Origin of the sequence: Rhodococcus sp. 077-4 (assembly GCF_047782425.1) — a bacterium.
Classification (GTDB): domain Bacteria; phylum Actinomycetota; class Actinomycetes; order Mycobacteriales; family Mycobacteriaceae; genus Rhodococcoides.
On record NZ_JAJPWC010000009.1, the window covers coordinates 1 to 56,825 of the forward strand.

Annotated in this window: 54 protein-coding genes and 2 pseudogenes (1 of these 56 running past the window's edge); 22 read left to right on the top strand and 34 right to left on the bottom strand. The window is 64.3% G+C overall.

What is annotated here, in order from left to right; genetic code table 11:
* Positions 1-561: pseudogene (locus ACNEOT_RS24905) on the bottom strand (hypothetical protein); the annotation flags it as partial.
* 408 nt (positions 562-969) lie between these two features.
* Here ACNEOT_RS24905 and mobC point away from each other — a divergent pair.
* Both mobC and ACNEOT_RS24915 read left to right on the top strand, forming a co-directional pair.
* Positions 970-1,422, top strand: a complete 453-nt coding sequence (gene mobC / locus ACNEOT_RS24910) for a plasmid mobilization relaxosome protein MobC (RefSeq protein WP_415977419.1) — start codon at positions 970-972, stop codon at positions 1,420-1,422.
* Positions 1,422-3,293 (top strand): relaxase/mobilization nuclease domain-containing protein, encoded by a 1,872-nt coding sequence (locus tag ACNEOT_RS24915; protein WP_415977420.1) that lies wholly within the window; start codon positions 1,422-1,424, stop codon positions 3,291-3,293. The genes mobC and ACNEOT_RS24915 overlap by 1 nt, the downstream gene beginning before the upstream one ends.
* Positions 3,294-3,363: 70 nt before the next feature.
* Here ACNEOT_RS24915 and ACNEOT_RS24920 read toward each other — a convergent pair whose 3' ends face one another.
* The 23 genes and pseudogenes from ACNEOT_RS24920 to ACNEOT_RS25030 form a co-directional block, all read right to left on the bottom strand.
* Positions 3,364-4,008 (bottom strand): hypothetical protein, encoded by a 645-nt coding sequence (locus tag ACNEOT_RS24920; protein ID WP_415977421.1) that lies wholly within the window; start codon positions 4,006-4,008, stop codon positions 3,364-3,366.
* Positions 4,009-4,105: 97 nt separating this feature from the next.
* Positions 4,106-5,974, bottom strand: coding sequence for a hypothetical protein (locus tag ACNEOT_RS24925; protein WP_415977422.1), 1,869 nt, complete (start codon positions 5,972-5,974; stop codon positions 4,106-4,108).
* Positions 5,971-6,096 (bottom strand): hypothetical protein, encoded by a 126-nt coding sequence (locus ACNEOT_RS24930; protein ID WP_415977423.1) that lies wholly within the window; start codon positions 6,094-6,096, stop codon positions 5,971-5,973. The genes ACNEOT_RS24925 and ACNEOT_RS24930 overlap by 4 nt, the downstream gene beginning before the upstream one ends.
* Positions 6,093-6,836 carry a DUF4913 domain-containing protein gene (locus tag ACNEOT_RS24935; protein WP_415977425.1) on the bottom strand — a complete coding sequence of 248 codons (744 nt, stop codon included), beginning with the start codon at positions 6,834-6,836 and terminating at the stop codon, positions 6,093-6,095. Before ACNEOT_RS24935 ends, ACNEOT_RS24930 begins: the two co-directional genes overlap by 4 nt.
* Entirely contained in the window at positions 6,833-8,842 is a 2,010-nt protein-coding gene (locus ACNEOT_RS24940; protein ID WP_415977427.1) for a type IV secretory system conjugative DNA transfer family protein, read from the bottom strand. The genes ACNEOT_RS24935 and ACNEOT_RS24940 overlap by 4 nt, the downstream gene beginning before the upstream one ends.
* The gene (locus ACNEOT_RS24945) at positions 8,839-9,153 is read right to left on the bottom strand and encodes a transposase (protein ID WP_415977428.1); all 315 of its coding nucleotides are present in this window, start codon (positions 9,151-9,153) and stop codon (positions 8,839-8,841) included. The genes ACNEOT_RS24940 and ACNEOT_RS24945 overlap by 4 nt, the downstream gene beginning before the upstream one ends.
* 98 nt (positions 9,154-9,251) lie before the next feature.
* Entirely contained in the window at positions 9,252-10,946 is a 1,695-nt protein-coding gene (locus ACNEOT_RS24950) for a hypothetical protein (protein WP_415977429.1), read from the bottom strand.
* Positions 10,947-10,969: 23 nt separating this feature from the next.
* Positions 10,970-11,215 (bottom strand): hypothetical protein, encoded by a 246-nt coding sequence (locus ACNEOT_RS24955; RefSeq protein ID WP_415977430.1) that lies wholly within the window; start codon positions 11,213-11,215, stop codon positions 10,970-10,972.
* Positions 11,216-11,242: 27 nt separating this feature from the next.
* Entirely contained in the window at positions 11,243-12,733 is a 1,491-nt protein-coding gene (locus ACNEOT_RS24960; RefSeq protein ID WP_415977431.1) for an SCO6880 family protein, read from the bottom strand.
* Between the two features lie 136 nt (positions 12,734-12,869).
* Positions 12,870-14,381, bottom strand: coding sequence for a hypothetical protein (locus tag ACNEOT_RS24965; protein WP_415977432.1), 1,512 nt, complete (start codon positions 14,379-14,381; stop codon positions 12,870-12,872).
* Positions 14,375-15,232: a hypothetical protein gene (locus ACNEOT_RS24970; RefSeq protein WP_415977433.1), complete on the bottom strand. Its 858-nt coding sequence runs from the start codon at positions 15,230-15,232 to the stop codon at positions 14,375-14,377. The genes ACNEOT_RS24965 and ACNEOT_RS24970 overlap by 7 nt, the downstream gene beginning before the upstream one ends.
* 31 nt (positions 15,233-15,263) lie before the next feature.
* The gene (locus ACNEOT_RS24975; protein WP_415977434.1) at positions 15,264-15,935 is read right to left on the bottom strand and encodes a hypothetical protein; all 672 of its coding nucleotides are present in this window, start codon (positions 15,933-15,935) and stop codon (positions 15,264-15,266) included.
* Between the two features lie 29 nt (positions 15,936-15,964).
* Positions 15,965-16,270, bottom strand: coding sequence for a hypothetical protein (locus ACNEOT_RS24980; RefSeq protein ID WP_415977435.1), 306 nt, complete (start codon positions 16,268-16,270; stop codon positions 15,965-15,967).
* Between the two features lie 19 nt (positions 16,271-16,289).
* Positions 16,290-16,613 carry a hypothetical protein gene (locus ACNEOT_RS24985; RefSeq protein ID WP_415977436.1) on the bottom strand — a complete coding sequence of 108 codons (324 nt, stop codon included), beginning with the start codon at positions 16,611-16,613 and terminating at the stop codon, positions 16,290-16,292.
* Between the two features lie 67 nt (positions 16,614-16,680).
* Entirely contained in the window at positions 16,681-17,295 is a 615-nt protein-coding gene (locus ACNEOT_RS24990; protein ID WP_415977437.1) for a hypothetical protein, read from the bottom strand.
* Positions 17,292-17,873 carry a hypothetical protein gene (locus ACNEOT_RS24995; protein ID WP_415977439.1) on the bottom strand — a complete coding sequence of 194 codons (582 nt, stop codon included), beginning with the start codon at positions 17,871-17,873 and terminating at the stop codon, positions 17,292-17,294. The genes ACNEOT_RS24990 and ACNEOT_RS24995 overlap by 4 nt, the downstream gene beginning before the upstream one ends.
* A pseudogene (locus ACNEOT_RS25000) lies at positions 17,870-18,919 on the bottom strand (C40 family peptidase); the annotation flags it as partial. The gene ACNEOT_RS24995 and the pseudogene ACNEOT_RS25000, both read right to left, overlap by 4 nt.
* A gap of 228 nt (positions 18,920-19,147) precedes the next feature.
* Positions 19,148-19,732 carry a thermonuclease family protein gene (locus ACNEOT_RS25005; protein ID WP_415977441.1) on the bottom strand — a complete coding sequence of 195 codons (585 nt, stop codon included), beginning with the start codon at positions 19,730-19,732 and terminating at the stop codon, positions 19,148-19,150.
* A complete protein-coding gene (locus ACNEOT_RS25010; RefSeq protein ID WP_415977442.1) occupies positions 19,729-20,112 on the bottom strand; it encodes a hypothetical protein in 384 nt (127 codons plus the stop codon). The genes ACNEOT_RS25005 and ACNEOT_RS25010 overlap by 4 nt, the downstream gene beginning before the upstream one ends.
* 5 nt (positions 20,113-20,117) lie before the next feature.
* Positions 20,118-21,782: a cutinase family protein gene (locus tag ACNEOT_RS25015; RefSeq protein WP_415977443.1), complete on the bottom strand. Its 1,665-nt coding sequence runs from the start codon at positions 21,780-21,782 to the stop codon at positions 20,118-20,120.
* Between the two features lie 220 nt (positions 21,783-22,002).
* The gene (locus ACNEOT_RS25020; RefSeq protein WP_415977445.1) at positions 22,003-22,887 is read right to left on the bottom strand and encodes a hypothetical protein; all 885 of its coding nucleotides are present in this window, start codon (positions 22,885-22,887) and stop codon (positions 22,003-22,005) included.
* On the bottom strand, positions 22,884-23,762 hold the full coding sequence (locus ACNEOT_RS25025; RefSeq protein WP_415977447.1) for a hypothetical protein: 879 nt from the start codon (positions 23,760-23,762) through the stop codon (positions 22,884-22,886). Before ACNEOT_RS25025 ends, ACNEOT_RS25020 begins: the two co-directional genes overlap by 4 nt.
* A gap of 105 nt (positions 23,763-23,867) precedes the next feature.
* Entirely contained in the window at positions 23,868-25,148 is a 1,281-nt protein-coding gene (locus ACNEOT_RS25030; protein WP_415977448.1) for a hypothetical protein, read from the bottom strand.
* Positions 25,149-26,561: 1,413 nt separating this feature from the next.
* On the opposite strand from ACNEOT_RS25030, the gene ACNEOT_RS25035 reads away from it, so the two are divergent.
* The 3 genes from ACNEOT_RS25035 to ACNEOT_RS25045 all read left to right on the top strand — a co-directional run bounded on the left by ACNEOT_RS25035 (position 26,562) and on the right by ACNEOT_RS25045 (position 29,581).
* Positions 26,562-27,065 carry a helix-turn-helix domain-containing protein gene (locus tag ACNEOT_RS25035; protein WP_415977449.1) on the top strand — a complete coding sequence of 168 codons (504 nt, stop codon included), beginning with the start codon at positions 26,562-26,564 and terminating at the stop codon, positions 27,063-27,065.
* 89 nt (positions 27,066-27,154) lie between these two features.
* Positions 27,155-27,373, top strand: a complete 219-nt coding sequence (locus ACNEOT_RS25040) for a hypothetical protein (protein ID WP_415977451.1) — start codon at positions 27,155-27,157, stop codon at positions 27,371-27,373.
* Positions 27,374-27,727: 354 nt separating this feature from the next.
* On the top strand, positions 27,728-29,581 hold the full coding sequence (locus tag ACNEOT_RS25045; RefSeq protein WP_415977453.1) for a hypothetical protein: 1,854 nt from the start codon (positions 27,728-27,730) through the stop codon (positions 29,579-29,581).
* A 46-nt stretch (positions 29,582-29,627) separates the two neighbouring features.
* Here ACNEOT_RS25045 and ACNEOT_RS25050 read toward each other — a convergent pair whose 3' ends face one another.
* The 3 genes from ACNEOT_RS25050 to ACNEOT_RS25060 form a co-directional block, all read right to left on the bottom strand.
* Positions 29,628-30,713 (bottom strand): GAF domain-containing protein, encoded by a 1,086-nt coding sequence (locus ACNEOT_RS25050; RefSeq protein WP_415977454.1) that lies wholly within the window; start codon positions 30,711-30,713, stop codon positions 29,628-29,630.
* A 20-nt stretch (positions 30,714-30,733) separates the two neighbouring features.
* Positions 30,734-31,531 carry an MBL fold metallo-hydrolase gene (locus ACNEOT_RS25055; RefSeq protein WP_415977456.1) on the bottom strand — a complete coding sequence of 266 codons (798 nt, stop codon included), beginning with the start codon at positions 31,529-31,531 and terminating at the stop codon, positions 30,734-30,736.
* A gap of 128 nt (positions 31,532-31,659) precedes the next feature.
* A complete protein-coding gene (locus ACNEOT_RS25060) occupies positions 31,660-32,886 on the bottom strand; it encodes a cytochrome P450 (RefSeq protein WP_415977457.1) in 1,227 nt (408 codons plus the stop codon).
* A gap of 204 nt (positions 32,887-33,090) precedes the next feature.
* Between ACNEOT_RS25060 and ACNEOT_RS25065 the strand changes: the two genes are divergently transcribed.
* The 4 genes from ACNEOT_RS25065 (at position 33,091) to ACNEOT_RS25080 (ending at position 37,889) form a co-directional block, all read left to right on the top strand.
* Positions 33,091-34,959 (top strand): putative bifunctional diguanylate cyclase/phosphodiesterase, encoded by a 1,869-nt coding sequence (locus ACNEOT_RS25065; RefSeq protein ID WP_415977459.1) that lies wholly within the window; start codon positions 33,091-33,093, stop codon positions 34,957-34,959.
* A 578-nt stretch (positions 34,960-35,537) separates the two neighbouring features.
* Positions 35,538-36,452: a ParA family protein gene (locus ACNEOT_RS25070; protein WP_415977461.1), complete on the top strand. Its 915-nt coding sequence runs from the start codon at positions 35,538-35,540 to the stop codon at positions 36,450-36,452.
* Positions 36,449-36,850, top strand: a complete 402-nt coding sequence (locus ACNEOT_RS25075; RefSeq protein WP_415977462.1) for a ParB family protein — start codon at positions 36,449-36,451, stop codon at positions 36,848-36,850. Before ACNEOT_RS25070 ends, ACNEOT_RS25075 begins: the two co-directional genes overlap by 4 nt.
* Before the next feature lie 106 nt (positions 36,851-36,956).
* A complete protein-coding gene (locus ACNEOT_RS25080) occupies positions 36,957-37,889 on the top strand; it encodes a DUF2637 domain-containing protein (protein ID WP_415977463.1) in 933 nt (310 codons plus the stop codon).
* Positions 37,890-38,139: 250 nt separating this feature from the next.
* On the opposite strand, the gene ACNEOT_RS25085 is transcribed toward ACNEOT_RS25080, so the two are convergent.
* Together ACNEOT_RS25085 and ACNEOT_RS25090 are read right to left on the bottom strand one after the other, a co-directional pair.
* On the bottom strand, positions 38,140-38,835 hold the full coding sequence (locus tag ACNEOT_RS25085) for a hypothetical protein (protein WP_415977464.1): 696 nt from the start codon (positions 38,833-38,835) through the stop codon (positions 38,140-38,142).
* A gap of 138 nt (positions 38,836-38,973) precedes the next feature.
* Positions 38,974-39,522 (bottom strand): recombinase family protein, encoded by a 549-nt coding sequence (locus tag ACNEOT_RS25090; RefSeq protein ID WP_415977466.1) that lies wholly within the window; start codon positions 39,520-39,522, stop codon positions 38,974-38,976.
* A 385-nt stretch (positions 39,523-39,907) separates the two neighbouring features.
* Here ACNEOT_RS25090 and ACNEOT_RS25095 point away from each other — a divergent pair, with 385 nt between their 5' ends.
* Together ACNEOT_RS25095 and ACNEOT_RS25100 are read left to right on the top strand one after the other, a co-directional pair.
* Positions 39,908-40,558, top strand: a complete 651-nt coding sequence (locus ACNEOT_RS25095) for a DUF4433 domain-containing protein (protein WP_415977467.1) — start codon at positions 39,908-39,910, stop codon at positions 40,556-40,558.
* Between the two features lie 46 nt (positions 40,559-40,604).
* Positions 40,605-41,648: a macro domain-containing protein gene (locus ACNEOT_RS25100; protein WP_415977468.1), complete on the top strand. Its 1,044-nt coding sequence runs from the start codon at positions 40,605-40,607 to the stop codon at positions 41,646-41,648.
* 503 nt (positions 41,649-42,151) lie between these two features.
* Here ACNEOT_RS25100 and ACNEOT_RS25105 read toward each other — a convergent pair.
* The 3 genes from ACNEOT_RS25105 to ACNEOT_RS25115 form a co-directional block, all read right to left on the bottom strand.
* Complete coding sequence (locus ACNEOT_RS25105; protein WP_415977469.1) at positions 42,152-43,672, bottom strand: DUF4185 domain-containing protein; 1,521 nt, start codon at positions 43,670-43,672, stop codon at positions 42,152-42,154.
* A gap of 188 nt (positions 43,673-43,860) precedes the next feature.
* A complete protein-coding gene (locus ACNEOT_RS25110; RefSeq protein ID WP_415977470.1) occupies positions 43,861-44,142 on the bottom strand; it encodes a hypothetical protein in 282 nt (93 codons plus the stop codon).
* A gap of 9 nt (positions 44,143-44,151) precedes the next feature.
* Complete coding sequence (locus ACNEOT_RS25115) at positions 44,152-45,381, bottom strand: LGFP repeat-containing protein (RefSeq protein WP_415977471.1); 1,230 nt, start codon at positions 45,379-45,381, stop codon at positions 44,152-44,154.
* A gap of 1,070 nt (positions 45,382-46,451) precedes the next feature.
* Here ACNEOT_RS25115 and ACNEOT_RS25120 point away from each other — a divergent pair.
* The 6 genes from ACNEOT_RS25120 to ACNEOT_RS25145 all read left to right on the top strand — a co-directional run bounded on the left by ACNEOT_RS25120 (position 46,452) and on the right by ACNEOT_RS25145 (position 49,109).
* A complete protein-coding gene (locus ACNEOT_RS25120) occupies positions 46,452-46,688 on the top strand; it encodes a hypothetical protein (RefSeq protein ID WP_415977472.1) in 237 nt (78 codons plus the stop codon).
* Between the two features lie 53 nt (positions 46,689-46,741).
* On the top strand, positions 46,742-47,041 hold the full coding sequence (locus tag ACNEOT_RS25125) for a hypothetical protein (protein WP_415977473.1): 300 nt from the start codon (positions 46,742-46,744) through the stop codon (positions 47,039-47,041).
* Between the two features lie 65 nt (positions 47,042-47,106).
* Entirely contained in the window at positions 47,107-47,439 is a 333-nt protein-coding gene (locus ACNEOT_RS25130) for a hypothetical protein (RefSeq protein ID WP_415977474.1), read from the top strand.
* Complete coding sequence (locus tag ACNEOT_RS25135; RefSeq protein WP_165839653.1) at positions 47,436-47,606, top strand: hypothetical protein; 171 nt, start codon at positions 47,436-47,438, stop codon at positions 47,604-47,606. The genes ACNEOT_RS25130 and ACNEOT_RS25135 overlap by 4 nt, the downstream gene beginning before the upstream one ends.
* 389 nt (positions 47,607-47,995) lie before the next feature.
* A complete protein-coding gene (locus tag ACNEOT_RS25140) occupies positions 47,996-48,604 on the top strand; it encodes a hypothetical protein (RefSeq protein ID WP_415977476.1) in 609 nt (202 codons plus the stop codon).
* Positions 48,605-48,701: 97 nt separating this feature from the next.
* Positions 48,702-49,109: a hypothetical protein gene (locus ACNEOT_RS25145; RefSeq protein ID WP_415977477.1), complete on the top strand. Its 408-nt coding sequence runs from the start codon at positions 48,702-48,704 to the stop codon at positions 49,107-49,109.
* Positions 49,110-49,626: 517 nt separating this feature from the next.
* Here the strand turns inward: ACNEOT_RS25145 and ACNEOT_RS25150 are convergent.
* Positions 49,627-50,142 carry a hypothetical protein gene (locus tag ACNEOT_RS25150; RefSeq protein WP_415977479.1) on the bottom strand — a complete coding sequence of 172 codons (516 nt, stop codon included), beginning with the start codon at positions 50,140-50,142 and terminating at the stop codon, positions 49,627-49,629.
* 74 nt (positions 50,143-50,216) lie between these two features.
* Entirely contained in the window at positions 50,217-50,453 is a 237-nt protein-coding gene (locus ACNEOT_RS25155) for a hypothetical protein (protein WP_415977481.1), read from the bottom strand.
* A gap of 272 nt (positions 50,454-50,725) precedes the next feature.
* On the opposite strand from ACNEOT_RS25155, the gene ACNEOT_RS25160 reads away from it, so the two are divergent.
* The 5 genes from ACNEOT_RS25160 to ACNEOT_RS25180 all read left to right on the top strand — a co-directional run.
* Positions 50,726-51,013 (top strand): hypothetical protein, encoded by a 288-nt coding sequence (locus tag ACNEOT_RS25160; RefSeq protein ID WP_415977482.1) that lies wholly within the window; start codon positions 50,726-50,728, stop codon positions 51,011-51,013.
* A gap of 99 nt (positions 51,014-51,112) precedes the next feature.
* Entirely contained in the window at positions 51,113-52,816 is a 1,704-nt protein-coding gene (locus ACNEOT_RS25165) for a ParB/RepB/Spo0J family partition protein (protein ID WP_415977483.1), read from the top strand.
* 315 nt (positions 52,817-53,131) lie between these two features.
* The gene (locus ACNEOT_RS25170) at positions 53,132-54,334 is read left to right on the top strand and encodes an IS110 family transposase (protein WP_415977484.1); all 1,203 of its coding nucleotides are present in this window, start codon (positions 53,132-53,134) and stop codon (positions 54,332-54,334) included.
* 306 nt (positions 54,335-54,640) lie between these two features.
* Entirely contained in the window at positions 54,641-55,930 is a 1,290-nt protein-coding gene (locus ACNEOT_RS25175) for an amidase domain-containing protein (RefSeq protein ID WP_415977485.1), read from the top strand.
* Between the two features lie 817 nt (positions 55,931-56,747).
* Positions 56,748-56,825, top strand: partial view of a hypothetical protein gene (locus tag ACNEOT_RS25180; protein ID WP_415977486.1) — the 5' portion only. 273 nt of this gene lie beyond the right edge of the window; the window shows 78 of its 351 coding nt (coding positions 1-78); the start codon lies at positions 56,748-56,750; its stop codon lies beyond the right edge, outside the window.

Sequence of the window (56,825 nt, forward strand, 5' to 3'; positions counted from 1 at the left end):
GATGCACACCTGACGTTCGATGATCGCGGCATCGAGTGGGTGAAGGGCAGCCCAGTCGTCCGCGAGCGATCCAAGTGAGAACACACCCGCCAGCCGTACCGGGGCGGCGGGATCTGCGAGTTGCGCCGCGGCGGTCGCGAAGCGGGCCCGGAGGTCGCGGATCGTTTCCCGGAGATGGACCTGCTCCCGTGCAGCAAGCAGTTCCTCCATCCGGGCGCGTTCGGCATCCGACGTCGCGGTTCGTGAGGTTGTCAGTTCATCGAGTCGAGCTAGCTCATATTTTTCGGTCTGCCTGCGGTCGATCTCTGCATCGTCTCGTCTGTCGCGTTCGACCTCGACGTTGTGCCTGCGTTCGAGATGGCCGTTGAGGAAGGCGAGCCCGGCGCTGAACAGAACGGCCGCCCCTCCAAGCCCGGCGACTGTGCCCGGCTGGGGTGACGCGAGCGCGATCCAGAGAACGAGTCCGACTGCGGCCGCAATCGCGGCGATGACCACAACGGCAGAACACTTCGCTCCTGCCAGGCGAGGGCGGCGGTCGGGACCGGTCGGTTCGAGACTCATCTATCCATCATGCCCAGATCGCGAGCGCGGTTGCCCCCAACTGTGGATCGGACGGTGTCCTCATGTGGATGTCCGAGAGTTCCCAGGCCGCTCCGCTCGGTCTCAGGCACCCACAATCGGGTCCGAATCCACAACCGGGGACAACCGCCGGCCGCGCACCTGGGGTGCGCGGAATCGGAACTCGCGGCGCTCGTCCTGAGCGTCTTTTGTGGTGACCCGCTGCGCAGGCTCCGCGAGCCACCAGCGGTGCCCCAGGCGGAGCAAGCTAATATTTACCTACGGTAAATGAGGGCCATTCCTGGACAGGTCCCGAAATGGCTGTCACACTGGCGTGCGAGTCCCCAGGTAAGGGGTCGCTGCGCTGGGCCGAAAGTGCGGTGGTGACCAGGACGAAGGGCGGGTGGTGAGATGAGCGATCGCAGCGAGGAGAAGAAGGCGGGGAGTGCTGCGAAAAACATCGCTCGGTCCCTGCGTCGTCGGCGGTTGCCGAACGTCGATGGTGGCCGTCCGTTCGCGCATCAGGTGATGGCGTCGGCCGAGGAGGAGGAGGCGATTCAGGCGCGGGCCCGAGTGCTCGGTGTGACTGTTCCGCGGCTGCTGCTCGAGTCTGCGTTGACGCCGACGCCGGAGGGATCGGTCACCGGTCTTCCGCCGGCGGACAAGCTGGCGATCACCGACCGGATGTACGGGCTGTCGGTGTCGGTGCGGCAGGTCGGACGCAACATCAACCAGATCGCGAAGGCGACGAATGCGACGGGGTCGGTGGACTCGGATCTGGCGTCGGAGCTGTCGAATGCGTTGACGGCGTTGCAGGCGACGTTGGTTCGGATTGACGCGGCGATGTTGGACGTCTCGCGGTGATGTCGAACATCTCCCGCGGCTCGAAAGCGGCGGGGCTGATGGCCTACTTGCAGGGGCCGGGCAAGGCGAACGAGCACACCGATCCGCATCTGGTGGCGGGGCATTCGAGCGTGGTCGACCCTGCGATGGTCGGGGAGCGGTTGGACCGGCAGTGGGCGTTGTCGGTGGCGCACCAGATGGACATGCCGCGTCGCCAGTTCGGGACGACGGTGATGTGGGCCGACACCGAGAAGGTGAAGGCTCGTATGGCCGAGGGCGCAACGAAACTCGACGCACGGGCTGCGGAGAAGTTCGACGCTCACGTGTGGCATTGCTCGCTCTCGCTCAAGGCGGAGGAGGGGCAGCTTTCGGACGAGAAGTGGGCGGCGATCGCGGCCGACTTCATGAAAGAGATGGGGTTCGACAACCCGGACGATCCGCGGCCGTCCGCGCGGTGGGTCGCGGTGCGGCACGGGCTTTCGGCCGAAGGCAACGACCACATTCACATTGCGGCGTCGTTGGTCCGCGAGGACGGAACGAAGGTCGACACCTACCGCGATCGGCCACGCTCGCAGGAGGCGTGCAACGTCCTCGAACGTCGGTACGGACTCGAAGTGCTCTCGTCGCGGGAGGAGCAGCGCGGTAGCCGTGGAGTCTCCCCGGCGGAGCTCGAGACAGCGAAGAAGGCAGGCCTGCCGGAGCCGGTACGGCGAACGATCGAGCGGCGCGTGCGGGCGGCGGCGACGGCGTCGAAAACCGAAGCGGAGTTCGTGCGCCGACTACGCGGGGACAACCTGTTGGTGCGCCCCCGATACGCGACCGGAACGTCATCGGGTCAGGTGATCGGCTATTCCGTAGCGGCGACGCCGAGCAAGGGCGATCGAGCCGCGGGCGTCAAGCCGGTGTGGTTCGGCGGCGGACGGTTGGCCAAGGACCTGACGCTGCCGCGTCTGCGCGACGAGTGGGACACCTCGCCCGCGGCAACGACGGCGGCCGAGCAGGAATGGACCGCGTCGCGGCGTGGGGGCGCGGTCACGGTGACCGGTGGCCGCGAACGTGCGCGCATCGACCCGGAGTTGATGACGCGGGCCGCCCGCGATGTCGAGACGTGGAACAGGTATCTGTCGTCGATCCCGGTCGACGATCACGCGCAATGGGCTCGGGCAGCGGGCCGCACTGCCGGTGTCTTCGCGGCATGGTCGACGCGGGTGGAAGCAACCCCGGGGCCGTTGGCGGCGGCGTCGGCGGCGTTGGCGCGGTCGGCGGAGATCCCCGCGCACTTGCGCGCACCGGTGGTCGACAAGCGGGCCAGTGCCGGCGGTGTCGCACTGATCTTGATGCAGACCCAGATCCGCAGTTCCGGTGCGAGCCAAGTGCTGTTGCTGCGTCAGCTCATGCGGACGGTCGACGCGTTCGCGGACGCGCACAGTGCGGCAGGGGATCTGGCTCGCTCACAGGCGCTGGTGGCTGTGCGAACCGGTGAACTCGAAGCACTGCATTCGACTCTGACGGCGCGGCACGGTGCACCGGAGACGGTCATGGCCGGCGCGCCCGCGGCCCCGGCGCGGTCCAGTGTCGACCGTGCCGCCCCGGTGGGCCGGACACTGCCCGAAGCAGAGCCGCAAAGCCGCGAGGAACACCCGGCGGAAGTGTCCGAGGCTCTGCGTATCTCGCGCCTTGCCGCCGGCCAACGGCGGCCGGACGATCGGACGCCGGTCACCGAAGTCGACGAATCTGCAATGGACGACGAGACACGCAACGCCTACCGGCTCGGGAAGGCCGGAACGGCCGGCCTCCCGGCGCACAGGAAGCGAGACGAGTCGGACAAGACCAGTCCCAAGGCATCGCGCGGGTCCGACATCGGGCGAGACGATTCAGGCTTGGAACGCTGACCGGACGTGGCCGGCGCAGTGGTGGTGCGCTGCACCCCGCCCACGTGTGCGGCGAGCGGGGTGCAGCGGCTCAGAGCGATTCGTCGGGGCGATGCCGCTTCATGGCCTGCGCACGCAGCTCGGCGGCGTACCGGCGACGCTGTCGCCACCGCCAGGCCCCGGCAATCAGAGCAGCGACAGCGACCAACCCCATATAGATCTCAAGCCCCAAGACCCAGCGGTCGACGATCCGTTCCAGTTCGTCCATCGTCACCGGGCCGTGGCTCTCGTACCACCAACCCAGTCCCCGTGGAATGTACGACGACAGCCACAGGCCGAGACCCCAGCCGATCAGGAGAACCGCCGCGCCCACTGCCCAGGGCGCGAAGAAATACTTCGGCGGCGGGGTGCCGAGCTGTCGGGCTGTGCTGCGTGCTTCTAGATGCTCGCGGGTGCGGACCCACCCCCATACGGTCCACAGCACCACGGCCGACCCGCAGGCAACAACCATGATGACCACGTACCCGGTGGCATAGCGTGGGTCGGGTCCGGTGATCGAGCCCGCCACGATAGTCATGACGACGCCGACCATCACCGCCAGGAGCGGGACCCCGGCTCCCAACGCTGCATAGACAGAAGCCGAATTGTTGTCCTTTCGACGCCGCCAGTGTTTCAGCAGCGCCGCCCCGAGTACCGCAACGATCACGGCGTAGACCCCTACAGCCAGAACCATCATGATCTGGTCTCACCCACCCTTTTCGATCGAATCGAACGCTGTGTACGCATCACCGTGCCCCGCCGACAGAGGTGTCGACGGGGCACGGGTGCGCTGATTATCGGCTACTGCGGTCCTGACTGACGTCTCTGCCTTTCGAGCGATCGCCCTTGCTGGCTTTCGGTCCGCTCCCGGTGCCGGAATCGAAGTCGATGGCGGTGGCGGGTTTGGCGTTGCTGATGTCGGCGAGACGGTGAGCGTTGACGGCTTCCTCGTCGACGCCGGCCGCGAGGAGTTCTGCCGCCTCCTTGTCGCGTCGTTCGGCGCTGTCGTATGCGGGCGTGCCGGGTTCGGCTGCAGCCGACACAGCTGCGCCCGACTTTTCGGGGACCGGGGCATCGGGGCGGGCCGGTTCGTCCGCCAGTTGCGCATCGAAGGGGCGTCCGACTGCGTTCCACGACTCGATCAGCTCTTCCCGGGCGCTCAGGTAGGCGGGGCGATCGGTGGACTGTTCTGCTTGGACGTACTTGGCTGCCAGTGCCGGCGCGTGATCGTTCGCCCACTCCTGGGCGTGGTGAACGTCGAACCGTAACCGCAGATGTTGCTCACCGGTCTCCTTGGTCTTTCCGGTGCCTTGGGTGAACCGTTCGTAGTCCCATGGGATCCTGTGGCGCGCCCACTCGGCCACGGTGTCCATGTCGGTGGAGGTCACCGGCGGCGGCGGGCCGAGCACGGTGCGGGTGGCGGCGTCGTCCAGGCGCGGGTAGTCCGATGTCGTCTGCTCCGCCCACGCCTTGAACAGCTCATCGCGCTGGTCGTCCGAGGGCATCTCGTGCACAAGGTCCGGCTGATGCTGTGCGGCCCATTCGGTGGCCACGTGATCGAGATACTTCTCGAACGGAGCACCGCCGGTCTCGGCGGCGGGGGAGGCGTCGCCGTAGAGGCGGTGTTCGGCCTCGCGGGGGTGGGCGGTGGAGAACCACTGCCATGCGGCGGCCACCTGTTCGCGGTCCATCTCCGCGGCCGGGTCCATCAGTGTGGTGATGGCGGATTCGCGGCCGACCGAAGCGGCGGCCTTCTGCGCTGCGGCAGGGGAGCGGCGGGCACCGTCGATGTCGGTGAGCATCGCCCCGAGGGAAGCGCGGGCGTCGTCACCGAGCGCGTCGACGTCGACGCCGAACCGTTCGCGGATCTGCTCGGCCGCGCGATCGGTGGCCACGCTTTCGCTGATGTGATGCAGATCGGCCAGGCGAGCCGGTGGGGCGCTGTCGAGGTACTTGTCATCCCACACGCGCATCAGCAACGGTCGCTCGTGATCGACGTCGGGCAGACCTGCCACGTCGGTGCAGTAGTACTCGGGAACCGGTACACCGTCGGGGCCGTCGACCATGTGCACCGCCCATTTGGACGGGTCACGGCGCACGAGCTCGTCGGTGATCTGCTCGTCGAACCCCTCACCGGTGCGCAGGTACTGGGCCTCGACGAAGCCGGGCCCGCGTGGTTCTTCCTCGAGGACGCTGAACCCGTCCTTGGTGTACTGCTTGCCGGCGTCCTCGCGGGCGCGGTGGCGTTCGATGTCGCGTTGGACGGCCAGGCTGACCACGGCCATGTCCAGGTTCTCGCGGTCACGGGTGATGACGTAGTGGGCCTGGAGTTGTTCGTCGATGACATCGGCGGTGTCGGCGGCGATCGGAGAGCGGTCCTTCCACGTGTGCGCCAACCGGACCTGTTCGCTGATCTGCTCGGGCGTCGCAGAGGCCCACCAGCGTTCCCGGTGCACCGCCCGCAGTGTTGTCTCGGCGGATTGCTGTTCGGCGCGCAGTCGGCTCTCCAGGGCGTGGCGTTGCCGTTCGCTGCCCGCGGCTGCCTCGCGGAGGCGTTGCTCGCGCCGGCGGGCGAGCTGTTCGCTGACCTGCAATGCGACCTGCAACATCGTGCGCAGGACTGCGCCGCTCTCGCGGCCGATGTCGCTGTGTTCGGTGCTCATCTTGTTACCTCGATTTCAGTAGGTGGGGTGTCGTCGTCGGTCAGGACGTCGAGTGCGGCGGCTTTGGCGATCAGGACCGCCCAGGCGACGATCGCGTCTTCTGCAGGCTGGTCCGCGCTCATGCGTCGGTCACCGGCGACTGCTCGACCTCTTCGCCGAGCAGCTCGGCCGGGATCGGGTCGGAGGGAATCGGGGGGAGGGGCCGGTGACCGTTTTTCACCGAGCAGTCCTGGAAGGTGCCGTTGGGGTCGAACAGCACGTTCATGTGGTGGTCGGCGTGGTCTTTCTTCCACACCGACATCCCGGTCCCCGGGTCGACGCGCAGCTTCTCCCACGATCGCCACAACGCGTCGACGACAACGACTGCCTCACTGTGCTTCCACCACATCAGGCACCATTTCTTCTGGCCACCGTTGACGACGTCGCGGCGGTACACGTCACTGAGGTACTGATCGAAGAAGTCGAATCCGTTCCGGTAGAACGGCTTCGCGGGATCGCGCACAGCAGCTTCGGCGGCTGCAGCCGTAGCCTCGGCGGCGCGGACGTCGAGGAGCAGCTGCGCATCCAGGGCACGCAGGGTGGCGTCGTACATCTGCTGCACCAGCTCCGGGGTCATCCGAGCGTCGTACAGCTCGGCAACGATCCGGTCGGCTTCCTTGCGAAGCCTGCGGTTCACCGCCCCGTCGATGACCTGCTGAGGCATCTCCATCGGCACGTCGGGCTGCCGCGTTCCAGTAGCGTCGAGATCGACCGGCTCGGGCTCGCCGTCGTCGTCGATATCGAATTCGGTGCTACCGAATTCGTCGTCGGGTGGGGGTTCGTCGGTGAGGTCGTCGGGTGGGGGTTCGTCGGCGGCGCTCATGCACTCTGCTCCAGGCTCACACCTCTGGGCAGGCGGGTGACCGGTTTGGGCAGTACCGACGTCGGGTCGTCGGGGTCCGGGTCGTCGTCGAGGGCGGCGACAGTGGGGTCCTCACCGGCGCGTTCCTTCGCGGCCGCGACCTCTTCGGCGTAGGGCCCGGTGTACCAGGGCAGTGTTTCCACCAGCGCCGCAGGGCATTTGGAGACTTCGGCGAGCACGGCCCGTCCGGCGGGCATGGCCACCAGGTCCGCTTTGGTCAACGTGCGGATCTGCTGGCGTTGCTGCGACCGGGACTGGCCACCGCGGCCGCTCGAGACGGTCTCGGTCATCTCCCAGTGATCCCCGAGCGCTTCGGAGACGTTGTCGAGGAACCGTCCGTCCTGGGTCGAGCCACCGCCACCGTAGACGCGCACGGTCGATGCGCCCCACAGCTTGCGCATCCCGCCCTGGCCCCAGCACTCCTCGCCCTGCGACCAGGACTGCAAAATGGTCGAGACCAGGATTCCGCGAGATCCGAAGTGGCTGTACAGGTTCGGAAGATCCTTCCAGCGCACGACGTTCGCTGCCTCGTCGAGGGCGTACGTCGCCGGTACTCGCAGTCGGCCGGCGGGAAGCGGCGGGTCGATCGACTTCGGCGTCGCGGTGGCTGCGTCGACGAGTGCGTCGGTGACGGCAACGGTCAACGCGGTCACCAGAGCGCCGCACTCACCGACGCCCTCCATCGAGAGCGAATACAGCGTGGGTGCTTGCTCGGCGGCGAATGCGTCCGGATCGAACTCCGGGCGGGTGTCGTGCTCACCCATGCGGCTGATCCACGGGTGGATTTCGGCGTAGGCGAGGCAGCCGAGCATGTTGGCGGCCGTGGCGAACACACCGCCACGTTGCTTCTCGGGGGCGGTGTACTGCGCTTTGAGCGCGGACGACCACGCCTCGAACCCGTGCTCGTGCAACAGATGCACCGGTTGTTGATTGCTCGTGTCGGTGGCCCAGCTGTAGAGGATCGGCAGCGGGAGCCGGGCGGCGGAGGCGGCGAGGACGAACCCGGTGATCAGCCGTTCGCCCATCGGGTCGAAGAACGGATCACGGCGCGCGTTCTCGCCGGTGGTGGAGGTGGCGAAGATGTTCGCCAACATCGCAGCTTTCGTCTCCTGTGCGGAGTGCTCCATCCGGGAGACGTAGTCGGAGCCGAGCAGCTCCGCGAGGGCGTCCTGTCGGGCGGCTGCGTCGAGGGAGCCGGGGGTGTCGGCCAGCGCGCGGGTGGCGGACGGGCGTGCCGACCGCACCCAGGTCAGGGGATCGTAGTACCAGCTCGGCAGTTCGAGGGCGACTCCTTGCGGGTCGAACACCGACACTGTGCCCTTCTCGGCGCGATAGGCGCGGGTCTCGTCGACGACGTCGCGCTTGTTCGAGGTGGTGAGCACAGCGCCGCGGGCAGCGAGGATCTGCGGAATGATCACGCACGTCGTCTTGCCGACACGAGGTCCCCAGATGTGTGTGCACACGTCTTCCGGGCCGGGGTAGAGGGTGACGCCGAATCTGTTCGGTCCCAGCACCAATCGGCCGAGCGTCCCGCCCGGCACATCACTGTCGGTCAGTGGTGTTCCCAGACGCGCAATCTCGGCGCGCAGGCTCTTCTCGGTCAGCCGAGCCACCTCTCGCGGCCGAGCGAGGTACAGCCCGGCGTCGTCGACGCGGGTCACCCGCAGGCGTCGACGGATCAGCCATGCGGTGCCGGCGACGACGGCAGCGAGGGCGAGGATCCCGAAGAACACCATCAGCACCGTTGCACCGGTCGACCACACCACTTGGCCGGTCGCCAGGGCTTTGACCAGGGAGATGGGGCTACCGGGGATGGATTGGTCGATGCCCGAGAGAGGGCTGCCCAGATGCAGTGCGGCTTCGCTACCGCCGTAGGCAGCGATCGCCAGCGTCGCGGCCGCGCCGAGCATGGCCACGGTGGGGTCGAGTCCTGCGCCCGGTCCTCGTGCTCCTCGTCCAGTGCTCACAGCGGCGTCCTCTCGGTGTGGTGGAAGCTCTCTGCGGAACCGGCGACCAAGTCCGCGTTCAGCCGTCGCGCGTCCGCGAGTTCTTGTCTCAGGCGGGCTATTTCGGCGTTCTGCTCACTCGGCAGTAAGGGGCGCTCATCGGTGACGCCCTGCGCCTGGCGGTACCAGAGCCGAACGGTGTTCGGGTGCAGTCCGAGATGGGAGGCGACGGATTCGATTGCCGCCCAGGGGGACGGTGAGTCGGGAACGCGTTCGGTGACCATGCGGGTGGCGCGTTCTCGCACCTCCGCCGGATACGGCCGGCCCCTCATCGCTGAGCCGCCGTGGTGGCGTGACCGGTCAGGGCCGGTGCGGGGGAGAGCGGGCCGGTGCGGTGCTGAATTGTCATGGGTGCGTTCCTGTCTCGGGCTCACGCCGCGTGGGAGACGTTGTCGAAGCGGGTGTTGGTGTTGTGGTAGTCGAGGCGCTTTTCGGTGGGGGTGAGGACGGTGTTGAACGGGACGCCGGGACTGCGCGCGGTGCCGAAGCGGAGGAGGAAATTGCCGCGGCCGGGCGGGGACATCTCACGGCCGCTGTCGTCGTGCCCGGCCGGGGTCGACCACGAGGCGACCAGGTCCCGGTCCTGGCGGGTGAAGGGCACGATGGAATCGAGCTTGTCCATCTCCGTGGTCGGCAGGCCTCCCACGATGACCGCTCCCGCGCGTTCGATGAAGCCCTTGGCCCGGGATATGTCGACGTCGGAGTCGAGTGCTTCGAGGTCCTTGACGGTGTGGGTGATCATCATCAGCGCCGTCCCCAGGGTGCGGGTCAGGCGGGTGAGCTGGTCCACGCGCAGCACCATCCGCGATCCGCCGGCCAGAACGCGCCACAGCTCGTCCAGGACCACCAGGAAGTGGCGCTGCGGTCTGAGCCCGGCGTCCGCGAGGACGTGAGCGGCCTCGATCGCACCGAAGGCATCGGACCAGCAGGCGAGCATGATCGCAGCTTCGAGCTTGGGGTCGTCGATCCCGATTCCGGAGATGTCGACGCACACCCCGACCGGCGGACGGTCACCTGAGACGTCGATGGGGGTGGTGGTCTGCTGAGAGAACACTTCGCCGAGTTCGCCGTCGAACAGGGCGATCAGCGTCTCGAGGAGCGGTTCGACCTTCTCTGCGTAGCGTTCGGGCTTGCCGAGCGTGAGCGTCTTGCGGTGCAGCTCGGGCGAGCCGGCCTCGATCAGCGCGAACAGGTCCTTGAGCAGCGGAGGGTGTTCGGCGGTGAACCGGGCATCGGCGTCGAGCTCACGCAGGGCGGTGGAGATGACGTTGGTTTCGCTCTGGTTGAGCTCTCCGCCGCGTTCGAGCTCGCACAGCCCCAACACCAGCCGACGTCGACGCTGGAAGACCTGAGCGCGGACCTTGCGCTGGATCTCGGGGAAGTCGTCGAGCAGGGGAATGATGGTGCCCAACGCACCGACGGCGAGGGGGTTGAGGTGGCCTTCGCCGTGTCCGAGGCGGATCACCTTGCCGCCGTGGGCCTCGATCAATTTGGCTTGGTCGGGTTTGAGGTCTGCCGGGATGATCGGGATCTGGCCCTGGGCGATCGCGCCGCCGACGATGATCCGGCCCACCGTCGACTTCCCGAGGGAGGGCAGGCCGAGCAGGAACACCGAGGGGGTGTTCTGCAGACGAGCGCGGTAGACCGCGGAAATGGGGTCGTAGCAGACACTTTGGCCGGTGTCGGGGTCCACGCCGAGGGGTGTGCCGATCTGCGGGTGCCCGGTGCCGACGTAGTGCGGCCACATTCCGCAGGCCTGATCGGTCGTCGCGCGAAAGGTCGGCGGGTGGTCGACCACACCCATCCGGCCACCGCCGCGGCCGCTGAACCCACGTGCCCGCAACGGGGCGGCCTTGCGCCACCGGTACTCGACGCGGTCGGTGCGGGAGGGGTCACGGGCCAGACGTGCAGCCCTGACTTCGGCCTTCTCCGCTGCTGCTCGTGCGCGGGCGTCGGCGCGGCGACGCTCGCGGGCAACCCGCATCGGGTCGGTGACCGCACGAGTCGAGGTTGCTTGGCGCGGCTCGCTCGCTCTCGTGAGATCGGCAATCTTCCTACGCAGCATGAACCTTCCACCGATACCGGCCATCACAGTGGCCCGTTCTCGGTAGCGCGGCGGTGCCGCAGGGCACGGGCAATGAACCCGTCACCGGCCGCGACGTCGACAAGGTCGGCTTTGTCCGTCGTCGAGAACACCGGAGGATCGAGGCGAGTCGTCGTACCGTTGACGGTCACGGTGAGGTCGATCAGGCCCTCTCTGTGGCCGAGGGGAATCGTTTTACCGCCGTGTGCCTCGACGAACTCGGGATGGCCGGGTGTGTGTTCGTTGTTCATCGACATTCTCCTAGGTGAGGTGGGCGTTCAGGCGCGCAGCGTTTTGGGGATGGTGGCGTGATCGGGCAGCAGTACACCGATGCCGAGGCCTGCGAGGAACGCCGCGGCTTGGTGGCGGTAGGCCGGTCGCAGGTTCAGGCGCGCTCCTGCGGCGAGGGCTTTCATGTCCGGTTCGAGGGCGTCGAGGTCGTCTTCGTCGAGGCAGGTGGCCGTGACGACCATCGACAGCCGCACCAGGCCGTGGCCACGTGCTTCGGCTCGCCGGGCTGCTTGGGTCGCTTCGATTTCGATCTCGGCTTCGGCGGCGACGATGCCGCGTGCTGTATTGACCTTGGCGACAGCGGATTTGAAGTCGCCCTCGACGGTCTTGGTGGCGTCGCCGGGGCTGTAGGGGCGATAGATCAAGGTGATGCGTTTACGCGGAACCGAGGCGTTCGGGGAGAGCAGACCGACCAGGACCCGTTCGGTGGGGAATCCGGACGGCGGGGTGCGCATCACCCACACCCGCGATGCGCCGGCGTCGTGGAGGTAGGTGTCCTTTGTTTCTTCGGCGGTGATCGGACCCGCGTCGGCCCAGTCGCAGACGTAATCGCCACGGGCGAGGGCGGATTCGATGTCGGCTTCCTGCTCGGGTGCGTAGGCGCGGCGTACGACGGCGGAGATCTCGTGGTCGGTCATCGGTAGCGCGGTGACATTGCAGTGCGCGAGCTGCTGATAGAACACCGGCAACTGGTTGCCGATGACGGCCGCAGCCATCATCGGATCCTTACGCTGAGCGGGGCTGGTGGAATCGAAAGTGATCGAGATCCGCGAGTGCACGCGCTGGCCGTCGTTGTCGGCCGCGGCGAGGCGTTCGGCCATGATCGCCAACGCTTCGGCCGGCGCGTCCGGATCGCAGATGGCCGAGATGTTCGCCCGCACCCGTTCCCCGGTCTCGGGCAGGGTTTCGACGGTGACGGTCATCGCGGCGACGTTGCCGATCTGTCCCAGTGCGGCAAGGAAATTCGCCCACGATCCGACGAACGAGTCGATCAATTCCTGATCGTTGCCCGCAGCGCCGCCGACCCGGCACCTCAGCACCACCGTGTACTGGTGGGTGTCGAGCATCCGGACCATGCCGAATCGGTTACCGAACTTGTCGAGCGCCCACCACAGTTCCATCGCCGTTCCGATCCCGGGCAGGCGGGCGCGGCCACCGGACTGGTTCGACAACGGGCCCGCACGGTAGATGTGTTGGGCCTTACGGCGCTGTCGGCCCCACTGGCGGCCGAGCAGCAGCGCCTCGTATGCCGACTTACCGGCGACGTTGACCGTCAGCGGCATCCACAACAGCAACCCGATACCACCGACGACCAGCGCCGGAAGAACCGAGACGAGGAACATGATCGCCAACGTCACGATCACGACAACCCCGAGTACCCCGAATGCGACCGGGGTCAGTCCGAACGCGTAGACGCGGCGTTCGTTGAACCACCCGGCGTAGGTGCGGATCGTGCGTTCCTCGCTCTGACTACTCATCGGTTTCTCACTCCTGCTCTGTGGATGCTTGTGCGTGGGCGCGGCATTGGCTGTCGAGTGCCGCTCTCATTCGTGCTCGAGCTAAAACGGCCGGGCGGGTATGACCTGGAATCGGTGTCGTCGGCGTGCGGGTGGGTCATCCGGATCGCCCTCCCGAGCCGTGGCCGTCGCGGTGGCCGTCTCCCGAGGCAGCGCCGGTTGCGCTCTCGACGGCTTGGACGCCCTTTCCGATGACGGCGGTGGCTTGCTTGGCACCGGCGGCGGCTGCGCCGACCGGGCCTGCTGCCGCTGCTGCGCCGCCCGCAGCTCCGCCTGCAGCCGAGGCACCGGAGGCCGACGCTCCCGATGCACCGGCGGCCCCGGCCGAACCCGAGGCACCACCGCGGCCGGCTGCCCCGCCCCCACCGGAGGGCGGGGTGGCCTGGGCCCCGGTGGGGGCGTCGCCGCTGCGGCCACCGGTTGCCGGCGTCGTGCTGCTGCCGCCTCCGCCCGATCCGGACGAGGACGCCGCTTTCATGGCGACACCGGCTGCCGCGCCGGTACCGACCCCGATCGCGGCCAGCGCGGAGGCACCCGATGCGCCGCCGGAGGCGGCGACGGCGGGCATGATCAGGCGGAGCAGGACCGGCAGGCACAGGCACGAGAGGGCGAGCAGCGCCATTCCGCACAACCTGCTCATCGCGTCGTCACTGCCGGCCGACCACAGTGCCAGGGCGTAGACGCAGGCCGAGAACAGTGGGAAGAGCACCGTGGCGATCGCGAAACCGATCATCTTCTTGTAGGCCTGATCACCCGGGACGGTGCCGGATCCGGCGGCCGCGGTGGGAAGGAAGCCGGTCACGCAGATCAGCAGGGCGTATTGGATGACGACGAACAGTGCTTGCACCAGTGCGCCGAGGATCCCCAGGAGCCCGAAGATGAACATCAGTCCGGCCGAGAGGTCGGCCGAGACGTTCGAGACGTCGGTGAGGTTTTTCAGGACGCCGGAGATGTTGCCGCCGGCGGCGTCGTCGACGATCCAGCGGCCCATGGCCACCGATCCGGCGTGCATGGCCACCAGGGCGGGCGCGAACGTTGCGGACGCAAAGACCGTGCGGGTGAGCATCTTCGCCGATTCGGTCGCGCGTTCGTTGCGGGCGGAGGCGGTCGCGAACGCCAGGCGCACCATCGACACCGCGATCGAGACCGCGACGAGGGAGGCGTTGATCCAGTACAGGTAGGCGTGGAATGCACCGACCGATTCCGGGTTCGCCAGATCAGGGAGCGGGATGTTCAGCCACCAGGTGAACATGAGGTTGATCGCCTGCCCGAAGCCTTCGAGGAACGCTTCGGCGGCCTCACCGACGGCTCCAGCGGCCACCCAGGAGGTGGCTGCCCCGGCTGCCCCGGAGGGGTCCATCGCGACGGTGGCCGCCTTGCAGGCAGGACCGGTGATGAAACCGGGCAGGAGGTCGATCGAGTCGGTGAAGGTGTCACAGGCGTCGAAGAATCCGGGATCTTCCTGCTCCGCGGGAACGGCGGCCGGGTCGGCCGGCGGGTCCTCAGGCTGTGCGAGGGCGCTCGGGGCACCGAGGAGGAGCACCGCGGCCGCGATGACCAGTACCGCGGTGACCCACCGCGCGAGGGTGCGGGCGGCGGTGGTCACCATCGGGTCCACCCCACCAGTGAGGAGATCTCGGGCAGAACTGGTTTGGTATCGGTTGCCGTGATCTTCCAGTCCCCGTCGGCCCACGTGGTGCTCTGCTGGAACAGTGCCCACTGGTTGTTACCGCGGGGCGTTGCGTATTGGATGACCGCAAAATCGCCTGAGTAGGAGGTGATTCGGAACGCTTCCGGGAAGAACATCAGCTTGTTGGTCGTGAAGTTCGGATCGTCCGATGCGGCGAGTTTGGCCAGCATCGTGTCGATGACACCGGGCGGGCCGACGGCGTGGTTGCGGTACCCCTCTCGGGTGTCGTCGCCGCTACGCAGCATCCGCGCCATGATCTGCCAGCCGGCCAGGGCCGCGCCCTGCGGGGTACGGGAGTAGCCGGTGGCGTAGCGGCCGTCGATGCGGGTCGGGCCGTCCGAGGTCGAGAACGGCGCTGCGGTCGATCCGATCGTCTGCCACTTGACACCCAGCGGCGCGGGGACCGGGGTGTTCTTGTCGAAGGGTGGCCGTTCGCCCGGGTCGGACTGCGGCAGGATCTGGCCCTGCGGGTCGAGGGGGACGGCGATCTCGCGGCCGAAGGGGTCCGCGATCGAGACCCCGAATCCGCTACCACCGGGTGCAGCCCCTGTCGTCGACGGGGCCGGCGGCGCAGTGGTCACCGGTGCCGCCGGGGCAGCGGTGCCGTCGTGGTCGTCGCGGCCGGTGACGAACATGACCACCACCAGTGCGATCACCGCCAGAACCACCGTCAGCGAGAACAGGCCGGTGGTCCGCGAGGTAACGAGCCACCGCGCTTTCGGATGCTCGTCGAGCCAGTTCGGCTGCTCGGGTGACGGGGATTCCTTCATGGCGCACAGGGCCTTTCGTAAGAGTGATCGATCAGGACGCGGAGAATGCGGTGAACCCGTCGAGCGAGGGCAGCTCGGCCGGGTCGGTGGCGGCCGGGGCAGCGATATCGCTGCCGTCGGTGCCCGCTTCGGGGTCGGGGAGCAGGAGCTTCCAGTCGTCGCTGCGCCAGAGGACGGTCGCGGGAACCGAGGTCAGCTGCCCGCCCGGCATGGTGGTCGCGAGGTCGACGACAGCTGTGTCGTCGGTGTAGTCACGGACCCGGAAACCGGCGAACTCTGCGGTCGTGGCCGGGTCGGCGGCGGTGGTGATCGACGCCCCTGCGCGTGCGGTGGCGTAGGCATCCCGTCCTTCACCCGGTGCGACCAGTGTCGAGGTGACCCGCGGCCAGCTCGAATCGGGGGCCAGGGCGAGTCGGGTCTGGGCCTGGATCGCGGCCAGCACCGCGCCCTGAGGGGTGTGGCTGTATCCGGTCGGTGCCGCCGAGCCGGTGTTGCTGGTGGGTCCGTCGACACTGCTGTAGGGCACCGACACCCCCTGGTACGGAGTCCAGGTCACCGATTCCGGGACGGCGGCGACATCGACGACTGGCGTGTCGCCGCTGCCGTCGTCCGGATCGGCACTGTCGGAGCCGCACCCGGCGATGGTGAGTGCGAGGGCGGCGGTGAGCCCGATGAGTGCCCGGCGCACGGTGTTGTGCTGCATGGTGTTTCTCCTCGAAGTGGGTGTGGGGGTCACAGGACCAGGCGTGCCCAGCCGCCGCTGGTGCCGACGATCACGGCGGCGATCGCGACGATGGCGACACGCTTTTCGCCTTCGCCGAGTTGGCCGTGCCGGTGGTAGGCGATCGCGAGATACACCCCGGCGAGAACGCCGGCGATGGCCAGTGCCCCGGTGACGAACCAGAAGAAGTACCGGCCGATCTGCTCGAGCTGAGCAGTTGCTTCCGGCGGTGGGGTGCGGGGTTCGTCGCCGGTGGGGATGGCCGCGAGCAGCGACGCCGAGGCGTAGGCGGCCGCGGAGGACAGAGTCATCGTCATGGTGTCGGTCCCGGTCCGGTCAGTACATCAGTTGATTGACCAGAAGCGTTGCGGTGCCGGAGAAGACGGATCCGACGGCGACGGCCGCAAGCGCCATCTGTTGGCCGCGTGAGTTCGTCCCGTCCTGGTAGCCGATGGCGAATTTGACGCCGGCGAACACGCCGATGCAGGCCAGAGTGCCGGTTGCGACCCACAGGGCGATGTTCATCAGGCTCTGGTATTTCTCCTCTCCCGGAGGTGCTTCGACGCCGGAGGGGCCGACCTGGGCCAGGACATCGGTGTGCGGCTGCAGGTCGGCCGCTGCGGCGAGGTCGGCGGCGGCGGTGAGGGTGGTGAGCAACATGATCGGTTCCTTCGGGTGAGAGGGGATGAGGCTCGGATTCGGTCGAATCCGAACCGGACTGGGGTGGTCAGGTGGGCGGTGGCCCGGTATCGAGGGCGGCCGCGGCGGCGGCGAGCAACCCGGGGTGCAGCACGTCGCGGATCGGGGCCACCGGTGTGCGGGTGGTGTCGGCGCGGGTCCGCTTGTCCTGCGGGAGGGTGCTGCGCGGCCCCCAGGAGGGCAGGTCGGCGGGGAGCATGTGCCGCCAGGGTTCGATCCACCCGAGCCGCCACGCGGCCGGGGCGAGGGATTCGACGCGGTCGAGCTCGCGCTTGAGGTCACTGCTCAGCGCCCGGTCGGTGTCCGCGACGGTGATCAGACCCAACAGCTGGACTCGAGCCGGGATCTCGCGGTTGTAGTGCTGCATCAGCAGCCGGTGCGCGGCGGTGAGCCCGGACAGGTGTGTGCGGGCCACGATGGCCACCAGCGGCGAGTCTGCGTGGCCACCGGAGGGCCAGCGGCGCTGGGCGTTGCCGGCCCAGTCGAGCGAGGCGGTCAGGGACGACACTGCCGCGCCGCCGTGTGCGCCGAGCAGCCACACCAGCGGATGCTCCGCGCACAGCGGTGTCCGCGGGACCGCGACGGGCCACACATCGGCGCGGGGGGCCGGGGAATCGCCGGACTGCCAGTGGGCGGCGCTCATCGCACGCTCACCCCGCTCACGGCCCAACCGCCCTGCCCGGTGCGGGTGAGCGTGGTGTAGACCGCCATCGTCGGCAGCTGCGAGACGGAGTCACCGGCCGCGTCGCGCACGGTCTGGGTCACCGTCACCACTCGGGAAACGGTGGTGTCGGTGTCGGCGGGGTGGTCGTCGCTGCCGATCGCCGTCTCGGCGCTCACCGTGGACCGTTCTGCCTTCCACTGCTCCCAGGTGTCGCCGGTGACCGGCGCGAGGGCGGAGTAGGAGACACCGAGGCGTGAGATGTAGGCGGGGTCGAGAAGAGTTGCAGCGGAGTCGATGTCGACTCCCTTCTGATTCTGGGTGGCCGGATGGTACGAGAACAGGACGGACACCGCCGTGGTCATCACCGCGTCCGGGTCGCACAGGTCGACGCCGGTGGCCGCGTCCACACCGGCGGTGCACGAGGGTGCGGGAGCGCTGGTCGGTGCGGGAGGGGTGTCGGTTGTCGAAGTTCCACAACCGGCGAGCACAGCAACACCGATCGCGAATACGACCGCCGCTGCCCCCGTGCGGCGGCGGGTGGTGAGGGCGCGTGTCATCCGAATCTCCTGACGTACATCGTTTCTCCTGAAAAGTCGGACAGTGGTTGGATCTTGACGACATCGCCGGATTGCGGGGCGTTGAGGAGCATCTCGGTGCCGTTGTCGACGCCGTAGAAGATCCCGACGTGGTGGGTGTTGCCGCCGGATCCGAAATAGATCAGATCGCCGGGCTGCTTCTGATCGAGCGGAATGTCCTGTCCGCGTGCGTCGTAGAGCTGGCCGGGGTTGGAGGTGTCGCCGGTGTAGTGCGGCAGGCTGATCGCACCGCCCGAGGCCTGGAACACCGCATACAGGGTCAGGCCGGAGCAGTCGAAGCCAACTTTTCCGGTGTCGCCGTTCGCATCTGCTGCGCCTCCCCCGTCACTGATGCCGTTGGTGGGGCCGTCGGTGTTGCCGCCGCCCCATGCGTAGGGGGTGCCGAGCCAGCGCATCGCCGCGGCGATGACGTTCTGCCCGAACGGGCCACCGGGTGTGAAGGTCGGGCCGTTCGGATTCGACACCGACGGCGCGCATCCGGCACCGGAACCACCGTCTGCGACCTGGACCGCGGTCGAGGCCGCGGACGTGCCCGCATCGGCAAGGATCGCCTTGTCGGCGGCCGACAACTCGCTCCCCGCACCTTTGAACTGTTCGTAGAGGGTGCGGGCGAGTGTTTCGTCATCGGCGTAGGCCTCGGGATGGGCAGAGCCCTGCACGGTCTGTGCCGCGACCGTGACCGGCATCGACTCCCACCCGGGCACGGCGAGGAGATGCTGATAGAACAACCGGTTCGCTGTCACCGAGTTCATCAGGGTTGCGGTATCGCCCCAGATGGTGACCTGCTGCTGAAATTGGTTGACCGACAGGTGATCCGAGCCCTCCCCGTCGTGGGGATAGTCGAAGGAGTCCGGGACGTTCGTATTTGCGAGCATCCGAAATGTCGATTCCTGGGATTCGGTCGCGAGGGCGACGATGATGCCCTGTGCGGGTATCCCCATCGCTTCGCCGATCGCGACCGTCTCCTTGGCTATCGCGAGCTGGCGTTCGTTCAGGCCCGCCGTGCCGCCGCCGTCGGTGGCTCCGACCTGACCGGAGGCCTCCGCGCTGCCCGGTACCACGCAGTCCGAGCCGGACGAGACGAACAGCACCACCACCGAGATCACGACAGCGAGAAACACCGCTGCGACGCCGGCGACGATCTTCGTCGCTGCGTCGGTGCTTCCGCTGCTATCGGACATGAGGGGCTGGTTCCTTACTCGGTGGTGGTGTGTCTGGCCGTGGTGAGAGTGCGATCAGCTCGGGGCGGTCCTGCCGTAACACGGCGCTCCCCACAGACCGGCACCGGCATGTTGCGCATTCGCCTGTGCGGCAGTGATGTTCGCTGCTTCGGTCAGTCGTTGATCGCCGAAAATGTAGGCGCGGGCCATTCCGGCGTCGGCGGCGACGACGCTGTAGTTGCTCCCGTCCGGGAGCTCGACGTAGCGCAGCAGGCGGTCGTAGCGGTCGTAATCGGAAACCAGAGCCGGGTCACCGGTGAGGGTGACATCGGCATGATCGAGCAACTGGTGAGCCCAAGTGCTCGCTTCCGGCCCCCAGCACCCCACCGGTGCGTCGGGGTCGACGGTTTCGGGAGTGTCGATACCGAGGATCCGCACGCGCACCGGATCGCCGCCGGTGGCCAGCCGAACATCGACGGTGTCACCGTCGACGACCCGCTCCACCACGCCCGAGGTGGAGGCGGGCATCGCGGCGGCAACCGGGCCGAGCACGGTCTCGGGAACACACCCCGACACGAGCGCGGCCAGCGCTAGAGCCGCCCATGGTGCGGCGGCCATCGAACGCCGCTGCCGACGAACGGGATTCGCGGTGGCGTTCACGAGGGCTGCACCCCGGACGCGGCGAAAACGCAGGTGGTCCAGACCGCCCACATCACCGCCAGGGCGCTGATCAGACGGACCGCGGTGCGCGTGGCGGTGACACTCCACCGACGACCACGGGCGTAGTCGAGGCACACGGTGATAACGCTTCCGATCGTCAGCGCAAAGTTGATGACGATGACCACCCACCACCCCTGCTCGAGGACATCGGTGGTCGCCGCGACCCGATCGTCTGCCACGGTCGAGTCCGGCAGTGCCCACTCTGCGATCGGAACCGACCAGGCCAGCCACCACGTCACAGCAGTCATTGCCAGGGCTACCAGTGCACGGGCGCGGTCGTGGGAGGTGAACCCCGAGTGCGGAACCGCGAAGGTGGACATGGCGGTCACTCCCCGCTGCCCGCGGTGGTGGTCATCGGGGCGGTGGTCAGAGGGGCGAGGGTCGGCAACGTCCGGGAGGTGGCGCTGCCCGAGGCCTGCGGAAGGACCGGGGAGGTACGCGGGGTAGCGGTCGCCGTGGTCGGCAGTGTCGAGCTGCCCGGCGTCGACGAGGCGGTCGCGCTGTCACCGGATGCGAGGGCGGATGCGAGGCGGGAGAACCATTCGACGGTGAACTTCGCCGGCGTCTCACCGTTGTCGGTGACCGGAACCTGGTCGTAGGTGCCGTGCAGGCGGACGGTGTCCCAGTAGCGGACGTCGGTGGCCAGCGTCAACAGGCCCTGGTTCTCCTCGATTCCCTGGGTGATCTCGTGGTAGATCTTGCGCTGCACCGACGAGATGGTGGCCGGCGGGAACAGGTCGACGATCGCGGCACCGACCTTGGCTCCGAGCGATGCGAGAGCGACCGGCGGGTTGGACAGGCCCACGGTGGCCAGTTCGGTGATCGTGGCGGGCGTGAGGACCTTCTTCGCGACGGTCACCGCCGCACCCAGGCCCATCACACCGGCCTTGACGACGGCGCGGATGATCTTCGCGTCGGCATCGGGTGTGTCCGAGGCGGGAGCGGAGTTCTCTGCCAACCGGCCCAGGACGGTCTTGCCGCCGCTCGCGACGGTGAACTTTCCGTTCTTGAAGTCGACATCGTTGGTGACCACGTCGGCGGCGGTGCGCAGCGAGGCTCCGCCGACTGCGCCGGCGAGGTCGATGAGGGTCTGCTGCGGGTCCTGCTCCTGCAGGTGCAACTGCCCGGCGATGTTGGTGACCGTCGATGCGATGGTCGACTTGGCGGGCATCGAGCACGCGAGATCTCCGGGGGTGCAGAACTGGGCGACCCGGCCCGAGAGCTGCCCGAACGAGGCGGTACTGCTCGAGGATCCGGGTTGCGTGGTGGAGCTGCCGGTCGATCCGGACGCCGATGCGACGCCGATGGTGGGGGCGATGCCGCCGCCGTCTGCGGCCGCCGCAGTGACCGTCAGGCCGTCGAGGTCATCGGCGGGAACCCCGGGAGGCGGGGTCGGCTGGTTCGGGGTCTTCGAGCCAGGGAATACCGGCGATGAGGCGGGGCGGGTCGGGTCGGAGAACAGCGCGACCGCGGCGACGTCCTTCGCGGGGATCGGACCCTTCCCGGATCCGATGAGGCGGGCGATCTCGGAGGCGACCTGTGCCCCTTGTGAGTAGCCGGCCAGGGCGACCGGTGATCCGGGGCAGCGGGCGGCGTAGTCGGAGAGGAACTTCGATCCGGACTCCAGGCCGTCCGAGATCGACTGTGTGTAGGGGAGATTGGTGCTGTCGCCGGGTTTGCCACCGAAGCTCGCAGCGTAGGGGATCAGCGTGCGGCCGATCTCGTCGGCGCGGTCGGCGGCGGTGCGCAGGGGGATGGTGATCGCTGTGCCGAGGAATCCGGTATCGAGGTCGGTCTCGGCGGCATCACCCGATTCGCCGGTGCCCTGCCAACCGAAGACGTGCAGAACATCGCAGCTCCCCGAATCCGGTTGTGCTGGTTCGGCATGGGCGACTCCGGCGGCGGCGATCGTCACCGAGAGGGCGGCCGCGGTCGCGGTGATCGCCAGTCGGGTGCGGGCCCGTCTCTGGGGTGGGGCTGTGGTGGTCATCGGGTTCTCCGTCCGTCGGTGAGCGTGAAATCTTCTGTGGTGTGGGCTGTTCGGTAGTCGCTGAACAGCATTCGATGGATGCGTTCGGTCTCGCTGTGCCCCACTGCGGCGGGCTCGTGCTGCGCTGGGGGTTGCACGGCGGGTGACGGGCGAGGTGATGGCTGCTCCGGACGGGTCGGCCGGTAGCTCGATGCGCCCCGGTAAGCGAAGTGGTGGCCGTTCATCGCTGGCTAGCTGCGTCGTGGGTGTGGGTGTGGGTGTGGGTGCGGGTGTGCACGGTGTGCGCGGCGGCGAACGACGAGCTCGACAGCAGCGCGGGGTCAATCTCGATCCCTGCTGCGATCTCCGGGTCGTAGGGCAGGTGGTGCACCCCGGCGACCCGGCCGGCGAGAGCATCCGCGAGCGGGCCGGTGACGTGGTCGACCCCGGGACGCTGCGAGGTCACCACGAGCTGCACGGACTGCCCCATCTGCGAGGCCCCGAGGCGTTGACGCAGCAACGACAGAACCGGGCGAGCGGCGTTCGCGGCACCGGCCCGGTCGTCGATGGTGATCACGATGTGGTCGGCCAAATCCGCGACGGCCTCGAACCAGGGGGACCCCACCGATGCGCCGGCGTCGACGATCACCGACCGGCCCATGGCGCGCAGTGCGGCAACCGCATCTGCGAGCGGTGAGTGCTGTTCTGCCAGTGCGCGATCGCGGGCGATGGCGCACCATCCGGTATCCGGTAGGGCGGCCGGTTCTGCGTTGTCACCGACGAACCAGTCCTGCCAGTAGGTGGGGTAGCGCTGAGCTGCCGGTGCTCGGGCGGCCAGGTCGCCGCCGACGGGTGTTCCGTCGAGGGCGATCACCGGTGCGGCGCTCTCCGATGCTGCGATCAATGCCAGCATCACAGTGGCCACCGTCGATCCCGATCCGCCGTGGGCACCTGCGACGACGACCACCACCGGATCGCCGTCGTCGACCGTCCCGGTGTCGGGGCGGGGCGAGGCAAGCCCGCTCGGCTCGGGTGCGGGGTGCTCGGCTGTCTCGGCGGTGGGGGTCAGCCACGCCAGATAGCCACTGTCCGTTGCGGAGTCGGTCTCGGTGCTGGTGTCGGTCATTCGGGTGCCCTGCCGATCGCGGTGATGACGGCGTTGGTGCCGTCGGGGGTGCGTTGGGTGGTCATGGCGGACGCGAATCGCTTCTGCTCGCCGCCGGGGCGGCGTTCGATCACCGTCACCCGGTACTGGGAGGGTCCGAGCGGGGTGGTGAGGACGCAGTGGTCGGTGCCGGCAGGAATCGCGGCGATCGCGGCGGCGAAGTCGTCGGGTTTCACCGTCACTCCCGGTGCGAGCTGGGCGTTGACTGCCGCGATGTCGCGGGAACGGTAGTAGGCGTCCTCGATGCGGCCGATGACGGCGAGCTCGGGGTCCGGGGAGTCGGCGGCGGCGTGCTGTCCTCCGGTTTGTTGCGCGCACCATTCGGCGGCGGTGAGCACCTTCGGGGTGGTCGTCGCGGCCGCGGTGGTCGTGAGTGCGGTCGCCTCGGGCTGTTCGAGGTGCTGCGGTGCGGCGACGGGATCGGGGGCCTCATCGGGGCCGGTGAGCACGAGAACGCCGGCTGTGGCCAGAGCTGCGAGCGCGGCCAGCGAGCCGGTCACGGCGAGAGCGGCGCGGTTGCGGCGCAGCCAGCTCTCCGAGGATTCCCGGGCCGGGGTGTCGGTGCCACGGGCTGCGGCGGGGCTGGGTGCACTCTGCTGCGAGGTGCGCGGGGCGGCGTCGAGGACGGCCTGCCACGGCGGTACGGCGTGCGTCGACGCGGGCAGGGTGAGGACGCGGGCACCGGAATCGGGCGAAGGGTCGAGGTCGGAATACGCTCGCGGGCCGGTGGTATCGAGCGGCGGCGTTGACACGGCGGGTCGCTGCGGTGTCGGAGTGGCGTGCTCGGCGGGCAGCGGTGCGAACCACTGATCGTCGGCGGGGTTCGAGACGGCCATCTGCGGTGTCCTCCTTCCCTCGAGGGTCGTGGTGGCGAGTAGGTGAGGTTGGCGCGCCGGGTATGGCCACGACCGGGCAGTGCTGCCCGGTCGTGGCCGAACCAGTCAGGCCGGGATGGGTGCGAATGCAGCGAACGCGTCGCCGACGACCTTGCTTGCCTGGTCGAGGACGGGAGCTGCTGCGGACTGCGCCGCCGCGACGGTCTGAGCCACGGCAGGCTGCTCGAGGGCTGTGGAGGTGAAGCCCTGTGCTGCCTCGACGGCCGGTGCGGTCCACACCGACGCGTCGTCGACTGCCTTGTCGACGGTCGGTGCCGCATTCTTCACGGCGGTGTCGGCGGCCGCGAGTGCGTGACGTCCGTTCGGGTCGGCGGCGAGGGTGTCGCGCACCTGCCCGACGACGCCGGGGAGATCGACCGTCGCGGCCGGTGGGATGGCCGGGACGCTGTCGGCGGCCGGGGGAACCACCACGGGAGCAGGTGCAGGTTCGGTGATGGTCTCGGCCTGTCCACCGGCGAGGCCGCCCCCGATCAAGCCGCCGACCACAGCGCCGACGGCAGTCGAACCGAGGACGAGCGGGGTGGAGATGGCCGCGCCGACGCCGGCACCGGCCAGTGCCGCAGCACCGGGGACGAAGATGTATCCCAACGGTCCGGCCCAGATGACCGCGGGAGTGGCTGCGGTGGTCGCTGCCAGGCCTGCGAGGCCGCCGATCGCGGCACCACCGACAGTGATGCCGGCGGCAGGTCCGAGAGCGAGACCGAACCCGGTCACGCCACCGACGACAGCACCGGTGGCGGTACCGGCCGCGATGCGGTCGGCACGAGGGGCGTCGGCAAACCCGTTGTCCACCAACCAGTTGCCGCCACGAGCCTGGAGGTCCTGGCCGGTGTTACTGATCTGGCGTGCCAGTCGCGGATCGAGCAGGTTCGGGTCGTACAGGTACGGATCCGCGCCGACGAGGATGTAGTTGCCTTCGGGCGTCTCGATCGGAGCAATTCGGGTGCGCTGCACCGTCGGGACCGGCGGCGGCTCGGGAGCAGCTTGCGGGGCCGGGGGCGCTTGCACGGTCGGTGCTGCAGGAGCCGTCGGGGTGTCGTCGTAGTAGTACGTCGGCTGCACCGACCGCTGCTGACGGCCCTGCTTGTAGTCGTCGACCGTGCGAGGCGACTGCCACTGCACGTCCGGCGTCGAGGTGTAGCCGGGAATGAATCCGCCTTCCGGCTGCACTGGGGGCGTCGGGGCGGTCGTGGACAAACCCGGCTGGCCCGGAGTCGTCGTCGACAATCCAGGCTGGACCTCGTCTGCGAACGCGGGACCTGCGAACGCGGCCGCTACCGCCACGGTGGCCGTGGCCACCAGCGCGGAGCGCGAGGCAGTCGCCACGCGGCGATGCCTCCCACGAGAGTTGTTGTTGTTCAACATTCTTCCTTTCGAAGGACAGCTGTCGAGCCAGGTGGCTCACTACGTTTGATGAAGCCGCCGCCCGCAGACGGTGGTGGATACGAGATGGGTGAGTTGGTCTGTTGAGCAGTGGAATTCGGGCCGATGAGGAATGGGATCGGAAGGTGTGGCTTCCGATACCACCCCCACCAGCACCGGCGCTACTTTCCGAAGAACGACCCGAGCGACTGAACGAAGAGAATCCACTGCAAGAAGAGAGGCACTAGTCGAGATCCTTTCTGTGAGAACGGGTATCAGATCCAGGGGGTGATGTCCCGGCGGGGTCGCGCAGCACCGAACATGATGAAATGCGCTTACTGCGCGACCCTCGCGCCGGTCCACCGGTCGAGCTACAGGACGTCGGGGAGTTCCTGTAGCTCACGAGTGGGAATCGGGGGGAATCCCACTCGAGCCAGGGGGTCAGGCTGCGGTGTGCGGTGACGGCTCGCTTGCGGCGGAGATGCCAGCATCGGTCGGCCACGCCGTAAGAACCACACGGGGATCGTCTTCACACCGCATCTCGTGCCGCGGCCCGCCATGGTCAGCGGGGAGCGAACACCCGACGAGGCCAAAAACCATGTTGACGGTGCTGGTGGCGGTACAGAGAGAGGATTTACACCCAGATTTAAGGTGTAACACTGTGCCTGGATGAGAAGATGTCACTGTCGTCCTCCAAATCGACTGCAGGTCGTTGACGGCTAGTGCGGGTGCCAGCCCGTACTTCGCCTAGATCAGTGGTTGGTTGTGGGGCTCGATGGAGAGAGGCCCTCAGCGTCGCCAGAGACGTCCAATCAACGATGGCGCTGGGGGTTTCCGTACTTCTTCGGTTGGCGACGCCAATCTCGGCGTGCCAGCTTGCGATTGCTACTCGTCAGTTCTTCTGTCAGGGCGGCAATCTCCCCCGCAGATGGCTGGTGGGCGGGCACTTAATGCTGCTCGCCGGCACTGTTGTGGCAGGCCGAATCGAGTGCCGGTTCCGATTGTCTCGAAACCTGAAGATGCCGCGACGGGAATTGTTCAGGCACGCCAAACGGGACCTATCGGTCCGCATGAAAGCGGCCGAGTGGTCGACGTTCGACTGGTAGTGCACCGGAATCACAACTCCTGTAGACGGCATCCGTTGGCGAGCAGCAAAAAGTGCGCTCAAGCATCGATCGCTGTCGAAAAACTCAGACGGCGAGAATGCCTCCACAGAGGAGGTGCAGGCGTCAGCTAACCATGCCCCAAAGCTCGTGGCAACTATTTGCATCATGACCTCTGCTGATCTCGCCGGGTTCGACCCTACATCGCGATGCTACGTTAACACACACCAGTTAACTCGTACAGGTGTCTTTGAAGTGCATGGGAGGGCTCTCGATGTCCATAGGATCGAACGAATCGGAGTCGGCAACATCAGGAGTCAGAGACGTGTCCAGGAGTGGTGTGAGGCTCTTCAGCGGAGCACGACTTCGGCAATTCCGGGAACGCAAGAAGTTGTCCGTGGACGACCTGGCCGGCCTATCGGGTGTCTCTCGTCAAGCAATTTCCACCTGGGAGACTGGCCGCGCTCAGCCGACCCCCGGTCCGCTTCTTCGGGTTGCTGCTGCTTTGCAGACCACAGTGGCCGATCTTGTTCCGATCCCGTCGGGTGAGGTCACTGTTAGCGACCTCAGGGTAAGGGTCGGTCTCACGCAAGGAGAGGCCTCCGACGGTCTGGGAATCTCAGCGACGTTGCTGGTGGACATCGAACGGGGAAGAAAGCCCCTCAACGATTCCAGGGTTGATGCATTTGCGGAGCTCTACAGGGTTCCCGTCGAAGAAGTCAGGTCTGCGTGGCAGCGGGCCATCGACACGCGCGACGCGCGACTAAAATCCCTCTAGATATTCTCTCCACGATTTCACACCCCAATCTCGAGCCCGTGCGGCGTGTCTCGACCGAACTCGTAGCAATCAATGTTATTCATATGCCTATGCCTAGCCCCGCGAAGCGCCACCGCGATCGGAAGAAGTCCGGTCTGTACGTAGAGATCGATCCTGCCGTTGTGGACCGTGTTACCGCGGAAGCAGCGAAGCGCGGGGTCAACAAGTGGGAGATCGTGCAAGAGGCGCTGGCCCTGGGACTCGAAGGTCTGGGGCCGGTGAAGGAGCCATACAGTTTGGATCTCCACGGCTTGAACAAGACCGCATGACTCGGCCGCATCGCGAATCGAATCCGGAAAGGACGGTGATGACTGCCCACTGACGAGGAAGTTCCGAATCATTCTGTTAGTCAAAGTGATTCGCTGTCATCGAACTGAATCCGCAGTGAAGCAGACAGCCTGGAAATAGAAAAACCCCCGGCGGCAGGGCCAGGGGATTTCTAAGTTGTCGAGGAAACGAGTTGGTAGCTCGGAACCTCTGCTCTACTGCTCATCCCCGAAGGGACTGTCTTGCTGGACAGGTCTCAGGGTACATCGCGCCCTGACGTAGGTACAAGATTTAGCCCCCGTGTCGGCTCATCAACGCTAAGCCCCGACATCATTTGGAGACGTCTGTCTCCGCTCGTGGCCGCGCGTCGGTCGATGCGGCTGTGGAGCCCCGTCACCGAAAAGTTCGCAGACAAGGGACAGAGCTGGACGAAGCGCCTGCCGGCGCTGCCGGCCGCGGTTCCGATCTACCGCGGGGACCGTACGTCTCTACTGGCGCTGGACTTCGACGCCAAACATCACACGGCCGAGCAGGTCGACGCCGATGTAGAACGGGTGCTGGTGTGGCTCCACGAATGTGGCGCCCGCACGGTCACCGATCGCTCGACGAGCGGCGGCCGCCACGTCCTGGTGCCACTAGCGACCGACAGTTCATTGCGGATCGACGACGTCAGACTCCTGATGAAGCTCCTCGCCGCTCGCCTGATCACCTTGGACTGCGCTCCCATGCTCGGCGTGTCGCAGGGGTGCATCACTCCCCCGGGTTCACCCACCCGCGAAGGTGGATATCGCCGTCTCGATGGGACGCTCGACGACGCGATCGACGCGTTCACCGTCCGATCCGACCGCGGTCTCGTTGCCCGCTTGATCGCCCTGCTCGGCGGCGCGACCCCCGCGCGGCACCGAACCCCGGTTGCCGCAGTCGCGGCCTCGCTCACCCAGGACGAACGCCTGGTCGGGGTCGGACGGGAGCGGCGCTTGGACCCGCGCTTTCACCGCAACACGCCTTTCCCGGAGGTCGTCGAGACGTACGCGGCGACGGGCAAGTTCACCAAAGCCGCCAAGGCCCTCTGGGAATCGCCCTCAGAGGCGCGGCAGGCCGTCATCAGCCACGCCGTGCTGCGGGGTGCCAGCGCGGCGGACATCGAGAAAGCGATCGCGACCAAGGAGTGGGCGGGAGTCCGTAACTCGTACATGGACAAGTACGGAAGGCACTCCGCCACAGCCTTGCAACGAGACGTGTCTAACGCCCTGAGCTGGGCTGCGAGGATTGCCCGTCCATTCCACCAACTCGCGCACAAGAACAGATTCACAGGGGGGAGTAGTTCTTTCCTGAAAGATCCAATTCGTCGCCAGTGGTTGGCTCATGCGCAGCTGTGGATCGACTCAGAATTTCTCGGTACCCGACAACGTCCGGTCTTACTCGCAGTGGTCCAAGCGCTCGCTTACACATCGGCTCTGGCCGGCGAATTGGTCGAGGGTGTCCCCGTGGTTGCAGTGGGTGGACGGAGCTTGTCGCATTCAGCCGGGTTGATGTCGGAATCGACCGTATGGAGTGCGCTGCGGTTGCTCAGAGAGTCCCCAGGCTCGCCCCTGCTGCTCGTAGCGCACGGTGCTGGGCGAGAGGCCGACCGCTACGCCCTGACTACAGCTGCGACACCACAGGGCCCCGGACAGGCGCGTATCGAGCGTGCACGGGTCGAGCCGGTACACCCGGCATGGAGCGTGCTCGGTCTACGCGGCCGAGCGGTCTACGAGCTGGTCGCTGCGGGTCTCGCTACAAGCGTCGACGACGTCATGGCCGGCGCAATGCTCCGGCCATCGAACGGTTACGCCATTCTCGCGGCTCTGACGTCCGCTGGGCTCATCAAACGCGACGGCGCGACATTGGTACCCGGAAGCCGCACGCTGGACGACGTAGCGGACGCTCACGGCCTAGACACCGTCGCGGCCGACCGTATCGTCCGACACCGAGCCGAACGGCTCCTATGGCAGGTGTGGCTCGATAGCCGCTTCTACAGTCCGGCCGTTGCGTTGTTCATGAAAGACCCAGCTGACGTTCGGATTCACGGGGTTCCCCCACCTCTGGGGGCAGAGTCGGAGACGCTGTGGGCGGCGATGCTGGCTGCTGGTCCCCCAGAGCCTGATCCTGTACTGGAAGCAATCGAGCTCGTCAGCGATCAGCTGGGCGCTGTCATAGTTCGGTTATGACGCCGGACGCCCACTTATCGGGGTGGGAGCGCCGCCGTTCCGCTGTTCACCACATCATCGGTGGAGTGGCGCACTCGCCTATCTGTACCAGTGCGTTTCGAGGCGTCTTCGTATCGGACGAGTGAGCCTCACCGATAGCGGTGATGGTCATCTCGCCCAGCAGCCAATCGTCACCGTCCGGAAAGCGAAGCGTCACGGCCAAGTTGGATACCTTGCTCACTCCGCTGAGAATTTTGAAGCGAGCGCGACTTAGCGTCTCGGCCGAATGCTTGTTGAACTCTGGGTTGTGCTTTTCCCACTGGTCGAACGGTGCCGGTGGCGTCTTCAGCCACTCGAAAACTATCCCCGTATTGAGATCCATCTGAGCCAGGCCAGCATTTGCGTCTTCGGCTGCCAACTGGGCAGCGGCTCTGGCGATTTGACGATCCGACATGCCCGGGGGCTTCCTAACTCCCTCTGTGGTGTCGTGCAGTAGACCGACGATTCGCCGACCCTCGGGCGTGATCCGAGCTCTGACGGACATGTTGATGCGACGTTGGACTTTGTCCGCCGCGGTCAGGAAGATCTCGGCGGCGAAATTTTCGCCTGACGAGAATTGGTCACCGGCCAGCGCATCTAGGAACTCCCGATACGCCTCCTCGTCGTCGAATCGGTCGAAGTGCTTCCAGATCTCTTGCAAGGTTCGAGTATCGCGGCCGTCGGCCAAACCCAGGATTTGCTCATCGTGGCCAGGACCGTGTTTCGTCACCTGACGTTCGACGTCGAACTCGAAAGTGCCGACCGATTGGGCAGGCGGTGGCATTGCATCTGTATTCCCTGCCCAGATTTGGACTCCGAAGACCCCGGACGGGCCGGTGATCGGGACCCCAAGCACGGCTACCCGCTCATATGCACCATGGCCATAGGTGGGCTCCAGCTCTGTATCGCCCGTCTCCATTACCCTTGCGACGACCTTCTTGATTGCCGCGAACGTCTTCACGGTGTCGACTCGTCGTTCGACACTGGTGAAGGGGCGCTTGCCGCTTCCTTTGGCGACGACCGTGGGCTCAAATCCGTCGGCATACCCCAAAGTCTCGATAACGAGCCAGTCGTCCCAGCTCGGATCCACCGGTTCTGAGGTTTCGTTCGACATGGTCAATCCCCGTTCGCCGATCACTGTCTGGTTTGCAGCTCTCTCAGTGCAGCTCGGTCATGCGAGCAAAACACTTCTACACCTATCTGTTGACTGTGCGCCAATTCGTAGAGTCGGGCATGGTTGATGTCGATCCGTTTGGAATCTGCGGCCAGCATCGACTCCAGGACGCGTAGTGCTCGCGGTCTGAGGCCGCGCGGCGAAGGCCCCGCCCCGATAGAAGACCGGTGGTAAAACGCGTCGCCGGCATGGAACAACCACCCACGCTCCCCCGCTCGGATGGCAACCCCTGCGTGACCGAGCGTATGACCACGCATCGGGACCAACATGAAGTCGTTCAGTCCCGCTACCTGGTAACTCACTGAAAACCCCAGAAACGGCTCTCCCTCCCCTTCGTATGTCTTGACCCGCATATCGAGAGGCAGGTGGTGCTTGCGGTACCGCAGCTTCGCAGTGAACGACGGCCGAGTGCTGGCAACAGCGTGCTCGTCTGCCGTCACATGTACCAATGCGTCCGGAAAGTCACGGGCTCCGCTGATGTGGTCGTAGTCGAGATGCGTGCAGATGATGTGACGAACGTCGCTAGCGCTGTATCCGAGGCCTTGCAGTTGCATCAGCGCCGTCTCGTTCCGTTCCAGCGCCGGCCCCAACACCAAGGCTGCCTTCCCAAGGGCTGACGGGGATTCGATGTCCGCACTTCCGATCCCGGCGTCCACCATGACGACACCGTCATCGGTTTCGCACACCACCACGTGAGTCACGAGACCGAATCGGAAAGACCCGCAATTGAGATGGTGGACAGCACGTACTCCGGCCATGATCAAACCTCGTTTCGGACGAATGTTGATCCTGGAGGCAAGGAGCGTCCAGGGCGTCGCACACGTCCGAAGCCGAATGGTCGAGGCTAAGGGAAACCCACTGGATGGCGGGCTGCGTTGAATCGATGCTATCGACGTCCTGGAGCTAAGTCCACGACGTCATTCACTCGAACGCTGAACGGCAGGCGATGAATGCCGCTGATGAATGCAGACAAGACAAGGTCGGGCTTGCCGGACCGCATATGGGGGTGGAGCCGAATCAACTCTCGTAGAAGGGCTCGAACTTCGAGACGAGCGAGGTTCACCCCCAGGCAATGATGGGGATCTCGAGCCCCGAAACCGAGCTGTTTGCTCGAGTTCGGTCGGGTGATGTCGAAGGTCGATGGGTCCGCAAATACGGACTCATCATGATTGGCGGACAGATACCACATCACGACCTTCTCCCCCGCCGATATGGCCTGGCCCCCAACCGATGTGTCCGCTGTTGCCGTCCGCCGCATGTATGGCACAGGCGAGGCCCACCGCACGATCTCCTCAATAGCTGCGTCGATGTGACCGTCGAAGTCGTCAACGAGCAGCTTCAACTGAGCAGGGTGAGAGGTCAACAGGTGGACCGCCCAGGCCAGAGTTTGGCGCGTCGTGTCGTAGCCAGCGGTGATGAGTAGGACCAGGAAGCTCGCGAACTCGTCAACCGTAAGTTCTGGCCCCTTGGCTGGAGGGGTCAGGAGCCGAGAGATCACATCGTCGGACGGGTCCGACTTTCGTTCCGAACCCAACTGAACTGCGTAGGAGTAAATGTCGACCACGCTGGGAGACATGCCTGGTGAATTTGTGAACAGTTCGTTGCTGTGGCCTACCACTTGGTCGGCCAATCGCTGGATCAGGTCACGGTCTTCGAGTGGGATTCCGAGAAGCTCGCAGATGACAACGAGGGGAAGCTTGCCGGCCACGGCTTCGACGAAATCGAACTCACCGTGCGACGGAATTGTCTTGACCAACGCTTGGGCATATCGCTGAACGGTTCCGGCGATTTGCTGCACTGAGCGGTGTGTGAAGGCACCCTGCACTATCCCCCGAAATTGCCGGTGCTTGGGGTTGTCCATAGCGATCATCGACCCCGCAAAGGCCAGCGCTTCGGCGGGGAAGTCTGCGATGGTGAAACCACGTGCAGAAGAGAAGATTTCAGGGTTGTGACTTACATCGACGACGTGATCGTAACGAACGATTGACCAGAATCCCGGTCCATGTGGTTCTTCGTGGAACTGTGGCGAGTTTTGCCTTAATTGTCGGAATCGATTCAACCGTTGATCAAAGGATGTGTCCCAAAAGGCCTGTGTAGCAGGCGATATAGACATGTCAAACGTAATTGGTAACACCGTGGACCCCCGAGTCCTCGAACTGATAATTGGCACCGAATCGGCTGCGTCGACCTGAGAAGCGGCGAGGCGAACCTATCCGGGCACAGGCAACGGTACAGTTCGGCCAGCTCGACGGCCGAAATCGATTCAGTGCAGACCCGCTGCTGGATCGTGGCTGTTGCCGGCACACGAGGAGAATCAGTGCGTCCCACGGAAAATCTGGACGGCGTGGTGACGGCAATATCGTCGATCCTCATGCCGGCGGACGCAGACACCGCTCAGACTGCCTTCGGCCGGGTGCTCCGAACCCTTGTCGAGCACTTTGGTTGTGATGCCGGGTTCCTTCGGCGGAACGATCACGAGATCAGAGCCAGCATCATGGTTACCGAATGGCCCATTCGGCCCGACGCACCGGACCCTGACCCACTAGAAACTGTCTACTTCGACGACGCGGACTCCGTCTTCGCCCTGGCCGAGCATCTCGCGGCACCTGTCGTGTTCAGACCCAACAAGGACATTGAGGACTACCGACAACGGATCGAAGCAGCCTCGGGACATCCAGTGACCTCGACGGTTGTCGTGCCGTTGCTTGGATCCCGCACCGAAGGGGTTCTCGGCCTGGTCCACCTCGGAGATAGGCCTTGGTCCGAGAGAGAAACGAACGCATTGCTGGTCGTGGCCACGATGTTGACGCAGGTCCAGGCCAGAATCGAGGCACAGGACTCCCTCCGGCTCGCGGCATTGCACGACTCCTTGACCGGCCTACCGAACAAGCTAGGCATTACCAAGGAGCTCGACCGCCGCCTGAGCGTCCCCCAGGCCGCCGACCCGGTGACAGTCTTCTTCTTGAACTTCGACCGCCTGGAAGCACTGAACGACTTCCACGGCCACGCCGCTCGCGACTTCTATTTGGAGTCGCTGGTCGAGACCGTCCTGCACATTCTCGGTGCCGATGTGTTTCTGGGACGTTGGGCTGATCACGAGTTCGTCGCGTTGATGCAAACGAATCAGATGGTCCCAACAGGGCCTGCGCAGCGCATCTCTGCGAACACTATTGCTACGAAAATACTTGCAGCAGTAGCGGAAACAAAAGTACCCATCGGCGGAGACTCGATCACTCGGACCGTCTCGATCGGAGTCACCACGGCGTCTCCTGGCGTCGATGAGGTCCACGAATCTATCGTCCACGCCGACCAAGCCGCCCTGGTGGCAAAGCGGAGAGGCGGGAACGGAGTAGCTTTCTTCGATCACACGATCCGAGCGGCCAGCTCACTACGGAACGACGTCGAGCTCCACCTGCATTCCGCGATCCATGACGGTGATCTCGTTCTGCACTACCAGCCAGAAGTCGACCTCGTCACCGGCCGCGTGACCGCTGTCGAGGCGCTCGTGCGGTGGCAACACCCTCAGAGAGGGCTCCTGCCACCCTCCGCCTTCCTAGACGTGGCAGAAGGCTCAGACCTGGCAATCGAGCTGGGTGAATGGGTACTCGGGGCAGCCACGACGGCCTACGCGCAGTGGCTACGCGAGATTCCGAGCCTTGAAGTGACGCTGAGCGTCAACGTCTCCCCCAACCAACTGCTTGCCGCGCGGTTCCTCGATACCGTCGAACACGCGCTGGCACGCAGCGGCATGGACCCAGGAAGGCTGTGTCTGGAAATTACCGAACACACCGTCGTCCAGGACACCGAACAAACCGCCAAGGTTCTATCACTGGTGAGAGACCGTGGAGTGAAGGTCGCGATCGACGATTTCGGGACAGGGTTCAGTTCGTTGAGCAACCTCAAGATCCTGCCCGTTGATGTCGTAAAGATCGATCGCGACTTCGTTCAGAACCTTGAGCATGACTTGCATGACCAGGCTGTTGTCCGCGCCGTCGTCTCGTTGGCTGAGTCGTTCGCCCTGAAGGTGGTCGCGGAGGGGGTTGAGTCGGCGGCAACAAGCGAGGTGCTGGTCTCGATGGGATGCACTCGCGTACAAGGCTTCTTCTTCTCTCAGCCGGTAGAAGCAGAGCGCGCCAGGGCGATGTTCTCATTGACCTTCGATGTCCCTGGCCATCAGAGTCGATGACGGTGCCTGCTGTAAATTGCCAGCATTAATGTCATTAGCCGAAATGAGTGTAATAGCAGTAATAATGGTGTGGATGGTTGCGTCCGGCGGTCGATCTAGTCGAGCGATGCGCGGGTGTCGGGGGTTGTTGCCCCGGGGTAAGCGGCAATCTCAGTGCTCGTCCCTCCGCGCCTTCCACCTCACTCCCTGGGACGCCGGGTGGGGGCTCGCCGCGCGACCCGGTATCGATCCGGACCGCCGACCCCCGGATTGACGGTTCAGGATAGCTATGGCAGCAATAGCAGTAATACCCCATAGGGGCTTTGAGCAGTGCGTTTCTTGCTGGAAGACTGGAGGAACCAAGGCTCGTCCAGGACTATGGCAGTAATACTGCTAATGCTGTACAGTAAATACTGCTGTTGCTGGTTGTACTGCTATTACCGTCTTTGCGGGTGATACGGGCATTCCTGTTAATAGCAGCAATACTGCCTAAGGCCGCATTGCTGTCACTGACGGTTTGAACAGTATTGACGGTAAAAACGGTAATACTGGTAAAGACGGCAATTACGCCGGACTGCGATTAGGGAGGGCACCAGATCATGAGTGCAGAAACGTACGACGGCCGCGAGCGAGTGATCGCCTTCATCAACGGCAAAGGGGGTGTCATGAAGACAACCCTGTCGGCCAACGTAGGGGGACTGGCAGCAGCATCAGGCTACCGAGTCCTCATCGTCGACTTCGATCCCCAGGGGAACCTCGCAGAAGATCTCGGCTACACAGAAACCGACCGAGACGACCATGGTCGTGCTCTCGCGGCCGCCCTCACCTTCGGGGGAGCTGTAGAGCCAGTCAGAGGCGTTCGCGAAAACCTCGACGTGTTGACCGGAGGCGTCCATCTCGAGCAGGCCACAGCGGCCCTAGCTTCTAAGGCCGCTAAGGATCCGCACGGAGCAAAGCTCGCATTAGCAGCCCTCTTGCGGCCGCTGGCCGGCGACTATGACCTCATCATCATCGACTGCCCACCCGGTGACGAGACGTTGCAGAATGCCGCCCTTGCTGCAGCTCGCTGGGCGGTTGTACCGATAAAGAGCGATGCCTCAAGTCGGAAAGGACTCGCGGCCGTCGCACATCGGCTTGATGCCGTTCTCGAAATCAACCCCAGTCTCGACCTGCTCGGAGTTGTCTTAGTGGGTGTCGGCAAGTCCGCGACTGCGGTTCAGGAGCGAGCGCGCAAGCTCGTCGCGGAAGCATTCCAGGACGATAGTGTCCTCTTCAACGGGGTTGTGCGTCATTCCGAAGCCACCGCCCAAGCCACCAGGGAACGTGGACTCTTGGTGCATGAACTCGACGACGCAGTCCGTAAAGGGCCGAAGTGGTACGAGGTCATACGAGGCGAGGCGCAGGCTCAATCCCTTGCGCCGAAGTCCTCAGGGTCAGTCGCAGACGATCTTCTCGCCGTCACGCAGGAAATGATCGCCCGCATCACCGCTGCCGAGGAGAAGACGAACGCATGACCGAGCCCAGGCAGGACCGCATCGTATCGGGACTGGCTCCGCGCCGACCGCAGGTCACGGGCGACCTTTCGAGACTCCAAGCGAAGAATCGAACACCGGTACCGCCGCCACCGTCCTCGTCGACGCCGACCGAGACACCGGCGGCAGGATCGAAAGCAGCCGCAGACGACAACGCAGGTAAGAAGCGAATTACCGTCTATATCGACAATGAGATATTCACCCGCGCGCGCGGTGTCCACAAAGCCACAGCGCACCTCGAAGACGACCGATCGTGGTCACAGTTCATCGAGAAAGCCCTGCTCCGCGAGGCCGAAGCGCGCGAACGCTCACACAACGACGGGGAGCGGTACAGCGGATCCGACACCCCACTGTCACCCGGTCGACCACTTTCGTCGTAACCCCCAACTGCCTTCCCTCATCGAATGCAACCCGACTCGGGGGCCCCGGCAGTGCGGACACACCGCCGGGGCCGTCGGCCACAGACAATTCAAGGAGCTGTGACCTATGACCAACCGTAACGCTGACCGACCAGCCGAAGTATCAGGCACCGACTCTCCCGCAATCAGCCAGCCAGCCGAAATCCACCCCGCCATCATCAAGTGGGCGCTCGGTATCGGTCTCGTCGTCGCGATCGCCGTGACCGCATCAAGCTTCAAGCTCAGCTTTTCCACCCTCTACGACCTCGCCACCATGGCCAACATGGGCGACTCCGCCTGGGTGATCCCCGTAGTCCTCGACGGACCGATCCTCGTAGCGGGCATCTTCCGCGTCGCCTTGTCCCAACACACCGACAGGGCCACGGTCATCGGCCGGCGCTTCATCATCGCCGTCTACACGCTCGCTGGACTGGCCAGCATGGCCGGCAACGCGTACCACGCAGTCCTAACCGTCACCGACCTCAACGCCGGAGTCGCCGCAGCGCTCGGAGCGCTCGCGCCTCTGATGGTGATGACCATGTGCGAAATGATGTCCATCGGGATCAGCGCACCGCGTCACCGTCGTAGTCCAACGACACCGTCAGACGCCGAAGCGCGCGACCTCGAGCAGCTATCGACTGCATCCAGTAGCGGCAACGAGACCCAAATCGGCACTGTCCTACCACCTAGTGACGCTGAGCAGCTCGAGGCGTTCATAGCCGAACGCGGGGACCTCGCTCAGGTCGTCTGGGATACCGCCGATGTCTACCTCAATCACCCAACAGCAATGGGAAAATTCAACAGAACTGCTGAGGTGCTTGACGTTTCGCCGTCCGCGATTGCGGCTCGATACGACAAATGGGTCGAGTTTCAACAAAAGTTCGCAGCCTCCAAAGCAACCCCCCGGGCGATGCCGACCCCGGAAAACGAGGCGTTCGCAGAAGACCCGCACGACCTCCCCCCGTCTCATGAAAATTCCGACGGTGCCGCTCCGATCGCCTACGCGGAGGCGACACGATGACGCAGCAACGAGCCATCAAAACCCCGCCCGAAGTCGGTACATCAGCGACGGGCGGAGCCCGACTGCCACAAACGAACGTTTGTGTCACCCACCCGATCCAGGAATCAGTCAATCCGTCGACTAGTGGCCGAGTGGTGCCAAAAACGTAGGCGCAACCTCAGTCCGCCCAAACCGCGAAATCGACGAGTTCTGGCGCACAGCCAGGCGCGCCACCGGGATACGGCCGAAGCCCGACCATAGGACGCTGTCACTAATCAGACGAGAATCCGGCCTCCTCAAGTGTGGCCACTGCGTGCGCTACTCCACGATCCAATTCCGCCTGCTGCGCAGACCACTGGGCGGCTTCTCGGTAGGAATAGTTCGCCCGCCCGACCGTGTAGACGGCCTGTCCGAAAACGCCGATGTCTGATGCAATGACTTCGGCCGGAAAACTGGTTCCGGTGCGAGGTTCGACAGACAACCGGACTGCTACTGGATACACCACGCAACCCTTCAGAGTGGGGTGTAATAGGGACACTTGGCCGGCGGTCAAGTCAAGCGCAACGGACCACTGAGGGATATAGATGATTTCGTGGCCCGTCCAAGTCGGATAACCGTTGGCCAGCTTCCTAATTCGCGGGTTTCGCTGACCCAAGGAAACCCGTGTTCCTCCCCGATTCGCGAACTCGAGGTCAACGGTGACGGTGACGGGATGAGAGTCGATGCCTGCGACACCCTTGAGGATATTGCGCACAAGATACGACGTGTGCGCACAATGGTTGATGCCCTGACCATTCGGGTCGAGTATTCCCTGCCACACCGACACCACGGCTCCCAGAAGGCGTCGATCCTCTGCAGGAACGTGCGCTAGGTCCGGCGGTGGTTGATGTTCAAGGGTGCCCGCCCATCGGGTGAGTGCCTGATCAAGCGGATTCCGGAAGCTCTCGTCGAGTTCAGCGTCATTCACGCAGGACATCCTGCCACTGACCGGCGCTGCGGGCAGGGGTGAACGCACTGTCTGGCGAACCCGAACATCGGGCCTGGTCGGCCTTCTTTCGCCAGCGGTGTTCATCGGACAAAAGGGCGCTCGCGTGGCGTGCTCAGACTATTTTAGATACCGATACAGCGTCGACCGCGAGACACCCACGACGTCTCGGATGTCGGCCAGCGACATGCCGCCGGTCCGCATCCGCTTGGCCTGCTTGATCTTCGCGTCCGACATCGACCGAGGCCGACCACCCACCCGACCCTGTGCACGCGCGGCCGCCAATCCGAGCTGGGTGCGTTCGCGGATGAGGTTGCGCTCGAACTCCGCCAAGGCTCCGAAAATCGAGTAGATCAACTTCCCACCTGAGGTGGTCGTGTCGATCGACTCCGTCAACGACCGAAACCCCACACCATCGGATTCGAGATCCTCGACGGTCTGCAGAAGGTGGGGGAGTGATCGCCCTAGACGGTCGAGCCGCCACACCACCAGAGTGTCCCCGGACCGCAGATGCGAGAACAGGTCCGACAACTCCGGACGCGACGTCGTCGCACCGCTCGCCGTCTCCATCCACACCCGGGAACACCCCGCAGCGCTCAGAGCGTCCCTCTGCGCATCGACACTTTGCTCAGCTGTCGACACCCTCGCGTATCCCAAAAGCTCGCCCATGAGCATCGAGTGTGTCAGAACTCAACGATATGAACCATTTTCCGCTCGGGGTTTTGGACACGACTTTTGACACATGCTTTGATCGACGACGGTGTCTCGAAACGACTCTGTGTCTAAAACGACCGTTTGTGACACATGCGTGAGTAGGCAAGCGTCACTGTCAATCTGGGACTGCGTATGAGTAGCGGTCCCAGATTGACCTTCGACGGACTGCGTTCAGTCAAGCTCGGGGTCTTGCAACTGGAATGCTGAGCAGGGGCGGTGAACGTCAGGCTGGGCCGGAAAGCGGCCTTCGAGGAGGTCCCAGACTTCTGTGCAGCGCAGTATGCGTGCATACTCGCACCATGTACGAGGTTGAATCGCGACGCGCCGAGCGAGAGCTCTAATGCCTGGTCAGAGGCCGCGTCCTACGTTGATCACACACTTCACGCACCTGGACAACATGGCTGCGATCGTGGAGCACGGTCTGGCAAGTGACGCTGTTGTGCAGAACAACGGTCGTATGACTACTGAAGCGGGCAACCTACGTATAAAGTCCCAGCGGCGCGATCGTACTATTGATATTCCGCCGGGTGGTTGCGTTGCCGACTACATTCCTTTTTATTTCGCTCCACGTAGTCCGATGCTGTACTCGCTGAAAATGGGAAATGTTCCGACATTTCAAGGGGACACCCATGATTTTGTCTACATCGTTACCTCGACCGAAGATCTAGTGAGCTTGGGTCTCACTCTTGTCGTGACGGATCGGAATGCGGCGCTCGATTATGCCGAAATGAACTATGAACACCAGTGTGATGATCTTGTCGACTGGGATCTTATGAGAGTAAAGATGTGGAGGAGTACAGATGAGGATCCTACGCGGCGAGAGCGGAGAATGGCTGAATGTCTTGTACGGGAAACAATCCCATTCAGCGTAATAGCAAACCTTGTTGTTTATGGAAATTCACAACGAGATAAAGTGGAAGACATGTTAGAGTCGAAAGGTATCGGAGAAGATTCCTGCATTGTTCATGTCAAGCCCGACTGGTACTTCTGAGGTGGTGAGGGGAGAAATGGTAGTAAAACTTTCTGCCGGTGATCTCATGTCGGCTGATGTCGAAGCAATTGTTAATACCGTCAACACAGTCGGTGTTATGGGTAAAGGTATTGCGCTCCAGTTTCGTAGGCGCTACCCGGAGATGTTCGCGGACTATCAGCGTGCCGTCAAAGCGGGTGAAGTGACAGTCGGCCGGATGCACGTGTGGCCAACTGGTCAGCTTTCCGGGCCCAAATATATAATAAACTTTCCCACCAAGAAGCATTGGCGCGCCCCGTCGCAAATAGAGTATATCGAGGAAGGTCTGAAGGACTTCGTCAACGTGATCGAGCGACTGAAGATATCTTCGGTTGCGGTACCCCCATTGGGATGCGGAAACGGTGGTCTTGATTGGCCGACAGTTGAGGCTGTCATAAGGAGGGGTCTAGTTCCTCTCAGTGAAAGTGTCGAGGTCCTGCTGTACCCTCCGTCTGGGGCACCCGCCGCCGCAAAAATGAAGACCGGCGAGAAAAAGCCAAGTATGACAGAGGGCCGCGCGGCCCTCGTGTCAATTCTTGCGCGGTACCGCGAGCAGTCGCTCGACAATCCGACTCTTATAGAATCCCAGAAATTGATGTACTTTCTGCAGGAGGCCGGACAGCCTCTCCGGCTGAAGTTTACTGCCAATCACTACGGGCCTTATGCGGACAATCTTCGTCAAGTTCTACGGGTGGTGGAAAGCCACTATCTGTCCGGCTACGGCGATGGCAGTCAGCCCGTCCTGACGGCTGAACCGTTGGAAATTCTTCCGGGTGCTCAATCGGTGGCCATGGCCAAGTTGGAAAGCAATCCAGATGTAGCAAGGCGAATAGAACGAGTCATGAAACTAGCGGAAGGGTTTGAGACTCCGTATGGTCTTGAGCTACTTTCTAGCGTGCACTGGGTAATGCGGGAAAATAGTGAAGCCTTAGCCGATCCGGAGGTGGCCGTCAGGGATGTTCGTAACTGGACAAAGCGAAAGGCTAAGATGTTTACGCCTAATCACGTACATGCCGCCTGGAATAAGTTGACCGAACTTGGCTGGGCTGGTGGCGCTAATATGGCTACATAATAGAATACTACCTAGCCTACTTGTGGGTAACGCAGCGGCTATCCTCTGATTCAGATGAAGCCGCCAGCGCCGGAAGGAGTCCTTTGATTCGCAGGCTAAATTAGACTCTGGCAGCTTACTTATTTAGTCTGTGAATTTGTGGAGCTTTGCGCCTTGCTGGCGGCGGCATCGAGCGTGGGAAGTTTGCGTCGCTCGTGCGTACTTGTCCCGGTCAAGTTGACACCCGGGGAGTGGCCGACTGTCATCGCTGAAGCGCGGGGCGGCCGCATTCCGTGGGCGCGACGCCATCAACTTTGTCGAAGGCTCCTCTTCGTCGCGTGAGGGCGTGCTCAGACGCGGCGAGCGAGCCGAACAATCCCGACGCTAGCTATAGCCTTGACCGGCAAGGCCCCGCTCCCGACATCTGGGGAGCGGGGCCTTGTTCATTAGTTCCGAAGTGCAGCAACAATTATGACAGCCCCGGATCGATGGATATCAGTTTGCGGTCGACAATGAAATCGCAACTACGAAGTGATGATCCGGCCGGTTGCGGCGATCCATCGGATCCAGCCGCCTTGGAAGTCGTTCTGTCGACCGTCGGCGACGGCATATTCGTCGGTGGTTGGGAACCCGAACCGCCCACCTTCGTAGCCACGGCGACCCCACTCCTGGAAGATCGCGCCGTAGACACTGTGGGTGCCCGCCTGAGGATTGAAGTAGATGTTGCCCTGCACGAAGCGATTGAATCGACCTTGCCCGTTCGGTGTGCCCAGTTCTCCGCTGGTCGGCCACCCGAGTACTCCTGCTGGTCCGCCGAGGCTCTGGTACTTCTGGGCGATGAGCCCGTAGGTTTCCCACGCTCCCGTCGTCGGGCCTGCGTAGATTCGGCCGTGCTCGAAGTCCTGTGCTCGTCCACCCGCGATGTCGTACTCGTTGCCGACCGGATCACCTAAGGGGCCGGTGTCCGCGCCTAGTGCGTTGTAGCGGGCACCGATGGCCCCGCCGACGGTGTACACCGGGCCCGCTGGCACGACGGAGGTCTTGAACTGCAGTGCGTGATACGGCGTACCGGCCGCGGTGTTCCACTGCGAGACAATCAAGTGCAGATTGCCGAGTGTCGACGAGGGGTGAATGTATCCGCCGTAGATCTGGGCGTAGGTGCCATCGGTGGCGCCCCAGTCTCCGCCCTTGACCTGGATGACGGGTTCGGTCCAGATGCCGTCGATGCGTGCGGCGGTGCGGGTGACGATCGCGTAGAGCGTCGGGTCGAAGTAGGCCAGTACCCACGTGCCCTGGATGTAGCGGACGCACATTTCGCCAACCGGGCCGGGGAGGATAGGTGTCGCCGGATTGCCCCATGCCCAACCGTTTTGGCTGGTCCACCCCCAGCTCTGGTAGGCGGTGGGGGTGAGGATCTGGCCTTCGGGGACGCGGCGCAGAATCATTCCTGCAGGTTTGTTGCGGCCGAATGCGGTGGAGATGACGTAGACGAAGCCGCCGTGCCGTTCCATCGTCCACATCTGATCGAGCGCGCCGACGTAGTTGTCCCAGCGGGCCGGTGACAGGGTCCAGTTTTCTCCGCCGTTGTCGGAGTAGGCCAGGTAGGTGAAGTTGGTCGACCAATCCTGGGATTCCCACGAATGGACGCTCATCACCGACAGGTATGTGCGGGTGCCGATCGTCAACGCGTCACCGGGGATGACCGTGTACTCGGTACCCGGAGCTTCCCTGCTCGGCAGCTCACGGGTGTCGTGGGCGTTCGGAAGGATTTCCTTGGCATAGGAGCCGCCTGCCGCACCATCGAACACGATCCCGGCATCGAGGTTCGTCGTCGAGGAGAACAACAGCACCGGGCTTCGCCACCCCGCCCCACCCGGCGCAGGTGACTCGAACGTGTCCCCGCAGAAGAACCCGAAACGCCCGCCCGGCATACGAACCGGGAATGCAAGATCGGTACCGCCCACCTTCCACGGACCTGTTGCCGATCCGCCTGTTAGAACCTTGACCGGGGTAGCTTGCCCGGTTACTGCGACTGCGGGTGACATCTGATGCCCTTCGTTTATTGGACCAACAGATTCGCTAGAAGAAAGAAGCATTCACACGAAACTATCGGCGCGGGTTCGGGCCGGTACGTCCTCGGCCCTACCAAGGTTGTGTTGTCTGTATTCGAAAAAACATTGGGGACACCGAATCGGTGTCCCCAATGTTCTATCGAACCTTCACCAGGCGAGGATCAGCCCCGGGTCGCGGTGATAGGCCGGGTCAGCTCGAAGTACAGCGAAAAGAGAAGTACGAACGCGCACACCACGGCTGCAACCAGACGCAAACGAGGCGGACTGACGCGCCACTTCCGGACCAGGACTACAGCGCCAACCATCGACAGCACGATGCTCACGTACTGGAACGGTGAGCCGAGCGTGAGTAGCAAAATCCAAGCTACAGTTGCCAACACGATCGGCAACGTGACGACACTGATGTCTTCACGCCGCGGTAGATTCCCCTGCTTTTCGGTCATCGACTGATCCTATGCTTCGGTCAGGTTGCAGGTGTTGCGGCTCGAGTACTTGTCGCCGCCGCCACGAACCTGGGTGCAGAGCTGCGTGTTGGCGGTGAAGGCTGTTCCGAACCCCAGACCGAAAGTGTCGTTGACGTAGCCGCGGGCCTCCCAGCCGAAGTTCTGCTTTCCGCCGCCAGCCTGCGCGATGTAGTTCCAACCGGGAACCAAGCCTTGGCCACCACGATCAGAAACGTCGTACGATGTCACGGCTGTACCGTTCCAGCACCACTGTAGGGTCATCCACTGAGCCAACGCGTCGAACCCGACCCGTGACCTCCACTTGCTCTCCACCCGCTTGAAGTAGCAACCTGCCGGGGCGGCAGCAGCGCGAGCAGAATTGTCCACCTCTGCGGGAACGCTTTCGGACGGGAGAGGTTGCGCGTCAGGCGCTGTCAGTTTCTCGACGTCGAGGTTGCGTTCACGTGCGGCGACGACATCTATCGGCGTTGCCGATCCCGAGGAATTCGTGGCGGTTCTCGGCCACGAGCCCTGCTTGTATGCCTCCAGGTCCGCAGCGTTGAGTGCTCTCAGCGTCCGGATGGGGTCCGGTGAATTGCGAACCCTTGTCGTGACGTCCTGCTCGTTGGGGGCGACGTTCCAATCGATCACGTTGTACTGGAAATTCTGTCTCTTACCGCCGCCGTAATTGAACTCGTTTCCCTTCGGGAACCCGTGCTGACTGTTCTCCCACCCCGCCTGAGCCCAGGTCTCCCTGATCGCGCCCCACACGGTGTACGCGGCAGATCCAGTTGCAGGTGAGTAGTAGATCGACGAATTCTTCTGGAAATGGTTGTACTTGCCACCTCCGCCAGGCGTACTGAGCTCGTCCGTAGTCGGGTAGCCGTGATTGCCGCCCTCCCATCCCTGGCGAGCCCACTCTGCACCGATAGCTCCGCCGATCTGATGAGCGTCTGTGGTACCGGACCAGTAGATCGAGGAGTCGTTTCTAAACGATGTTCGCTTGCCGGTGTTGCCGGGGTTGGTGATTTCGTCCGAGGTGGGAGGGCCGAGTTTGCCTCCTGGTCCTCCAAATTCGTTGTACTTGTCCAAGATCCGCCCGCAGACCATGAACCAGCGGTTCATCTCGGCGTTCCAGAAGTCAGCGCATCCGGGGAGGGCACGTGCCTGAGCGTTGCCCTCTTGCTGCTTGGGGGACTGGCTAGCACGCTCGCCATCGGAATCCGGTCGTGGCGGCATGGTTTCACTGGGTTGAGCGGCGACATCGGCGCTCGGAGCGTCTTCTGAAATTGGCGCAGTCTCCGCCGGTGCTGTCTCCACCCCATCATCGATCTGTGACTGAGCAGGTGCAGGCGCAGGCGTCGTTGTCGGCTGAGCAGCTGCGACGCCTCCAGAAGTAGCGATCAGCGATGCAGCGGTGAACGCCACAGCCAGGAGCCGAAAATTCGTCGGACCGAACCGGGCAGCCAGGCCGCGACGACCGCGCAGTGCAGCTGGTGATGCTGGATCAATTCGATTGTCTACCATCGAGTCTCCTGACTCGGCGTATCGCGTCCATGTCGCTTCATGAAGGCTCGCTTTCTCTGGACGCTCACACGTCCGATTGAAGGGATTCGACCGCCTGCAGCAAATGCAAAGCAGATGCAAAGGTTCTTCACAGGTAACAGCAGACCGCTCGGTATCGCAAGACCCAGCGATACCGGTACGAGAATCGAAAGTTGTTGCTTTGAACGCTATTTCGCCAAGTAGCGGCCACTCCGACCGGTTTCTCAAACAAACCGTGATACATACCGGTTTCAGTTGGCAGTGGCGGTGGATGGTCCCGTATAGCTGCTCACAACCTGACTAATCAGAGATGGTGTGCTCCTCCGCGACGCCGAGCGTGGACGGTCTTGATCGCTCCCGCACAGTCACCCGAAGTGCCCCACAGGTGGGGAGGTGGACGTCTGTCGAGGTCGACGAGCGCCCGCGTATTCCGCCTGCGAGCGGTGCCGGCCACCCTGCGGGCGTCCACCCGAATGGAGCTCCGCTGCGCTCCGCACCGTAAAAGAGAATCGTTCTTTCGGGCATCTGGCTGCCGGCGAGTCTGCGTCACCCGTGCCCGCCTTACCCACCCCTGACTCCGCTGCGCTCCGGCCCTTCGGGCGCCGAAAACTTTTCACAGACGCCTCCGGCTGAAAACTCCCCGGCCCAGGGGCAGGACACCGTTCCCGTGCGCCGCCTACTCTCCCCACGCCAGATGACGGCGAAAGAACGCAGGGGAGGACGCAACACCGACGCGACACCAGTTCCGAAGGGCAGCAACAGTTATGACCGAGACCACGAACACCGACACCGTTACCTGCATCGCGGACGGCCCCGACTGCACCGGCGACGTCGAATACCGGGACGCACTGTCCGAAACCGGAATAGCGCACCCGAGATGCGACAAGCACTGGCAAGACCGCCTCGACATCGAGGACGACATCCGCCGCCGCTACCCGGCCCACGCACCCGCCGACTTCGACCCCACCTACGCAGGCGAGCACTGGGACGAGGACTACTGACCCGGCCCGCTCACCACACCCCATCCAATCGACCAGACCGAGGAGCAAAAGCCATGACCGCCAACGCCAACGACGACTACTGGACCACCTACGACAAGGCCCTCGACGCGGCCGCAGAATGCAGGAGCGTCGAATCCCTGATCGACACCCTGAACCGCTACTACCCGCCCTCGTCCGGAGTCGCCTTCTTCCCCAACGGGGCCGACCGAGACCTACTCGGCACCCTCACCGACGCCGGACACTTCGATACCGTCTGGGTCCAAGCGGACTACCACTTCGCGCTCCGTGACGGCCGCGGGGACGGATTCACCTACATCGAAGGCGACATCGTCCGCGGAACCTCCCGACTGTGACCACCCGCCCCGGTGCCTGACGGCACCGGGGCCACCAACCCCACCACCTGGAAGGAATGCCCCTGATGCCCGCTCAAGCCTGGGTCACCCTGATCGTCGGCGTCCTCGCCGTCGTCGGCGTTGCCCTGACCGTCCGCCAACGCACCGTGGCCGACAAACGCGCACAAGCCTGGCAACGGATCACCTGGTGCCTCGAACGCACCACCAGCGAGAACGACACCGAAGCCGAACTCGGATGGGACATCTACGCCACCGTCACCGACTCCGCCCTGATCACCCGAACCGAACAGGACGTCCTCGTCGCGGTCTCCGATCGAGCTGCAGCTCGCCGCGCACTGGCGGACCAGGACCAAACCGAGGACACTGAGAGCCAGAACGATCAGGAGGACCCACGATGACCACCACCGAAAAGCGCACCGACCGCCCCGCCGAGCGGCCCCGAGTCGCTGCAGCAGCAGCCCGCGCCTCGATCGCGCTGCGTGAACGCACCGGCCGCGAGGTACCGCAGTGGCTCCGTGACACCGCCGAAGGGCGCCCGACCACCCCACCCGCCGAGCTGACCTGACACAGGCACCAGCCGCAGACAGATAAGGCCCGCCCCCGGACGCACCGGGGGCGGGCCTTCTTCGTTGTCCAGGGACGCGTGTAGGACCGGGCCACCCTGCGGGCGTCCACCGAATCGAACTCCGCTGCGCTCCGTCCTGCGAAAAGACTTCTTGTTTTCCTTCTGGCCTTCCGATTTTGACCGGCGGTGACCTCCGCGCAACCGCCGGCGTCCGCTGCGCTCCCGGCCCCAAGGGGCTCCGCAAACTTTTCACAGACGCCTCCGGCTGAAAACTTTCCGGCCCGACCATTGCACTCCGGCCCCCTCATACCGGTCCAACTCTCCCCTGCCAGAACGGCAAAAAAATTGGCGGGCCACCCGGTTCGCCACGTTGAGCAGGGGAGCGCGAGATGCCCAAGACCACCGCCCAGAAAGCCCACAGCAACACCGACACCGACAACTACGGCGCAGTGGTCACCCACACCACCGCCACCATCGTCGGACGCCAGAAAGCCGTGGTCAACGTCCACGCCGCCGCCACCGACGACGCCCAGATGATCGTCACCTTCAACCGCCTGATGATGACCTTCCGCTCCGCCGCCGCAGTCCACGCCTTCATCGCCGGACTGGCCGACGCCCGAACCCTCATCGGCCGCATCGACAACCAAGCACCCCAGCCCGGGGGACCGGGCGACGACTACGCCCGCGCCGCCATGTCCGTCGTCTGGATCGCGCCACCGGAAACCGCCGTCACCCCACGCGAGCAGTACGTCCCCGCACGACGCCGCACCATGCACTGGGTCGAGGTCCACATGGGCCCGGTCACCTGGCGCATCATCGACCGCCTCGGCTACGTCACCATGCTCGACGAGCTCCGCAACGTCCACCGCATGGCCGTCGCGATTTTCACCGACGGCGACCAGTACCTCAGCGATCCCACCACCCTCACCGACGCATTCGACGACGCCGAACGCGAACACCAGGAAGACATGGCCGCACCCTGGCGACGACGCCTCTAAGACTCCCCCAGGCCCCTCGGCCCCGGAACCCGACACGGGTTCCGGGGCCGCGCCGTATCCATCCACAGGGACAGTTTCTATCCCCAGATTCCGGAAAATGCCTGCGCATCGCGGACCTCGCTGGCGCTGGTACGCGATGCTGGAAGCCGAACCCACTATCGCAGCCCGGCTCACCCACCCGAAGGAACACACACCGCCGATGATCACCTGGACCGTCACCACCCGACCCGACCGCCGACCCGAAATCATCACCGACGCAGGAGCAGAACCCAGCCTCGACGCAGCGAAACGAGCTGCCGCCGACGCTGTCCGCTACGCCCTCCTCGACGCCCAGGGCCACGCCGACGCCAGCCCCACCGCCACACCACCGACGTACCTGGTCACCATCGACGGAGCCTGCGCCCTCATCGTCGGGCTCGGCGCCTGCCGACCCGGCAACTACACCGGCGTCCTCGACAACCTCGAACGATTCGACGGCACCGCCACCCACCTGCTCTACCTCTAGAACCATAGAGGACCCGACGACCTGAAAACGTTGCGAGAGAACAACTCTGTCGGTACCCACTGTCATACTCGAGGCCATGCGAATCCGAACCATCGACGGACCACCACTACCGAACGAAATTGCCGAAATGACCGCGCGCGCGATTGCCCTCATCGAGCTAATCGGCAAGCAGAACATGACGGCCACCGACCACACAGCTGATGACCGGGCTTGTCCCTCTCGGTAGTCCCGACCGCCTCCGGTCAACGCCACGAAGCGCTGAACCTGGTTACCCACCGGCGCACTTGCCCACTCTTGACGAAGACAAGCCCCGATCGAGTCGGTCTGCGCGAACAGATCGTTCGATACCCCCTATTTCGACAACCAACGCGGGCGATGGCCCGTCGGCGCGTTTTTCCACCCGCAGCACCTGCATCGACGAGGTCTGATCGTTGACTGTTCCCGCGGTATTACCGAACAAGGATCTCCGCCAGCCTCACAGGCCTCGCGTTGAGGGGATAATTCAACAAAAGGAACATCACCGATTTTCTTGCAGAGCCTTCACTCGTCGCGCAAGCCATGTCGCAAGCGGAGTTCTCTCTCCTCCGCCGTCATTATCGTTGTAGTAGACAATAGGACCGTCATCTCCGACCAGCACGTACCTATCGTTTCCCAGATAAATTTGTCTGTTTGCCAAGTTGTCGGCGCTAATTTCGAGAAAGCCATGCTTCTGTCGCCAAATACGACCGTCCGCGGTTAGAATGATGCGCTCGGTTGTGATGGGCTTTTTTCCTATTGTGTAGCCAGAGGAGCTGAGTAAGTATCCGGCTGGGGTGTATTGGGGTAAATGAAGTGTTCGAGAACTTGCCATTTTAATTCGTGTGGGACCGACAGTCTCATTTAGAAAGTCAGCCGCTTCTTCAAATAGGCGAACCACTTCAGGCACAACCGCTGATGTCTTCGCGAGTTTCTCGTTCAACCTCTTCTTTTCGAGCCTGGCCTGGTCTAGCTCTTCCTGGTCAAGCCGGTTTATTTCATCTCGGAAGTTCACCATGGATGGATGATAGACGGTTCGGGGTTCAAGCGCCCTTGTTCATCCCGACCTGCTGTTGGGTTGAACAGTTGGCCTCAGCAATTTGGAAATCTGGTTCGGCACCCGACGCCTTCGACGAGACCGCCGTCGCCGAGTCGGACGAGGGTGAGGACACCGGGACCGGGGAAGCCGCGTAGCCGGTCGGGGGAGGGTCCGCCGGCCGAGAGCTCCGGCCGGCGGACCAGGCCACCTGCGGTGTCCACCGAATCGAGCTCCGCTGCGCTCCGCACCGATTCGGTGTCCACCGAATCGAGCTCCGCTGCGCTCCGCACTCACAAGAGCAAAGACGTTTTTTCACAGCGGTTCTGGCTCCCGGCGAGCATTCATCACCCGTGGCCGCCGCCTCAACCCCTCGCTCCGCTGCGCTACGGCCAAGGCTCCGAACACTTTTCGTAGAGCAGTCGCTGCGCTCCCACGAAAACTGTCCGAGACGAGGGGTTGCCCCGTCGTCCCCGTGCGCTGATTTCTCTCCTCACGCCAGAAACGGCGAAAAAACGTGGCAGGGCAAAGGGCCAGGCCACCAGTTGAGAAGGGAAGTCACGACATGCACGACACCATCACAGGACCGAGGACGGTGGGACTGCGCACGGCGATCATGGCCGCGATCTGCCAGGTACCGGAGCAGGTCAAAACCCGTGCACTCGCGCAGGTCACCGCCTACACCGAGCAGGTCAACCGGGCCGCAGCAGATCCGAACTCGACCACCGTCGATGCGCACCTCGAGCGGGCCGCGTTCTGGGCGTGCACCGCCCGCGAGCACGGAGCCAGTGAGGCCGAAATCCACGCTGCCCGGATCGCAGGCCACCACCAGGTGGCCACCGCTCAGAAGTAACCCCCAGGCCCGCACAGGCCCGGAAAACAAGAAAACACCGGACAGCTTCTATCTGCCCGGTGTCTCCAACCGAAGAATCTACCAGGGAGAGACACCACCATGACCGCAAGCATCGAAACAACCACCGCCGCAACCGAAGCCCCCACGACCGGCACCACGCCGGTCGTGGGGGCGGGCGAGGAGTTCGCCCGCCTGCACCCAACCGCCCTCGAGGTCGGCCCCAACGTCCGCGACGAGGTCGACACCGACTCGGACGAGTTCCGGGCTGTTGTCGCCTCCATCACCGAACTCGGTGTGCTGCTGCCGATTCTGGCGCGCCGTGACGGTGACCGAGTGGTCGTCATCGACGGCCAGGTCCGCACCCTGGCTGCGATCGAGGCGGGGGAGGAGAGCGTGCCTGTGCTGATTCGGCCTACTGCCAGCAAGGCCAAGGACCGGGAGATCGAACGTCTCACGCAGCAGGTGAGCACCAACGATCGCCGTATTGCGCTCACTCGCGGTCAACGCGCGAAGGCCGTGACCGAGATGTTCGAGCTCGGTCTCTCGGCTACCAAGATCGCCAAGACGATGCAGTACGACAATCGGGAGACCGCCAAAGCCGCTGGCACAGCGGGTCGGTCGCAGACCGCGATCGCCGCCCTCGACGCCGGGCAGCTCGACCTCGAGCAGGCGGCAGTGGTCGCGGTGTTCGATGCCGACGGCGACGACGATGCGGTCGGGGATCTGCTCAACGCCGGATCACGGTTCCGCTCCGTCGCGCAGGAGTTGATTGCGGACCGCGCCGAGCGCAAGGCCCGCGCCGAAGCCGGTACGCCGTATGCGGACAAGGGCCTGACCGTCCTCGCAGACGAGCCGTTCTACGACAGCCCCTACGTCGCCGCTGAGGACTTGGTGACCGCAGACGGAGACCCGATCACCGAGGCCGTCATCGACGGCGCAGCCGAGCACTGGGCGGTGTGGCTGACCCCGAACGAGCAGATCACCCTCACCGCCACCGGAGAGGTGATCGAGTCGGAATCGATCGACTGGGCGACCGAAGGAGCCCCGAAAGCCGTCGCCGCTGAGGGCTACCACCACCGCAAGGACGTCACCGTCGCACAGGTGTGGGAGCCGGAGTACTTCACCGCCGACCCCGACGCCGCCGGTGTGAAGCTCGGACCGATCCTCGCCGCAGCGTCGAGCGAACCCGACGCGTCCGACGACCAGGCCGCAGCCGAGAGGAAGGCACGCGAGAGGAAGGCAGCGCAGGCAGCGCTCGCGGCCAAGGAGGCCGAGAAGGCCGCTCGGCGGCGCACCGTCGCACTGAACAAGGCCAGCGCTGCCGCGACGATCGTCCGCAAGGAATGGCTGAGCAAGTTCCTCACCCGCAAGACCCTGCCGAAGGGGGCCGGGAAGTGGATCACCGAAACGCTCGTCGACGAGCCGGGACTGTTGACCGAGAACAAAGCGCCGCAGTACCTCGCGGAGCTGCTCGGTGTCACCGTGCCCGCCGACACCAGCCCCAGCGCCGGATACCCCGGTGTCGCGGACAAGGCCGCGCGTCGAGCGCTCGCCGCCACGATCGACAAGGCCAGCGAGACCCGAGCGCAGGTGATCCTGCTCGCGCAGATCCTCGCCGCCTACGAAGCACGAGTGAGTGGCAAGGGCAACGACTCCTGGCGGCGCACGTCCTGGGGTAACCAGGACAACTACCTGGGCTTTCTCGACCAGCACGGCCACGTGTTGACCGTCGTCGAGCAGGCCGCAGCGGGAATGCTCACCCCCGAGCAGGCGTACGACCAGCTCACCGCACCCACTGAGTAGGGACCGGGACCGGTGGCGGGTACCTCGACGGTGCCCGCCACCTGCGGCCCCGTCCCCGGCCCGGGTCGAGGGGGCTGCCGCCGCCCGTTATCTTCTTTCTCACCCTCGCACCTGCGGGGGTGGGTCGCTGCTCCGGTATGGCTTCGGCCGCCCCGGACGGAACGCACGTCTACTCGAGTGTTGCCGCCGGAGCAGAGGGCATCGGATCACCGCTGATAGAGGCGTGGCCGAACGAGGGAGCACGCGGCCTGCATAACGTGAGTGACGGGAACCGATGCCAGGACCGCACACGAAACATGTTGATGCGGAGGGCATGTGGACAAGAGACGGTACGACATCTATTGCGGTATCGACGTCGGCAAGAGCGCCCATCATGCGATCGCGCTCACCGCAGACGGCCGACGCGTCCTCAGCCGAGACCTGCCCCAGGACGAAACAATGCTCCGCGCACTGTTCGCCGAGCTCGCGGCACACGGCTCGGTACTGATGGTGGTCGACCAACCCCGCAACATCGGTGCCCTGCCGATCGCGGTGGCTCGCGACAGCGGCATCGATGTCGCGTACCTGCCCGGCCTCCGGATGCGTCGGATCGCGGCACTGTATCCAGGTCAGGCGAAAACCGATGCCCGCGATGCGTTCATCATCGCCGACGCCGCCCGCACCCTGCCCGACACCTTGTTGCCGGTCACCCAGAATGACGACATCGTCGAAGGCCTGCGGATGCTCGCCGGGTTCGACGCAGACCTAGCCACCGAAGAGAACCGAATTTCGAGCCGAATCCGATCAGTGCTGCTCTCGGTTCACCCCGCCCTCGAACGGGCCATCGGCAAACACCTGTACCGACCCGTCGCACTCACGCTGCTGGCCGAGTTCGGAGGCCCGACCGGGTTCGCCGCAGCAACCCCGGCAGCACTGCGACGGGTCGCGAAACGTTCGGCACCGCGCATCGGTGACAAGGTCGCGGACTCGATTATCACTGCGCTGGCGGAGCAGACCGTGATCGTGCCGGGGGCGGAGAAAACGGACTTCGTACTGAAAACTCTTGCGCGGCAGCTGAGCGAGGTACGTCGTGCCCGCGTCGAACTCGAGGAGCAATTCGAGTCCGAACTGAGCAGACACCCGGCCGGGCCGGTCCTGACCTCGATGCCGGGCGTCGGTGTTCGGATCGCCGCCACGATCCTTGTCGAGGTCGGCGATATCGACCGGTTCGACAGTGCCGGCAACCTCGCCGCCTACGCCGGCGTGGCACCCCGCACGCATCGCTCGGGAACGTCGATCCGCGGTGAGCATCGACAACGTGGCGGGAACACCAGACTCAAACGTGCACTGTATCTTTCGGCTTTCGCCTCGCTGCGTGAACCAGCGTCTCGCGAGTACTACGACCGCAAACGGGCAGAAGGAAAAGACCACAGGTCAGCGTTGATCTGCCTAGCCCGCAGGCGCACTACTGTGCTGTATGCGATGCTAAAAAATAGGTCCGCATATCTCGCAAACGGGACGAAAAGCAGAGCGGCGTGAAAACGGTTCTGTCGACCTTTCGATAGTCGCTATCCGTCTCTCTGTCTCCATTAACCGCTTTCACTTTAATGTCCACTTGGTCTGGTATATCGCTTAAGTCGGATTTATTGGGTAATTAACCCGATATTCGAAGACCGAGTTTGCCGAATTGTTACTAACTCTGTTTGGTGTTCTGGCTGCAGCACGCGAATTCGGCCTATACATTTCGGCCTGCCCGATCACTCGAATTCACGTGAGGTGACAATGGAAAAGCGGACAGCGGTGCGGAGATCGCGACCTTGGATCAGAAGGGCGATAGTTATCGGCGTGTCAGGACTGCTGGCGATCGGTGTCACTCCGGCGCACGCAGATCGCCAGATCGGCGGCTACATCGTCGGGGGTGCGATCGAGGTGGAGTACGACAACGCGGGCGGATACAACGTCTTCGGAAACCCCACGACTCCCGAATCCAACGCCGTAAACGGTAAATTCCAAGTTTTCGAGCGCAGCAATTCGATCTACTGGTCGAATGCGACCGGCGCGCAGCAGATCGGAGGAAGGATCCGAGACAAGTGGCGCGATCTGGGTTGGGAGACGGGAGTCTTGGGATACCCGACTACCCGCGAGACCAGCGCCGTCAACGGAAAATTCAACGTCTTCCAGGGCGGGTCGATCTACTGGTCATCAGCGACAGACGCCCACAATGTGCAAGGCCTGATTCGCGATGCATGGAAGAACAAGAACTGGGAAACGGGACCGCTGGGATTCCCGACCACCGACGAGACCGCGCTCTCCAAAAATAACGGCAAATACAACCACTTCCAAGGTGGGTCGATCTACTGGTCTCCGAATACGGGAGCTCACGCGGTTTGGGGAGCTATCCGCGACACCTGGGCGCAAGCAGGCTGGGAAAACAGCTCTTACGGCTACCCGACATCGGACGAATACGACTACCAGGGCGGCAAACGGCAAGACTTCGAAGGTGGCAGCATAAACTACAACACTGGACCGATCTATTACGATCGTGCGGCCGCGGTCGCCTACGCCGAAGCCAACTGGAACAGGAACCCCGCGTCGTATCGAACTTACTCGAACGATTGCACGAACTTCGTTTCGCAGGTCCTGCGAGCTGGGAAGCTGCAGGATCGAGGGTCCGGCACCAGCACGGCAGCGGCGACAAACCCTGCGAACTGGTACGCCGGAATCGACTTCTCTGCGGGATCGGATGCTCCGACCCCTTACAACAGCAACACCTGGTCGCTCTCATTCATGTTGAAGTCCTTCCTACAGCAGACGACATCGAACGGCCGTCCTCTTGCCGAGGAGATCTCAATCAAGGGCACACCCGCTCAAAAGACCGTTCCCATCCTGCCCCCACAGATGCAGCCCGGCGACCTGCTGTTCTACGACTGGGAAAACGACGGAACCATCGACCACGCCTCAGTCGTGGTCGGCAAGTACAACACTGTTACCCCCGACACCACAACCCAGATCTCGAGCACCATCAACATGCATTCCAACAACCGGCAGCATGCTTTTTGGTCTCTGAAGAGCGGTAACCCCACCTGGGTGAACACAAAGGTATTCCTCGTCCACATCAACGACAGCGCAAGGTAGGCCACAATGAAGTACTCACGCTTCGCCACAGCCGTGGCCGCCGCAACCCTCGTCTCCGCTGGATTGCTCGTCTCGGCATCGAATGCCATGTCAGAACCAGCAACCTCGACGCCGACCGTCAGTCAGACAACGCCAGCTACAGAACCGCTACCGGATAGCCAGCCGACGACGACCCCCAGTGCTTCCGCGGACCCCACAACAACAATCACCTCGGCACCAAGCGATGTCCCAACTGGAGGTGCCGAGACAACACCGGTAGTCCCGTCCACAGATCCACCACCGGCACCTGCTTCCGAACCCGGCGAGATTGTTCCGGACCCGCTTCTGCAACCGGGCTGGACCCACGTCGACGTCTCGCCCGAACTCTCTACATTTCTCGCCGACGCCCTGCACTCGACGATGCAGGTTGCGGTCGATATCCCCTCCAACGTAGGAGAGGCGCCCATCGATGCCGCAGAGCAGAAAGGCACCCGAACACTGGAGTCGTTCTTCTCAGGTGACATTCTCGATCGACTACGCGAAAATTTGGCGACCAGTGCCGACTCCGAAGCCTCGGGCGATGTCAACCAAACCAGTGGTGATGTCGTCGTGCGATCCGTCGACAACGCGGCAACGGACGGCACGATCACCCGAGTGCGACTGGCCGTCACAGTGTCGAGCACCGTCGTTCTTTCTGGCGAGAGTGCCAGCGAGGATGCATCATCGGCTGTAGACAAGTTCGTCACCGCGGATGTCACGACCGGATCGGACGGGTCAAAGAAGATTTCGAGTTTGACGTACGAGACACCCGCACTGCCAACTGAGTGAAGGCGACGCCGTGACCCGCAAGACGAAAATTCGCTTGGCCAGTGCGGCAGGAACCGTAGCGGTTCTTTTCGTCGTCGCATTCGGCTAC

Coding starts and splice junctions, on each gene's coding strand:
- mobC (WP_415977419.1), top strand. CDS start 970: ATGAGCGATCGCAGCGAGGAGAAGAAGGCGGGGAGTGCTGCGAAAAAC.
- ACNEOT_RS24915 (WP_415977420.1), top strand. CDS start 1,422: ATGTCGAACATCTCCCGCGGCTCGAAAGCGGCGGGGCTGATGGCCTAC.
- ACNEOT_RS24920 (WP_415977421.1), bottom strand. CDS start 4,008: ATGATGGTTCTGGCTGTAGGGGTCTACGCCGTGATCGTTGCGGTACTC.
- ACNEOT_RS24925 (WP_415977422.1), bottom strand. CDS start 5,974: ATGAGCACCGAACACAGCGACATCGGCCGCGAGAGCGGCGCAGTCCTG.
- ACNEOT_RS24930 (WP_415977423.1), bottom strand. CDS start 6,096: ATGAGCGCGGACCAGCCTGCAGAAGACGCGATCGTCGCCTGGGCGGTC.
- ACNEOT_RS24935 (WP_415977425.1), bottom strand. CDS start 6,836: ATGAGCGCCGCCGACGAACCCCCACCCGACGACCTCACCGACGAACCC.
- ACNEOT_RS24945 (WP_415977428.1), bottom strand. CDS start 9,153: ATGAGGGGCCGGCCGTATCCGGCGGAGGTGCGAGAACGCGCCACCCGC.
- ACNEOT_RS24950 (WP_415977429.1), bottom strand. CDS start 10,946: ATGCTGCGTAGGAAGATTGCCGATCTCACGAGAGCGAGCGAGCCGCGC.
- ACNEOT_RS24955 (WP_415977430.1), bottom strand. CDS start 11,215: ATGAACAACGAACACACACCCGGCCATCCCGAGTTCGTCGAGGCACAC.
- ACNEOT_RS24960 (WP_415977431.1), bottom strand. CDS start 12,733: ATGAGTAGTCAGAGCGAGGAACGCACGATCCGCACCTACGCCGGGTGG.
- ACNEOT_RS24965 (WP_415977432.1), bottom strand. CDS start 14,381: ATGGTGACCACCGCCGCCCGCACCCTCGCGCGGTGGGTCACCGCGGTA.
- ACNEOT_RS24970 (WP_415977433.1), bottom strand. CDS start 15,232: ATGAAGGAATCCCCGTCACCCGAGCAGCCGAACTGGCTCGACGAGCAT.
- ACNEOT_RS24975 (WP_415977434.1), bottom strand. CDS start 15,935: ATGCAGCACAACACCGTGCGCCGGGCACTCATCGGGCTCACCGCCGCC.
- ACNEOT_RS24980 (WP_415977435.1), bottom strand. CDS start 16,270: ATGACGATGACTCTGTCCTCCGCGGCCGCCTACGCCTCGGCGTCGCTG.
- ACNEOT_RS24985 (WP_415977436.1), bottom strand. CDS start 16,613: ATGTTGCTCACCACCCTCACCGCCGCCGCCGACCTCGCCGCAGCGGCC.
- ACNEOT_RS24990 (WP_415977437.1), bottom strand. CDS start 17,295: ATGAGCGCCGCCCACTGGCAGTCCGGCGATTCCCCGGCCCCCCGCGCC.
- ACNEOT_RS24995 (WP_415977439.1), bottom strand. CDS start 17,873: ATGACACGCGCCCTCACCACCCGCCGCCGCACGGGGGCAGCGGCGGTC.
- ACNEOT_RS25010 (WP_415977442.1), bottom strand. CDS start 20,112: ATGTCCACCTTCGCGGTTCCGCACTCGGGGTTCACCTCCCACGACCGC.
- ACNEOT_RS25015 (WP_415977443.1), bottom strand. CDS start 21,782: ATGACCACCACAGCCCCACCCCAGAGACGGGCCCGCACCCGACTGGCG.
- ACNEOT_RS25020 (WP_415977445.1), bottom strand. CDS start 22,887: ATGACCGACACCAGCACCGAGACCGACTCCGCAACGGACAGTGGCTAT.
- ACNEOT_RS25025 (WP_415977447.1), bottom strand. CDS start 23,762: ATGGCCGTCTCGAACCCCGCCGACGATCAGTGGTTCGCACCGCTGCCC.
- ACNEOT_RS25035 (WP_415977449.1), top strand. CDS start 26,562: ATGTCCATAGGATCGAACGAATCGGAGTCGGCAACATCAGGAGTCAGA.
- ACNEOT_RS25040 (WP_415977451.1), top strand. CDS start 27,155: ATGCCTAGCCCCGCGAAGCGCCACCGCGATCGGAAGAAGTCCGGTCTG.
- ACNEOT_RS25050 (WP_415977454.1), bottom strand. CDS start 30,713: ATGTCGAACGAAACCTCAGAACCGGTGGATCCGAGCTGGGACGACTGG.
- ACNEOT_RS25055 (WP_415977456.1), bottom strand. CDS start 31,531: ATGGCCGGAGTACGTGCTGTCCACCATCTCAATTGCGGGTCTTTCCGA.
- ACNEOT_RS25060 (WP_415977457.1), bottom strand. CDS start 32,886: ATGTCTATATCGCCTGCTACACAGGCCTTTTGGGACACATCCTTTGAT.
- ACNEOT_RS25070 (WP_415977461.1), top strand. CDS start 35,538: ATGAGTGCAGAAACGTACGACGGCCGCGAGCGAGTGATCGCCTTCATC.
- ACNEOT_RS25075 (WP_415977462.1), top strand. CDS start 36,449: ATGACCGAGCCCAGGCAGGACCGCATCGTATCGGGACTGGCTCCGCGC.
- ACNEOT_RS25080 (WP_415977463.1), top strand. CDS start 36,957: ATGACCAACCGTAACGCTGACCGACCAGCCGAAGTATCAGGCACCGAC.
- ACNEOT_RS25090 (WP_415977466.1), bottom strand. CDS start 39,522: ATGGGCGAGCTTTTGGGATACGCGAGGGTGTCGACAGCTGAGCAAAGT.
- ACNEOT_RS25095 (WP_415977467.1), top strand. CDS start 39,908: ATGCCTGGTCAGAGGCCGCGTCCTACGTTGATCACACACTTCACGCAC.
- ACNEOT_RS25100 (WP_415977468.1), top strand. CDS start 40,605: ATGTCGGCTGATGTCGAAGCAATTGTTAATACCGTCAACACAGTCGGT.
- ACNEOT_RS25105 (WP_415977469.1), bottom strand. CDS start 43,672: ATGTCACCCGCAGTCGCAGTAACCGGGCAAGCTACCCCGGTCAAGGTT.
- ACNEOT_RS25110 (WP_415977470.1), bottom strand. CDS start 44,142: ATGACCGAAAAGCAGGGGAATCTACCGCGGCGTGAAGACATCAGTGTC.
- ACNEOT_RS25115 (WP_415977471.1), bottom strand. CDS start 45,381: ATGCCGCCACGACCGGATTCCGATGGCGAGCGTGCTAGCCAGTCCCCC.
- ACNEOT_RS25120 (WP_415977472.1), top strand. CDS start 46,452: ATGACCGAGACCACGAACACCGACACCGTTACCTGCATCGCGGACGGC.
- ACNEOT_RS25125 (WP_415977473.1), top strand. CDS start 46,742: ATGACCGCCAACGCCAACGACGACTACTGGACCACCTACGACAAGGCC.
- ACNEOT_RS25130 (WP_415977474.1), top strand. CDS start 47,107: ATGCCCGCTCAAGCCTGGGTCACCCTGATCGTCGGCGTCCTCGCCGTC.
- ACNEOT_RS25135 (WP_165839653.1), top strand. CDS start 47,436: ATGACCACCACCGAAAAGCGCACCGACCGCCCCGCCGAGCGGCCCCGA.
- ACNEOT_RS25140 (WP_415977476.1), top strand. CDS start 47,996: ATGCCCAAGACCACCGCCCAGAAAGCCCACAGCAACACCGACACCGAC.
- ACNEOT_RS25145 (WP_415977477.1), top strand. CDS start 48,702: ATGCCTGCGCATCGCGGACCTCGCTGGCGCTGGTACGCGATGCTGGAA.
- ACNEOT_RS25150 (WP_415977479.1), bottom strand. CDS start 50,142: ATGGTGAACTTCCGAGATGAAATAAACCGGCTTGACCAGGAAGAGCTA.
- ACNEOT_RS25160 (WP_415977482.1), top strand. CDS start 50,726: ATGCACGACACCATCACAGGACCGAGGACGGTGGGACTGCGCACGGCG.
- ACNEOT_RS25165 (WP_415977483.1), top strand. CDS start 51,113: ATGACCGCAAGCATCGAAACAACCACCGCCGCAACCGAAGCCCCCACG.